This window comes from Porphyromonadaceae bacterium W3.11 (assembly GCA_030434245.1).
Taxonomy (GTDB): domain Bacteria; phylum Bacteroidota; class Bacteroidia; order Bacteroidales; family Porphyromonadaceae; genus Porphyromonas_A.
Genome location: JAUISX010000001.1, coordinates 115,344 through 173,014, shown reverse-complemented (window position 1 = coordinate 173,014; position 57,671 = coordinate 115,344). Strand labels below are relative to the sequence as shown.

The following is a 57,671-nucleotide window of genomic DNA, read 5'->3' as shown; positions in this document are numbered from 1 at the left end:
TCAAATTAACCTAGGCATTCTCGCCTGGATTGATTACAGCTAAGAGGCTGTGCTTAGATTGATTCTTCTGCAGTCTCTTATTCTATCATTGGTAGCCCATCATTTTCGTTATCGATTAGAAGATCTGGTAGTTTTTTATTGTTTTGTAATTTAATTCCAGCCTCCTTAATTCTCTTAGCAGAGACAAGTATGCTTTGCTGTCCTCTCATTTTTTTATCTGCATTCTCGTAGGCCTTTTTTGCTTGCTCTAGGCTGAGCTCGATTTTTTCAAAATCATCAAAGAAATTCGCAAGTCTATTTAGAAGGTGCTGAGCATTTCTAACGATTTCCTCCATATTTCGTTCCTGTTTGGTTTGAGTCCAAAGATCCTTAATAACCCATAGGATAGGCATGATACTTTGGGTACTAGAGAGGAATATTCCTTGCTTTGTGGCTTCTTGGTAAAGCTTTGAATCATTTTCGAGTGCCAGTTGGAGTGCTCCTGGGATAGGGACAAACATGATGACAAAGTCAGGCGTGCTGAATTCTTTATCCATATGTTTATAGTATTTCTTATCTGCCAACTCCTTAACGTGCTGTCTCACACTATTTATATGACTTTTCAGGAATGCACTTTTTGAGGTCTCATCTTCAGCTGCGTGGTAATCGGAGTACGCATTAAGTGATACTTTTGCATCAATGATGACGACTCTACTATCTGGTAGCCTTATCACAAAGTCAGGGTATAGAGTCCTATTTTGATCATCCTTAATAGTCTTTTGAGCTTCGTAATGAATATACTCCTCTAGTCCTTCACTCTGTAGTAAGGTTTCGAGAATCGTTTCTCCCCAATTACCTTGTATCTTGCTCTTCATTCGTAGAGCATTAGAGAGATCATCAGCTTTATTCCCAATCATAGTGGTGTGATTCACGAGGCTATTTATTTGCTCCCTGAGTGAACCGATCCTCTCAGCCCCTTTTTCGTTATTATCCTTAAGGCTTTTCTCCATTTTCTCAATGGTTTCTTTCAGGGGGTTGATAATTCCATTCATTGAAGTGCTGTTGCTCCTTGATAGTTCTTCAGCTCTTTGCTTTGTTATTTTCTCTGACAAGGATTCGAACTGAGCTTCCATTGTTTTCATTTGTAGGTTGAAAGAGTCTTTATGCATCTCTAGCAAACGGGTACTCTGTGCTTTTTGTTCTTCAAGTCGTTCTTTGAATTGGAGCTCTGCATTGGATAGCTCTTGGATTTGAATCTTCTCACGTTCCTTAAGAGTTATCACTTCTTTTTCTAGCTCTCGTTTTTTATCCAATTGTATTGAAATCCTTCTGCGATATCTAGAGTGGTAAATGAAAAAAATAAAGGTCGATATAAGAACTCCAAGGAGTAAATAAAGTATATTGGGGTGTATCATAAATGATTTGTTTATATGTTTGTTGATGCCGTACAAACTTAGTAAAAAGATTAACGCTTTACTATGGATTTGATGATAAAATGGCTATCTTGTGGTGGAAAAATTATTTTTTATTAAAACTAGAAAAGCATTTTTATATATGAAGTACGATGTTGCTATAATCGGAGCTGGTCCAGGAGGATATAACGCTGCGGCATTAGCTGCGAAGAATGGATTGAAGACCATCTTATTTGAAGAGAATAAGCTTGGAGGGGTCTGTCTTAATGAAGGGTGTATTCCTACAAAAGCCCTATTGTATAGTGCCAATATGCTCGATAGCATGAGAGAGTCTAAGAAGTATGGGATTACCGTGGAGGGAGAGCTCGTTCCTGATTACAAAAAGATAGTCTCTCGTAAGCAGAAGATTGTTCGTAAGCTCGTGGCTGGCGTTAAGCAGAAGATGCAAGGGGCTGGTGTGGAAGTTGTGGAAGCTCACGCACAACTTGCTGGTGAGCAGGACGGCTTTATTAAGGTTTCAGCTAATGATACTGAATACCTTGCTAAGAATGTAATACTTGCTACAGGGTCAGCCACATTTGTACCTCCTATTAAAGGTCTAGACGAAATTGATTACTGGACTAGCCGTGAGGCTCTTGATGCTAAGGAGCTGCCTAAGCGTATATTGATAGTAGGTGGTGGCGTCATAGGGATGGAGTTTGTAAGTGTTTTTAATAGCATGGGATGTGAGGTATCGGTGATTGAGATGATGCCTAAAATCCTTGGTCCTATGGATAGTGAGATTTCATCAATGCTCCAAGAAGAGTATGAAAAGCGTGGTGTGAAGTTCTATCTTGATACTAAGGTTATAGGAGCCTCTAAAGATGGCTTGACTATAGAGCTTTCTGATGGCACTCAAGAAAAGCTTGAGGGAGATCAAGTCATGATAAGTGCTGGTCGTAGATCAGTAGTAGATGGTCTGGGATTAGAGACCTTGAATATTGAGCCAAATAGAGGAGTTCCAACTAACGAGTATCTTCAGACTTCTCATCCACAGGTGTATGCTATAGGTGATGTGAATGGTAAATCTTTGCTCGCTCACACTGCTATACGTGAAGGTGAAGTGGCTATAAAGCATATCCTCAAGGGTACTGGTGATCCTATGTCCTATGCGGCAATTCCAGGTGTCGTTTATACCCATCCTGAGATTGCTGGGGTAGGTAAGACAGAGGATGAGCTTAAGAAAGAAGGTGTAGAATACAAGTCATTAAGTCTAGCGGCAAGCTATGCTGGTCGTTTTGTCGTAGAGAATGAGAGCGGTAATGGCCTCTTTAAGATGCTTGTGGATGCTAAGGATGGTAAGATCTTAGGTGCTCATATGATCGGTAATCCATCTTCCGAACTCATCGTGATTATAGGCATTGCTATCACTGAGGGTTTGACGGTAGAGCAGTTCAGGACCCATGTGTTTCCTCATCCAACAGTTGGTGAGATTGTTCATGAGGCCTTGTTTGAGATGTAATTCCTTAGATGGTGTTTGTATAAAAAAAGACCGTAAGTTTCTTTGTAAACTTGCGGTCTTTTACTTTACTCTTCCTTACGAGTCTTCAATCCCCTTATTATAACGCGAGTTCGATTTAAGAAACTATAGCAAGAGCCTCTTTATCAATAATTTCAAGATTTAAGGAAGGCTTTTTAGGCATCAAGTTGTACGCAAGTAATCCTGAAACCAGATTGACTACGAAATTATTGACACTGCGATGTCTCGTATGTTCTATTTGGCATACATTCTTTAAGAGATCATTGACGGTTTCTATGATGGCTCTTTTTCGAAGGAGAATTTTATCATGAATATGCATTAGAGCATTCTTCATATTCTTCTTAAGTTTTGTAATCAAGTGTATATCATCAATAAAGAGCTTGTCAAATAGACTCTTTGAGATATATCCTCTATCCGCAATGAGCTTACCAAAGAGTTTCTTAGAGAAAGAGTCATCCTTTAGTGGAGCTCTGTCATCTGTATTACCAGGCGTGATCTGATAGGTGATAATCTCTCCTTTGTCATTGATAACAAGATGCAGTTTAAAGCCATAGAACCAACCCATTGTGGAGCGACCTTTCTGTGCCCAACCTTTCATAGTCTTATGGGTTCTTTCCCGTTTGATATGACAAGATCTTAGAGGAGTAGAGTCAATAAAAGAAACACCTGTACACTTTCCTAAGCAGCACATATTGAGAAACATAACAAGCTTTAGCCCCACTTTAGTTTGAAGTTCCACAAAACGATTATAGGAGACTGTTTGAGGAAATTCACTTTTAAGATGAACCTGAACATATTTGAGATAGAAGGACTTGAGGTCTCTATATCTTGACATATGAAAAAGTATGAGTATTGTCATGACCTCACTGTCAGAAAGACGTGATTTTCTATTTCTTCTCTTCTTACCTCCTTGTTCTATAGCATTCTCAGCAACAACACGATCAAACTGAATAGAGAAATCGTCGATAATACAAAATGATTCTAGTATATTTGTTGTCATAAAAGTGGTGTTTTATTTTCTTGTAATTAGCTGGTAATCAATTACTAAGATACAAATAATTCACCACTTTTCCTAGTGTTTTTACTCCTGTTTCTTATCCCGAACTCACGTTATTATAGGTCTTATAATGATCAAAGATCATATCTAATCTTTATTGGTAGGTAGCTCTATGGAGATGGTGTTAAAAGAGTACGAAATTTCTCCAGTACGGCGATCTTTGTGCCTTTGTTGGAAACCTCTTACCATCACAGTATCTCCCTCTTCTAAAGCGACAGGAGATACAGAGTGGTTGACGAAGCTACGGATATTCTTTTCGGTGATTAAGATATAATCTTCCTCCCGTACCTTAACAACCTCTGCTGACATTGATGGGAATTCCTTAATAGCTTCAAGAGGATCCAATCGACTAGGAAGTAAGAGATATTCTCTAGGAGATGGGTTATTGTCTCTCCCCTTTATCCGTTTCTTCTGAACTGGGAATTCAAGAATATGGATGAACTCTATAAACTCTCCAAACATATAATCACTTTCACTGCCTGGTAAGTAATGATGGCGACTATTCGTGTCCATCACGTGGTGAGCAAATTGTACCTGACTATATCCATTGATATACCCTACCATTGTTGGGAATATTTTCTTAGGCTCCTGCTCTTTCGATAGTGTCATGAGTACCACTTTATTATAGCGTTTGGGACGCTCTAGTAACTTCACTTCATAACATAGACCTCTGTTATCCCCTTGTATTATACCACTTTCCTTGGGCGATACCAGTGCGGTAGAACCTTCAGTGTCGATTAATTTAAGCATCGGTACCACTTGATTACCATCCTTGAGCTTAATAGCTATGATGTCTAGTACGAGCATAGTCCGTGTAGGAAGTGGCTCGTATATATACTCCTGAGCAGGACGAGAGTTGGGGTAATAAAACTCCCTATTGTTCTTATCCGCAATGGTATTGTTGGGGATCTTTTTTAACAACTCATGATATCCCTCTGGTAGTTCATATGCTTTTTCTAGACTAATCTGAGCTATAATATTAAGTTCACGAAGAGCATTTTCATATAGTTTCTTCTGGATCAGAATTTTCGTTAATTCTAATCGAGTAATAATCAAATAGCCTTGATAGTCATCATCCTCTTTGCGAAGTGCCATACATAGCCCACCCATCTTTATATCTACATCTTCAATAAGGGTGGCAAACTCCATCCAAGCTCTTGGCTCTTCAAGTGTGATTAAGAGCTTTCGATACATCTCAAGGGCTCTCTCTCTATTGCCTTCTATCATCTGTATCCTAGCTTGTGTGAGCTGGACTAATTCATCATCAGGGTAAAAGCTAACCGCATCTAGGAGGAGTTGGTATATCGGTGCAGGTACTTCCTTGCCTGGTGTCGCAAGATCTAGGAACTCTGTAATCGTTGCGTTAAGTGTTCTTTCTGCTAAGGAACGACTAGAGGTGAATCTTGTTTCTTCTCGGTTCCAATCCTCAGGGGTGAGGTTTACTAGATCCCAATCATCAAGAAAGTCACCCAGATTCATCTTGTTCTCAAACTTTTCCTTCGCTTCCAGTGCTAGCTCTAAGTAATTAGAATGGACTTTTGATGGACGAGTATTCTGTAGCGAATGATATAGTTTATTGAGCTCTTCGAACTCTTCATAATCTATATATCCCAATTGATTACCTAGATAGGTAACCAAAATTTCAGAAAAATAGTCATGTAGGGATGAGTGAATACCTTTTTCATCTTCATTATACCACTCCGTAACTGTAGCGTAGATGTCCCTTATTCTGTCTCTTCGGGTCGTCTTTTTTATCTCATTTGTTAGCTCTATAATTTCATTATAGTGGGGGATAGTCATTCTTTGCAACTTTTCGAGTGCCTCCGTTGCGACATTAACAGTCGCCCCCATTTCACCAACTAATGACTCCATCTCAAGGATATATGGTAGAGCCTTATTGGTTTCCTTAGTATCAATTAAATCATCTGCCAAATCTTTAAGCACCCAAAACAATGCAGATGCTGACCATTGATCCTGATTCTTACTATAGTCTTCTCTTGCAAGGATAAGAGCTTTTTCTAGTTCTCTTGCTTGGCGTAAAGCCATTACTTCTTTGAATCCCATCTTTTTAGAAATGTATCTCTCTATATTCGATTTATAGTCTCCCTTTGTTATTATATTTATTTGTCAAAAATGAATGTTGTCAAAAAAGGCTTACATCACTTTCTTTGTGTTTTTATGTTATGCTATAGCATCTTATTATTTTTTATGCTTTTCACAAAGCATATTTATAATGGGAAAATCATGGTAGGAATAGAAACGACCTTAAAAATATGGACTATATTTATATTATAAAGGGTGTTTCTATTTCTACATGACTCTGTTTATCGTAACAATACTCCCATTATATCCAAATTATATATAAGAGGTGTCAATCTCTTGGTATCTTGAATGAGTTGACAGTGCCGATTTAGAATGGCAAGTCGTCACCATTATCCTTGCCACCAAAGTTGTTATTGGTAGATGGCATCTGTTGCTGCTGTTGGTAAGGGTTAGAGGGGTTTTGATACCCATTGCCTTGAGCATATGGATCAGCTTGAGGAGCTTGGAAGCCCGCACCGTGCATTACATTGATAGCGTCAATATTGGTGTACCATCTTCCGTTGTATTCGCGGCTATTGATCTCGAATTGAATTGTAATATCTTCTCCTAATTGGATGTTAGCATTTCTAATCTTATCTTCTCCAAAAATACCAAAACATACTTGTCTTGGATAGTTGGCATAAGTTTCGATGACATATTCTTGCTTTTGCCACATCTTTCCTGGATTTCTTTTACTTTCTCCAGAGATCATATCCATGATCCTTATCACTTTTCCGCTGATTACTAAATTGTCATTCATTGTGTTAATTTCCTTCTGTCTAAATTTCTAATCGTTTCAGTAAATTGTTTCAGCCTTACTTACGTCGAACTAAGTCTGAATGTCTTTATCGTTTTTTTATTATCTCATAGGTGGAAACCCTATGATTTCTCTAACTTCTTCTACCGTCTTCCTCGCGTTTTCTCTGGCCTGTTCTGCTCCCATTTTTGCCACCTTTTCGAGGTATTCCTTATTCTCTTTGAGATCAAGAATCTTTTCGCGGATAGGAGCACAGAAGTTATTGATATCCTCTGCCAATTGTTTCTTTAAGTCTCCATAGCGTATGCTACAGTTATTATACTGCTCCTCGAAATGTTGGTACACATCAGGGGTGGACACAATGTCAAGGAACGTAAATAGATTTTGAATAGTTACCGGCTTAGGACTATTGGGTTCGGTAGGTCCAGAATCTGTGACAGCCTTCATCACCTTTTTCTTGATTGTCTTTTCATCGTCCATAAGGTAGATGGCATTGCCTTCACTCTTACCCATTTTGCCTGAGCCATCAAGCCCTGGTATCTTCAAGGCCTCTTTGCCAAAGCTAAAAGATTTTGGCTCCGGGAAAAAGTCAACATCATATATCTGATTAAAGCGGCGAGCAAACTTTCTTGCCATTTCCATATTTTGCTCTTGATCCTGACCTACAGGGACCTTATGTGCTCTATGCATCAGAATATCCGCTGCCATGAGAGTGGGGTAGGTGAGTAAGCCAGCATTCACGTTATTAGGCTGTTGTCTAGCTTTATCCTTGAACGAGGTTGTTCGCTCTAGTTCACCAAGATAAGCATTCATATTAAGATATAAATAGAGCTCTAGGACATCTTTGACATCACTCTGTACATAGATTGTTGCCTTCTCAGGATCGATACCACATGCTAGATACTCTGCTAGGATGGTATGCGTATTCCTTATAATATTATCAGGATGTGGATGGGTCGTTAATGAGTGCCAGTCTGCAATGAAGAAGTAACACTTGTACTCTTCCTGCATCTTTAAAAAGCTTCTAACCGCTCCAAAATAATTCCCTAAGTGTAAATTTCCTGTTGGACGAATGCCACTCAATACAATTTCCATTTGTGTGTCAATAAATAATTGTCATAAAGAGAACAGTAATTCTTTAGTTGTTTGTCTCTTGTAAATATCATAATATATATTTTAGTTATCTCGCGGACAAGTAGCGTGATAACAGCCTTTATGTCTTGCTATAGACCTTACAAAGATACAGAAAAAACTTTATGTAACTCTTTTATTAATAGTTTTCTTGGGTCATATTGTCCAAGTTCCTGTTTTGGTTTTGTTTGTGATTTATAATAGATTGGTATATAGGTTGTTGTGTGTTGGGTCCTGATCACTTTCGGTAATGGGTTCAATTTATTTTTGATCCTCATTTGTTTTATTTCCATGAAAGTCATCATCTTGGGTTGAATAAGTGAAGTTTATGCCTATTCGTAAGCTGCATTAGAAAGAAGTTCTGAGACTTAAAAGTATATTGATAAAGTCAAGAGGTAATTTATTGATATAGAGTGATAAATGTAATGACCTAAAATGTGGCTCATGCTACCTATCAATATGATTAATCGAAATGACAAGTTTGGTTATATGAAAGAGAAATCTTTTATATAGAAGCTATTTTTCTTTCATATAGGAAGAGAGTTTTCTACTTATGAAGATACTGTCCCCAAAAAGTGTGTAAGTCCCAAGAATGTTATCTTTGAAAAGTTAAAAACAAAAGATAAACAAGAAGATGAGACTTACACAAATGCAATTTAAGGAAATTCTATCAAACGTGATGACAGAGCCAAATGGAGTTGGTCGTTTAATGGAGTTAATCATCGAAATAGCGATGCAAGGGGAGAGGGAACTGTATAAAGAAGATAGTGGCGATGTGAGCAATGGATACCGCCCCCGTCGCATCTTTGCGAGTGGTAATATGCTAGAATTACGAGTACCCCGAACTCGACAGCAGGGCTTCATGCCCTTGATTTTAGGCGTTCTCAAAGATCAAGAGAAAGAGATGGGAGAACTAGCAGGTTATCTATATAGCTGCGGTAATACGATGGAGGATATCTCTGGAGTATTCGAGCGTTTGTATGGTAAACGTTATAGTACGAGTCAAATCAATCGTCTCTCCTTATCGACCCAAGAAGCAGTAGAAGAGTGGCGTCAAAGACGTCTACCGAGGACTTTAGAGGCACTTGTTATCGATGCTACATATCTTCCTGTACGGAGAGGAGAAAGTGTGAGCAAGGAGGCATTTTTTGTAGTGATGAGTTTAGATAGCGAAGGACGTCGAGACATCGTGGGTGTCTATAATAATCCAACAGAGGGAAGCGGCATCTGGGGCGAGTTTTTTGAGGATCTAAAAAGCCGAGGACTCGAAGAGGTAGGACTAATCATTTCAGACGGGTTGAATAACATTGAAGAGGTTGCACGTGAGCACTTTACAGAAGTGGAAGTCCAGCTCTGCACGGTGCATCTACAGCGAGAAATAACTCGAAAGATACGCCCTCGAGATAAGTCAGCCATCGCAAGTGATCTACAGGAGGTCTTTAGTAAAGACGGCTCAAGAAGCTCACCTTTAGATGGCCTAGAGAGCTTTAAAAACTTTGCGTTCAGATGGCGTAAGAGCTATCCTTTTCTCACAAAAATAGCTAACGGTCAGAGGATAGAGTATTACTTCACATACCTAAAATACGACGTCAGTGTTCGCAAGTACATTCATAGTACTAACTGGATAGAACGCTTCAATAGACAGGTAAAGAAAGGGGCTCGATATAAATGTGCATTACCTAGCGTAGAATCCGCTCTACACTTGATAGGTAGTATTGCAATCAATGCAAACTATCTGAAGAAAAGAATAGGAGATCTAACTCTTGGACTTAGGAAGAACAATGAAAAGTAAATAACAACAATGTGCTTTATTTTCCAACACAAAGATATCAACCTAAAAGAATACGGCAAGGCGGTGTCTCCGCGGTGCTACGACAGCCTTGCCTTAATTCTTTATTGGTCTATCTTTAATGTTTATGGAAAACAAAGCGAAAAAATATGTAGGTTTGCTTTTCAGAGACGCATTCTGCCGTACACACTTTTGGGGACACTACCCTTATGAAGGATCTCTTTTGAGATTTTTTTGTTTTGCTACCACTAATTTCTAACTCAATAATGAGAGCTTCCTATAACATAAAAGTCTTCCTTTTGATTTGCATGGGGTGATTTGCATGAGGTAAGAGCATCGGGATATTTAATCTACTACAGCTCAGTAGATTTTCTCAAAAAATGCGAGAATACCCCCTTATATATGTTCATATTGAGAACCCTTATTCGAAATGTAATGGCTTGTAAATAATGAGAGTAGATCCTCTGGATCTACTCTCAAGAAACCTTATTTTCGTTTTGGGTACTGCGTCCTTAATGGATATCGGAAGCGTACATCAGCGTATTACAATGCATTTAATATCTCGTTCATATACTCTGTAACCTCTTCTCTGCCATAACCTTTCTCTGATGATGTTACAAAAATAGGGGGTAGCTCTTCCCAGACCTCTAGTAGCTTATCTTTGTACTTTTGGACATTGACGGAGAGAGCTCTCTTACTGAGTTTGTCGGCTTTTGTAAAGATAATGGAGAATGGGACCCCATGCTCACCCATATCATTGATGAAGTCTAGGTCTATTTTCATTGGGTCATGCCGAATATCTACTAGGATGAAGAGATTTGCTAACTCTCTTCTCTCATATATATATGAGGCTATCATGGTACCGAAGGTTTGTTTCACTTGCTTTGGCACTTTGGCATAGCCATATCCAGGGAGGTCTACAATGTAGAATTGATTATTAATCAGGAAGTGATTAATAAGCTGTGTTTTACCTGGCGTTTGTGAGGTTTTAGCTAATCCATTTACGCCAGTTAGCATATTGATAAGGGATGATTTACCTACGTTAGAGCGGCCTATGAACGCAAATTCTATCTTCCCATCCGTGGGACACTGAGCTACTTCTAAGCTACTTGTTATGAATGTTGCACTATTTATAATCATTATGAAAATATTTTTCTGATCCCTTGAGCAATGTCTTGGAATCCATTTGTTATACTATTGAAGAAGTCGAAAAGGTTTTTTTCTCTATCTGATTCTTTACCTTGAATGACATTCAGAGATCCCGGGACTACGGTGATCTTTAGTCGTTCAGTAGGTTTCTTTGGTTCACCATCAATATGGTAGGGGAGTAGTCTATTGGAAGAAAGTATGATCTCTTTTCCTCTATATGTCCTGACATACTCATTCTGTGTGATATCTTTTGAGAAAAGCTGTACGACTACCTTAGGAGCATCCGTCTGGGGCAGTTCTCTAATAATGGTTACGTCCAATAGACCATCGACCATTGATGCATCTGGAGCAATAAAAGCATTAAATCCATATTGCGATGCATTTGCGACGGCTATAAGTAGGGCCCTAGCTGTTACTTCACGTCCATCAATGAGGAGTTTGAAGTCGCTGGCTTCGTACTTCATAAAGACGTTTAGGACTTCCTTAACGTAAGCAGGCAGTCCGCGGGTCTCACTTGTTGCGAAATTTTCGGATACCTTGCCATCAAAACCGATGCCGCAGGTTACAAAGAAAGGGTCGTCATTAGCTGTGCAGGTATCCATCTTCATGACTTTGTGATCAAGAAGAGACTCGACTGCCTTCGTGGGGTCAAGTGAGATACATAATTCACGAGCAAGACCATTTCCACTACCATTTGGCAGGATTCCTAATATCTTATTAGATCCTACTAATGCTTTTGCTACCTCGTTAACGGTACCATCTCCGCCTACAGCTACGATAACATCAACATCAGTATCAAGGGCAGCCTTTGCCAGTTCGTATCCGTGCCCCTCCGATTGAGTCTCCACAAGCTCTACTTGATGGCCTTCACTTTCAATTCGATGACATACTTTTTTAATCAAGGCTGAAGAGTTTTTCTTCGTCCCTGAGTGGGGGTTACATATCAGTAAGTACTTCATTAATTTCTTTTGTTTCTATAAACCTTACGCTATACTTTCATCAGGGGTCATCCTTGAATGTAATAATAGTGTAGTAGGTACCAGTGCAATGAATTCTGGATTATTATCAACAATGTCTTTCCATAAGTTATATGGTAGGATCAATAAATCATGTGCTGAAAATTGCTGAGCAGTGTAATTCGTTATATCCTTATAATTTAATCTCTTTACTTCAGAACCTTCACGGATTCCTGTAGTTAGAAAGTCAAGCAAGCTCATATAGCTAGCCTCTTTTTTGTAATTCACTGCAAGGATAGATCGTGCTGGAGCTTTAAGTCCTCTATTCACTACAATCCCAACGGAAGAGGAAGCATCATTCACAAATATTTCCGTCTTATTCTTAAAGAACTGTGCTATATTGAAGATACCAGATGCTTTGGAAAAAGAGACTCTAAAAAGCGACTTAAAGTCGTTATGTTTCTTATTTAATTCAATATCTTCTGGTAGTGAAGATAGATCCAATCCTGCTCCTACGAGTAGTAAGTCGCTATATAGATCACCTGAGGCTCGTATGATAGAGGCGGTTGCATTTTCGGTGATCTCATAGTGCTCTTTAATGCTGATTCCTAATTCACCAGCATATTTCTCAATGGGTTCGAAATTACTTCTCCTGAATAGTTCAGCATCGGAGAAGCTAGCAGATTCTCCGATAGTCATGTGCATCCCGGTAACATCGACGACCTCTTTCCGATCACCAAAAAATGTTTCAACTAAGTTAAGCATCACTTTACCAGTGCGACTACGTCCAAATGAAAAGAGGACTTTGAAGGTATCTGAAATGCCCGTTTTGATTTTTGGCCAAAGCTTTTCCATGAGCTTTAAGGTCGGTGTCGTCATAAAGGTAGTTACTAGGGTCATGATGACTAACATAGCATACACTACTGGAGAAAGAATACCAAATTGGTATCCCATGTTTAGTATGATTAACTCCATCAATCCACGTGTATTCATTAGAATCCCCATGTATAAGCTATCCCGCTTTTGCTCGCCTACTACCCTAGAGGCTACGTATGTACCGCCTACCTTTCCAAGAATCGCTACAAGTGTGATGCCTGCAGTGATCAGCCAGTGTGCCGAGGTATTCAGCAATCCGATCTCCGTTTGTAGTCCACTAGAGACAAAGAAAAGAGGAAGGAAGAGTGCAAGTGAGACATCCTCGACCTTTTCGGTCAGGACATGTCGGAAGTTAATATCGTCTGGCATCACAACACCAGCAATAAATGCACCAAACAGAGCATGTAATCCTAATACCTCTGTGAGGTATGAGGAAATGAGTAACGTGAGGAAAATCATGGCTATCAGACCTTTATTGGCAGTCTCAGTGGTGTTATACACATTACCCACGACTTTAAAGGCTGGCCTCACAATAAAGAACATCAATAGCATGTACAAGATGGCAGCAATGACTGTAAAGATAGCACTAGCAGCTGACCCAGCTTGTGCGATCGCTACGATCACAGCTACAATACACCACGCGGTAATATCTCCATTGGCAGCGGATGCCATAGAGAGCATACCCAGTCGGGTTTGCATCTTACCCTGCTCTTGTATAATTCTAGCGAGTACCGGAAAAGCGGTTACACTCATTGAGACTCCTACAAACAGAGCGAAAGGAAGAATAGCACTTTTCTCCCCTGCATAATCTTCGAATAGGAATACCGCTAGGATAGCTCCAAGAATAAAGGGGAAGATAATCCCAGCATGTGATATGATAAAGGCTTTTTTGAGGTTCTTCTTTATCTGTCCTAGATCCAGTTCCATGCCTATTACGAACATGAAGAGGATCAGACCAAACTGACTTAGTAGAGATATGCTATAAAGGCTCTCTTCGGGAAATAAAAATTCAAATCCGCTTGGAAAGATAAGTCCGAAAACGGACGGCCCTAATATAATACCTGCAATGATCTCACCAATGACTGAGGGTTGTCCTATTTTAGTGAAGAACCATGCTACTAAGCGTGCTGCAAGTAGTATGATGATGATTTGTAATAACAGGAGACCAAAGTGCGAAACTATATGGTCTGATATAAAGCCAATGAAAGTATTGAAGTTATGTGCCACTCCCTCCATAAAAGAGTTGGAGTCTGCTGTGGCATCTGAGGTAGGAGAGTGAAGTTGGGATAGGTGTGAAATGTATAAAACAACACCGATTCCTACCAATAACATCAATACATAAAAACTTATCTCTCGTTTTAATCGTTTATCCTTCACAATAGTATAAAAGCTTAACTTATACCAGATCTTTATACGATGGGAGCATTCCGAGAGTCCGTTTTCTAAGGAATGATCTTAATGACTTGAGGTCATTAAAGTCTTTTATCTCACTAGGCATGATGGGATCCCCAATATATACATCGATCGTAGTTCCTTTCTTCTTTAATATTTCAGCTGGTAGCCCTAATGCTGCATTATGATACCCAATTTTTTCTCCTATTCTGTAGTATATACGTGAATTGTCGCCAGCGAAGGCGATAGGAAATATTGGGATAGTGGATCTTCGCATAATACGTACATTATTCATCTGCCATTCCTGCTCTACAGGACGCTTTAGCTCGTGATTGAAAATGGGTACTCCGCCTGCTGGGAACATACCTACAGGACGACCACTCGTGATACATTCAGCCACTCTCCTCACACCATAAATATTTTTTGAGGGATCGTGTACGTAATCTTTCTTATTGACGGGTGGTGAAACTGGTATCCAAACATCTGATAGTCCTGTTACTTTTGTGAGGATTTCATTTACTAAGACACAAAAATCAGGTCTTACACGGGTGATAATATCTATCAAGATAACTCCATCAAGACCACCGAAAGGGTGGTTTGAAATGGTGTAGAAAGCCCCCATTTCTTTCATCTTTTGTAAGTGCTCTTCTCCATGTAGCTGGTACTTTACATTCACCAAGGGGTCGCTAAGAATAGCGGATGTCATCTCAAACTTATCGAGATGACAATACTTAGCGTGAATTTTATTTAGCTTATTAACCCCTGTTATACTGAGTAGGAAACGAGCCACACCCTTACCAATATAGGTATCAAAAAAAGGGTAGGTCGCAGCCATGTCAGAGGTGCGAATCATATAATTCTCATCGGAATGTCTTTTCATATTTTTCCTTAACCTCACAAGAGAAGGCCTTACATAGTGTCTCATGTTGATCTCTTGCTACGAAGAAAACAATCCATAAGAAAACAATCTCATATAAGAAATACAGCCAAATATGGCCAGTTAGAGCTACGATGAAAAGGGGGATAGTTCTTCCATTGAATGTCATCAAATCAACAAGTTTCATGACAATCCTACTCCCCAGCCTGAAATTTCTTTTTATCTCCTCGTCATGCTCAATATTATGATCTATGGCTACGTCAACGAACTTCTGAAGATTAGGAGTATATAGTGACTGCATCTTTGTGTACATGGAATAAACTCTCATTGCAAATTTGCTAAAGCCTGGTTCCATATTATCTACTCGAGCCTTGACCATAGAGTATGTTTCAAATTCCTTGCCCTTCTCCTTGCTGATAAAGCGGAGGTGAAAGGTCTTGTAGAGATCGGTTAAGGCAGCTTGATTCAAGTGGCTTATTAAGGAGATACCTGCAACAACGAACCATATACTGTTCCCTGTGGTCTCATATAGTCGCATAGATATGGCTATGTAGAGTGTTAGGAACCAGAGGTCGCCAGCAAAACCGTCTAAAATTCGGCCCCACTTTGATTTTATTCCAGTTAGTCGTGATAGCTGTCCATCAACACAATCTAAGATATTAGCGGTCACTAACCCTAAAATACCTAGTAATGTTAACCATATGGGCTCAACAAAATAGAAGAGTGCTGCACCAGCCATACCAATAACAATACTGATAATCGTTACCATGTTTGGTGTGATCGGAGTATGTTGGAGTGCACTAGCAATCTTAAATCCAATAGGTCTATAAAAAACACGATCAATATAATTCTCCGTCTCTATGGACTTTAGAGACTTTAAATAATCACTATCTTGTTCAATTTGATTCATCAACCTTATTATCTATATGAATACCCACCAGATATTGTGAGTATGTCACCATTAAAATATTTATTTTCTAATACATTTAGGAAAAGTACTCCCACCTCTTCTGGAGTAGAAAAGCGATGAAGAGCTACCTTTGACTCAATGCTCTTACGAATAGCTTCAGGCTTGGTTTTCTGCCATTCTGTATCCACAAAGCCCGGTGCAATACCTACCACTCTATGCTGATAAGGCTCCAGATGCTTCACTAAGTTTTTTACCATACCATGTATAGCACTCTTAGTTACTCCATATCCGAGGGAGACAGAGTGGGGTTCTATCGCCATCATAGAGCCAGTGAATACAAACAGTCCATTGCGTCCCATGTATTGGAGTAAGAGTTGGATGGTTTGTACAGGGAAGTGGATATTAGCTTGAAATAGTCGTAACCAATTCTCAGGCGATATTTCCTCCAAAGGTGAGCGATCCGTCAGGTTGGCATTAAAGCATACCATGCTGGGAATAAATTCCACCTCTTGCATACCTTTCAATAACAGATCAGGAGCCGAAGTCGATGATACATCCAGTCTCAGCTTATATATCTTTTTTTCTGGATAAGACTTTGATAATTCAGAGATGGCGTTCTCCGCACCCTCCTCATCCGAATGGAAGGTCAGAAATAGACTTTCTACATTCGGAGAAGTAGCTAGAGCCTTAGCTGCTGCATAGCCAATACCTTTTGTGCCTCCAGTGATTAGAACAGAGTCATTCATTTTTGATATTCTTAAGACTTTTAATGATTGGTTCTTCTCCTGCTTCGGTAGGATTAGGCTTCACTGCACTCTCACGTAATACTTTTGATTTGTAAGACTCAACAACCGCCTCCTTTATATTTGTACTTGAAGCCCCATCACCATAAGGGAAATAGAAAACCTCTACACCTTGATTCTTCAGGTAATCATACTTACCTGTCCAGTCATCTCCAACGACAAACGCATCTACATTTAGTTTTTTGACTAAATCAGTATGATCCAGAGAATGCTGTGGAATCACAATGTCGGGTGCTGTCAGTCCTTCAATAATTTGTATTCTTTCAGCAAAGGGGATGATTGGGGGAGACTTATAACTCTTTACCAATTCATCGGTACTGACACCTACTATTAATATATCTGCAAGTGCTCTTGCATAATTAATCATTCTTAGGTGATTATAATGAAACATATCAAATGTTCCAGATGTATAAACTATTAGCTTTCCACTAAACATAATCACTCACATTCTTATATTGTATTAAACTTAATTTTTGTTTGAAAAATAACGACGCCGATACCCATCAATAGGTCATAGCATATCATCGTCACTCTTCGAGAAATCTAGACGAACATTATCCGCACCTCTCTCCACATATCTTTTTCTTAGTGGATGTGCTGTTACTTCTTTATAGATCTCTCTATTTTTGTGCATATCAATAGCTGAGTAGATTGCATTTCTTAATGAATTCTCATTAGCAATCCCTTTCCCAGCAATGTCGTATGCTGTACCATGGTCCGGAGAAGTCCGAATGATGGGTAATCCAGCTGTAATATTCACCCCATCGTTCATAGCAAGTAACTTGAATGGGATCAGACCTTGGTCATGATACATCGCCAAGACAGCATCGTAATGCTTATAGCTACCACTTCCCCAAAAGCCATCTGCTGGAAATGGGCCAAATACTAAGGATCCATTATGCCATGCTTTATTAATTGCTGGAGTGATAACGGCTTGCTCTTCATTCCCTAATAACCCATTTTCGCCAGCATGTGGGTTTAGCCCTAGTACTGCGATGCGAGGCTTTAGAATACCAAAATCTTGTTGCAAAGTACGTTCCAATCCAAAGATAGACTTTTCAAGTCTGTCTAGTGTCAATTGATGAGAGACCTCTACAAAGGGATGGTGCATCGTTACCAATGCTACTCTGAGCTCACCACATTTAAATATCATTGTCGGTTCTTTTGAGCCCTTAAACGGCTCAGAGAAAAACTCTGTATGGCCATTAAAGTCAAAGTCCTTGCTTTGAATAGTATCTTTATTAATAGGAGCCGTAACTACAGCATCTATAGCACCACCCATTAAGTCTTGTCTAGCATCTATTAGAGCACGTGATGCTAAGCAACCTGCAGCTCTGGATGCATCTCCATACTGTACATGTACCTCAATCCCTGACTCATTTACAGGGATTAGATTGATGGACCCATCCGTGATCTCATCGGTATGAGCAATAACATTCAGAGGTGCATTAATATCAATTCCCAAGCTCTTCTTATGATAGTTAAAGAGCTGTGTTGATCCGTAGATAACCGGAGTAAATAACTCCAGTATCCGCTGATCAGAAAGTGTTTTGAGGATTACTTCATAGCCTATGCCATTGTAGTCACCATGAGTAATTCCAATCTTTATCTTATTATTATTCATTATCCAAATCTTTATTACCCTTATCCTCGTCCTGACCTGAGTGGGTCGTGAAGTCTGTTCCTTCTAATCTAAATGTATATAGAGCTGCTTCATTATACAGTAGCAGATTACGTTTGGTATCGTGTGGGTGAAAGACAAGTACCTCTGCCACTATGACTCTCTTAGCATCTGCATCAAGGATGGCGTGAGAGACGAAAGGACCTCCCATCATATCACCTTCCATAGCCCACAGGCCTCGCATCTCCGCACGGAATTCATCATTCATCTTGTATTTCTTAAGTACTGGAGTGACGATTTTTTCTGTGGTCATGTATGAGTTTGGGTATTGACCATGGAGATTCCTCTTCATCACACTATCCCTCTTGTGTACCAAGTATTCCACAGAGAAAGTCACATCCGAACGATCTCGATACGGAAAAGAATACACGATTATGTCAGACCTTCCCTTTTTTAGTCCCCCTTGATCTGAAGCCCATACAAAATCTTTCTGCCCAGTAACAAACTCCAGCCCTACTCGAGGATTGATCGTTACACCGCCAATCGAGTCCTCCACCATTTTGGTCACCGCACTTGCATACGTTGTTTCTAACGATTTTGAGAGGCGTGAGAGCTCCTCATTATATATCATTTGAGACAGATACTCACCTTTTTGCTGAAGCAGATAGTAAAAGGCCTCCAAGCTTTCAGCTTTTGCGTGGATTATAATCTGTCCTTCTGCGTAATCATCCTTTGATATTGTGATTTTTGGTCGTGAATACTTCTCCGGATCAATGCTTATATACAGTACATTACGCATGGTCTTAAACATTGAGACAAAGTTTTGCTGAGTGGTAAACATCAGGCTCTGCATTGGCTCAATCTGTGGAAGAATCATCACCGGCTTCTCAAAGATGTTTCGAATGCTATCTTTAACGTCATCATTGTCATAATTATTAGGTAATATTACTACCATGTCCAAAGGCTTACCTGTAGCTCCAAAGAGGCCCGCACTCTTCTTCTTAGAGTTACAGCCAGCTGAAAAAAGCAATGACGAAACTAGGACTAGGCTTAATAGAACCTTACATATCCAATGATATATCTTAACATTCATAATACAATACTATTTTGATTAATTAAAGGTATTATCTCCACAAATATACTATAATTCGTATAACCTTAGTTATGCAAACATTTTGTTATTGTGTCAATTTCTGGCACAAAAGTATAGAAACGAGCCAATCCATTACCTGAAAAACCTTGTCTCATCACTTAATCGCACTTCTGGTGATGTATTGGTATAGCATAATCTAAATAAGTCCAACAAAAAATATCATAATTAAATATCATAATTATAGGTCACAAAAGAAATCCTCGCATCCATTTATTTGGACCTCGGACACAATAATCTATTTTATAATCGCTAAAGGAAACATACGTGACTCTAATATTTTTGCTAGCTTTGTGTTGTCAAAATAATATCTGAGAATTCATTAAAGTGAAGAGGTCAAATATAAATCATTCAATCTTACAGCTCACTGTTGTAGCTGTTTTGCTCGTAAGCATATTTTACGGTTGTGCCAATAAAGTACCACCAGCAGGTGGTCCGTACGATGAGACACCGCCCAGACTCATCAAGAGTAAGCCTAGTAATAAGGCTTTAAACTCAAAGGCTCAGAAGGTGGTACTATACTTTGATGAGTATGTAAAGCTAGAAGATGTTGCTAATAAAGTGATAATCTCTCCGCCGCAGTTGAAAAACCCAAAAGTTATGGCTGTCGGAAAGCGTATTATCGTTGACCTCAAAGATGATCTCAGAGATAGTACTACCTATACAATAGACTTTACTGATGCTATTGTGGATAATAACGAAGGCAACCCTCTGGAGAACTTCTCCTTTGCCTTTAGTACTGGATCAGAATTGGATACCATGGAAGTCTCTGGTAAGGTCCTATCTATGAGAAATCATGAACCCGTTCAGGGCATCACTGTAGGTATTCATCCAGCTGAGGACGGTTGGAATGCCTTTACAGATACCATATTTCAGAGAATGAGCCGTACCTCTAGCCATGCTTTTTTTGTTCTGAGAAATATAAAGCAAGGGCGTTATAGGATTTATGCCCTAAAGGAGAGTGATGGTAATTACAAGCATGATATGCCTACGGAAGGGATTGCTTTTCTGGATTCTATTATTACGACGAGCTCTATGCCTGCTGTCCGTAATGATACTCTTTGGGTTGACTCCCTTACAGTCGATACCATCAAGGAGGTGAATTATACTAGATATACGCCTGATAACTTAGTACTTATGTACTATGAGACGGAGACGCCACGACGTTATATTTCTAAGCGAGAGCGTCCAGACTCTATGCAGTTGGAATTGACCTTCAATCTCCCTCTCGCTGAAGATCTGGTCGTTACGCCTATTGATTCGCTTTATGTGTCCATTGCTACTAAGGAGGATTCTACCAAGGATAGTTACATTTTAGATAGAAAGGGTGATGGTGTGATAAATATTTATTTCTCAGACCCGAAGTGGAAGGCGTATAATAAATTTGAAGTTAGATACCAGTCTGTGGATTCTTTATTACAGCCTATCATTGTTCGAGATAGTATTACTCTCAAGGTTAAGAGGTCTGAGGAGGATAGTAAGAAGTCAAAACCTAATCTCAGGGATAATGGTATGGAGGAGCTAAATGATTCAGTTACACCAAAGCCTAAGAGTCCATTTACTCTCAAGGTGGAGCATAAAGGTGACGGAGGAATCAGGGATTCTATTATTTTCTCGACTTCTCTCCCGATAGATACCACAGCCTTCAAGGGCATAGAATTATTTAATGCCAATGATAGTATCCTTAAGCCAGTAGAGATTGATAAGATAAGCCTCCTGCCTGGTAGGACAACTGTAGGGGTCATCGAAGCCCAACTTTCATATAATACCTCTTATGAGCTCTACTTTGATAGCTTAGCCTTTATTGATTCATTTGGGCATCATTTAGATGAGACAGCGGTGGACGCTTTTAAGACTAAGCCAAAAGATGAATTTTCACATCTCACTATTTCCGTACAGGGCGTCTCTGGCCCATTCATTGGAGAGCTTCTCAATATGCAGGATAAGCCCATTAGGGTACTCATGAGTGAAAAGCCTAATTTTGTGTTCCGTGACCTCAAGCCAGATAAGTATGCTTTTCGTCTTATCCTGGATAGGAATAATAACAAGAAATGGGATCCCGGGAATTATAAGGATTCAATCCAGCCTGAGCAGGTTTATTATGCTCCGAAAATCTTTGAGCTGATGCAGAACTGGGATGTAAAAGAGAGCTTTAACCCATTAGAGACCCCTCTTGATAAGCAAAAACCGAAGGAACTTATCAAGAATAAGCCAAAGGAGAAAAAGAAGCGAGACCTTAATAAGGAGCGTGAGGAGGAAATGAAACGTCGTAATCAGTCTCAACGAGGAGGCCTAGGAGGCTTTGGAGGTGCTGCACGTGGTGCTGGTCGGATGGGTGGCTTCCAAACAGCAACAAGATAAAGAGCCTATATTGCTCTCAAAATCCATTTAGGGCTGTCATTTTAGTACATCGCTTGATCCATCTATATGGATCAAGCGATGTAGCTATAGATATAAGATTTGTAAGCTAGCTTTCGTTTTGTATTTATGTGGATGAAAAGCTATTCTCAATATGGCTTGTGATACCGTACATACCTAAGATTATTATTTGTAACGTCTTAGTAAATAGCGAATTTGTGTAAGGTGTCAAAACGTAGTCAAGAGCTTTTTTTGAAGGCCAAAAGTAGGTGGTTTTTGTAGTTATATGAAAGAGATAGGTTCTCAATAGGAAAAAATTATTTTTCCTATTGGAAGAAGAATGATTTCATATAGAAAGAATTTTAGCTACTTGCAGAGCCTGATTTTTAGTAAGTGCCTTTCAATTTGTTACCATTGCACTTATGACGTTTTGAAATAATTATCGAAATGGATATGGTCATTAACGACCTGCCTGAAACTTATACTTCTCTCATCATCATTATTTGTAGAAAAAGTTGTAAGTTTGTAGGAAATGATGCTGGATTTTAGAATAACCGTTGGTAGGCTAATCTACAGTGCCATTTTTTGTAGATATCTGTGAGAATAATTTGTTAAGCATGCAAGATAAAAATATTACGGTAGCCGTGCTGGATTTTGGGAGTAATGCCATAAAACTAGCACTAGCTGAAAAAAAGATCCGAGGAGAGGGCGAGAATGCTGTCACTCTTGAGGATTTCATAAAAGTCATTTATTACGATTACGAACCTAGTGAGGGGGCTATCTTAAGAGGTGTCATAAGGAATCTAAGCGACACAGCAAATAAGGTCCAACGATTAATTACAAGAGCCGAAGAAGCTACTGGCGTATCCATTAGAAGTCTCTATGTGTTGGTGGATGGACAGGGATTACAGAGCAAGCTGTATTCTGCGAATCTCGAATTTTCAGAGCCTCAGGAGATTAAAAATAGTGACCTCGAGGAGTTGCTAAAGTTGGTTACTCCAGAGCCGAATAAATTTAATTTTGAGAATCCTTACGCACGGTTCTACGTGGGAGGGACCTATGCAGAACGTCCTGTGGGGGTTAAGGGGCTAAATCTTAGGGGAGAGTTTCAGTTCTTTCAAACCGAGCAATACGTTATTGAGAATATATACGATGTACTGGAGAGTAAGCTAGACCTAGAGGTGATCTCATTTTGGGTCGCTCCTGCATTGTTGGGAGAGAAGTTTTTGACCGACGAGCAGATGAGGATTGGTTCAGCTATCATTGATTTTGGAGCAGAGACAACCTCTATTGCGATATATAAAAATGGTTTTCTAGAGGGCTTGAGAGTGTTACCTATCGGTAGCCAACAGATTACTAATGATCTAACCTATCTACAAATTAGCCCGCAGGAAGCCGAACGCTTGAAGATAAGTGAGGGTACCGTACTCTTAGATCTGAAAGAAAATGATCCCATCCAAGTCTTCTCAGCCGACATGCATACCAAGAAGGAAGTTACTCGATATCGAGTAAATCAGTACATCGAAGCTCGTATGCGTGAGATTGTTGATAATGTTAAGAGGATTATTGAGCAATTTGTGGGGGCAGAGAAGCTTAATGGAGGTATAATAATTACTGGAGGAGGGTCTCTGATCAAAGGACTTCAAACCTATCTGATCGAGATGTTGGGGACATCCGTGGAGCATGCTTCCTTCTTTGTTAGTGGAGATTCTAGAAACATCGAGTTCTTATCAAAGTATGGCACCCTTTCTCTCTACTCAATGCTGATTAGAGGGACGGTTAGCTGTACTGAATTTACAGAAATACCAATTGAGGAGGAGTCAACGGAAGCGGTTGTAACTGATATAGTACCTGAGTCTGACTCATCAGCTGGTCTCCCTAACCCTAAGCAAGAATCGTTATTTGTTGACGATGATTTTCCGGATGCTCCTTTGGATCCAGAGTCATCGGAGATCAATGGATATCAAAAAGAAGACGTTTTTAGTAGTGAAGATGTCAAGAGTAGCAATACTCAGCCACAAGAAAAACGTAGGAAAAGTAGTCGAACTCGCAAAAAGAAAAATGGCTTTTGGGATACATTGAAGGGATTACTCCCATTTGATGATTTTGACGAAATGGATTCGGACGATGAAACTGTATGATAATATAATGGAAGATAACTTATTAGCATTTAATACTGGGAATAAAACGAACCAGGATACTCTGATTAAAGTCATCGGTGTCGGTGGTGGTGGAGGTAACGCCGTTAATTATATGTATAGTCAGAGGGTAGAGAATGTCTCTTATCTACTCTGTAATACTGATCGTCAGCATCTTAATAGATGTGATGTCCCTGAGACTATCTGCTTGGGTGAAAGCATTACGAAGGGCTTAGGTGCTGGAAATAATCCAGAGAAGGCTAGATTGGCGGCCGAGGAAAGTAAGGAGGAGATAAAACAAGCCCTCCGAGATGGTACCGAGATGGTATTCATAACTGCGGGGATGGGTGGCGGTACAGGTACAGGTGCTGCTCCAGTGATCGCAGGTATCGCTAAGGAAATGGGAATCCTAACGGTAGGCGTGGTGACTATACCATTCTTATTCGAAGGGCGTATGAAGATCCTGAAAGCTATTGAGGGGGTGGAAAAGCTCAAAAAGAATGTGGATGCCATCTTGGTCGTCAAGAATGAGCTACTCAATAAGGCTTACCCCAATATGAAGATCACAGAGGCCTTCAGGAAAGCTGATGAGATCCTCTGTAATAGTACCCGATCTATCTCTGAAATGGTTACGATTGATGCGGTCATTAATGTGGATATGGCCGATGTGAGGACTACCCTTCAGGATGGAGGTGTATCTATCATCACATGGGGATTTGCCAGCCAGAAAGAGGGCATCTCAGTCGCTTTCGAAAGGGCTCTCAATTCTCCACTGCTCAATACATCTAACTTTGAGTATGCTACGAGGATATTGTACCAAATTATTCACCGTCCTAACTGTGAACCAAGTACCGATTTAACTGAAAAGCTGAATGTCATCAATGCTCGAATAAAGAAGGATTATGAATTTATTTGGGGTATGTGTGAGCGTCCAGAGGATCAGATGGAGGATGAACTAGGGTTCATTTTGCTGGCTTCTGGATTTAATGATGAGGAAGAGGTCATGGGCTTAAGTGAATACAAAGCCGATGCCTCCACTGTGGAGCTGGAAGGAAAGCGTAAGAAACGTAATGAGGAGGATGAAATCATTAAGGGGTATTATCCAGAGTATTCTACATCCGCAGGTGTAGGTGCTTATGAGACGGTACTTTTCACTGATGAACTATTAGGTAATAACGAATTTATTACGCTCGTAAACTCTACTCCTACACTGATCAGAAAAGATGCAGAGAAAGAGAGAATTAAGCAGTATGCTGATACTCTCGTACAGACCGCTTCTCTTTCCTATCATCCAGGGGCTGTACGTAAGGGGCCTGCTCACTCATCCGTAGAAACTAAGGAAACGGATAATGGATCAAATAAGGAGGATGTATTCACCATCCCATTTGGAGATCTCTAAATATTGAAAACAATTTGAATAAAAAATATTATGGCACTTTTTGAAGAAGTAAATGAGGGAATAAAGCAAGCGATGCTTAGTCGTGATAAAGTACGTCTAGAGACTTTGCGTGGTATTAAGAAGGAGTTCTTGGAAGCTGTTACAGCTAAGGGTGGGAGTCATACCTTGGAGGATGACCAAGCACTTAAAATCATTGCCAAGCTGGTAAAGCAAAGAGAGGAGAGTGCAAGTATGTATCGTGATGCAGATCGTCTGGATCTAGCAGAAGACGAAGAGGCACAAGCTGCAATCCTTAAGAGTTTCTTGCCAGCTCAGCTATCTGATGAAGAGGTGCTACAGAAGGTCAAAGAGATAATAGACCGCCTAGGCGTCACTGATATGAAAGGGATGGGAAAAGTGATGGGTGTAGCTATTAAGGAGCTTGGAGCTACAGCTGATGGGAATGTGATTTCACAGGCTGTTAAAAAGTTGCTTGCCAAGTAATAAAAATATCGACTATAATACTTTGAAAGAGTGGTGAGTAAACTTTTTTTTAGGTATTTTTAGTTACATTTGTGAGGTCTTAGTTTATAGACCAAAGGGTTGGGAGGGATATTTCTAGACGAAATAAAGCTGTTTTTATATTGAATAAATTTTTATGATGAACGTAATTACAAAGACCATCACAATGGGTGATGGAAGCACTATTACCGTTGAGACAGGTAAATTAGCCAAGCAGGCTGACGGTGCTGTAACGGTTCGCATGGGCAACACCGTATTGTTGGCAACCGTGACTGCGGCTAAGGACGCAAACCCAGGAGTGGATTTTATGCCACTACAAGTAGAGTACAAAGAGAAATTTTCGGCTGTAGGTCGTTTCCCTGGTGGATTCACTAGGAGGGAAGGAAGAGCCTCAGATTATGAGATTTTGATTTGTCGTCTTGTAGATAGAGCCCTTAGACCACTTTTCCCAGATGACTACCACGCTGAGGTTTTCGTTAATATCATCCTATTTAGTGGTGATGAGAAGGAGCTACCAGATCAGTTAGCTGGACTTGCTGCTTCAGCCGCCCTTGCTGTGAGTGATATCCCTTTCCAAGGCCCTATTTCTGAGGTACGTGTTATTCGCTTAGATGGTGAGTTCATCGTAAATCCGACTGCAGAGCAATTAGCTGATGCTGACCTTGATATCATGGTCGCTGCCACTATGGATAATATCATGATGGTAGAAGGTGAGATGGATGAGGTGCAGGAAGCCGATATGCTAGAGGCTATCAAGGTAGCTCATGAAGCTATTAAGATTCAGTGTCAAGCCCAAATTGAATTAATGGAGGCTGTTGGTACTGTAGAGAAGCGTGCATATTCTCATGAAGATAATGATGAGGAACTTCGCCAGAGGGTTCATGATTTCTGTTATGATCGCGTCTTCGAAGTGGCGATGTCTGGTGTAGATAAGCATGCTCGCTCAGATGCTTTTGAAGCTATCGTTAATGAATTCAAGGAGCAATTTGAGGAAGAAGAATTATCAGAAATCGAGGGTCTGATTAATAGATATTATCATGATGTGGAAAAAATGGCGATGCGTAGAGCTGTCCTAGATCATGGTAAGCGTTTGGATGGTAGAGATACCAAAACAATTCGTCCTATATGGGCTGAAGTAGATTGCCTTCCAGGTCCTCATGGATCAGCGATCTTTACTAGAGGGGAGACACAATCTCTAACAACTGTAACATTGGGAACTAAGAGTGATGAGAAGCTTGTGGATGATGTCCTTAACTATGGTAAGGAACGCTTCCTTCTACATTACAATTTCCCTCCATTCTCAACAGGAGAAGCTAGACCTCAGAGAGGGGTAGGGCGTAGAGAGATAGGGCATGGTAACCTAGCACTTCGTGCACTTAAGCGAATGATCCCTGAGAACTATCCTTATGTGATACGTGTGATGAGCGATATCTTAGAGAGTAATGGTTCGTCATCTATGGCTACTGTATGTGCTGGTACGCTTGCACTGATGGATGCTGGTGTCCAGATTAAGAAGCCTGTTAGTGGTATTGCTATGGGTTTGATTTCTGAGAATAAGGGACAGAAGTATGCTATCTTATCTGATATTCTTGGAGATGAAGACCACCTTGGTGATATGGACTTCAAGGTGACTGGTACCCGTGATGGTATCACTGCTACTCAGATGGATATCAAAGTGGATGGTCTTAGCTACGAAATCTTGGAGAAAGCTTTAGCTCAAGCTAAAGAAGGACGTATGCACATACTAGGCAAGATTGAAGAGACTATCTCTGCTCCTAGAGAGGACTTCAAAGCTCATACTCCTCGTATCGTCACTATGAGAATTCCTAAGGAATTCATCGGTGCAGTGATAGGCCCTGGAGGTAAGATAATTCAGGGTATTCAGGAGCAAAGTGGAGCTTCTGTAAATATTGAAGAAGTTGAGAATGAAGGCGTCATAGAGATAGCCGCACCAGGTAAAGAGCCTATCGATAAGGCATTATCGATGATTAATTCAATCGTCGTTATTCCTGAGGTAGGTAAAGTATATCCTGCTACCGTTAAGAGCGTCATGCCATACGGTGCATTTGTGGAGTTCTTACCAGGTAAGGAAGGCTTATTACATATCTCTGAATGGGATTGGAAACGCTTTGATACCATCGAGGAGACTGGTCTTCATGAAGGTCAAAAGCTAGATGTCCAGCTTTTGGAAGTGGATCCAAAGACTGGTAAGTTCAGACTCTCACGTAAATCTCTTCTTGAGAAGCCAGAGGGTTATGAGGAGCCAGCAGAGCGTAGGTCTTTCCGTAGAGACGGTGGAGATAGAAATAACTACCGTGGTGATCGTAATAGAGGCGATCGTAATGATCGCAATGATCGTAACGACCGTAACGACCGTAACGACCGTAATGACCGTAATGGTCGTGGTCGTGGCGGAGACCGTGAACGAAATAGAGACTAATTAATATAAGGGAGCGATAGCTTGCCTGAATTATAATCTTGAGGAAGATGGTGTGTCACAAACTAATGGTGACACACCCTCTCTTCTTTAATATAACGTAGGAGCGTTGCACTATGCCAATTCACTACGTTCTTCGGGTTCTCTATACTTTTTCGCCCCTATACCCACAGCCTTTCCTTAGAGACTTCTATCTCATGCACCTAGTCCAATCACAAAGTACTCTTTGTGAGTAGATTTTTTTGATCCAACCTGTAAGAAAGTATCACTTCGTGAACACTCTCTAGACTATTGTTGTGAAGTGTTAGTTTCTTATCTCGACTCCTCCGAGGATTATAGATCCAGTGATGATGAGTTTGAATTCTTTTAGCAATGATGAATCTGTTCCTCTTCGTTTGTCATCCACTTCACCAAGAAGCACTTTTGTCCTATCTTCTATGGTACAGTTGTTAGGGATGTATAGATCAACTCCTGCTAAAAACACAGACAAATCAATATAAATAGTATCACTTTTGACTAATGCCCCCCTAAGGTCAATCGTAGTGCTAGATAGTGTACTTTTGAAGCTTCCTCCTTCGAATATCTTACCATCATAATTTTCACTATACTCACTCATGAATGAACTTTTGACATATTGATTACCATCCTTATTCATAGTCGCACTATCGGATTGACTTATGCCAAAGTAGAAAATGAATATAAAACCAATGAGGATAATGACTAATGGCCAGAAATACAGATCAATATTTAAAAAGTGACTGGGGATTAATCCTGGATAGGTATTCCCGATTCTAAGGAATAAAAATACTAATCCTATAATAGTCATTATTAAGCCACCCACCTTTTCTTTTCTGAATAAACCTATGAGACCTATATAAGTAAGTAGTATAGGCCACGAAATTAATATCTTTTTGAGAGAGTAAGGAATAATGTCCATTCGGTTTAGCAGCATAACCATTCCAACCCATAGGAATGCTATCCCTATTGCAATGCTTGAATTGTACGATCTTCTAGTTTTTGTTTTCATGAAGTTATTGTCTTTCATTAGTTTGTGTATATTGTTATCGCAAATATATATATAAGTTTTTAATACCATAGGGACCTTAATCTAAAATTAATCGTATTTTAGTTCGGTTGTTATTTTGGAATTTGTTTCAGGATAGGAGAAATAGTGGATTTTATACTATCTTTGCTGTAATTATTGGCTAAAGTATATTTAATGAAGATTTTAGACCTCCTTTATAAGGTATATATCATCGTGGTTTTTATACCACTATTTGTCCCTCTTACATTGCTTACAGCATTCGTTTCTGCTGTGGGTTGTATTGTCGGAGGAGAGAGAATTTTTTCGTACTGGCCAGGCAAGATCTGGAGTATTCTTACGTTGTATTTACTGCTGTGTCCTGTCAATGTCACAGGTAGAGAGAATCTTCCAAAAAACAGATGTAGTATCGTCACCCCTAATCATACGAGTGCATTAGATATTTTTCTCTTGTACGGATACCTTGGCGTCCGCTTCAAATGGGTCATGAAGGGATCTCTAAGAAAGTTACCTTTTGTTGGATGGGCTTGTGAGAAATGTGGCTTTATATTTGTGACCCATACTCCAGAAGGTGCTATTCATGTCATTGAAGATACAACATCCGCTATCAGAAAAGGATACCATATCTTTATATTCCCTGAGGGTTCACGTACCAAGGATGGTCAACTAGGTCCGTTTCGGAAAGGAGCTTTTCGCGTCGCTACTGACACGCGTACTCCAATAGTCCCAGTAAAGATAATTGGCGGTTACGAGGCTTATTCTAGATATGATATCTTCCCAAGGCCTAAAAAACTTACCGTAAAGATACTACCTTCCATAGATACTGAAAAAGTAAGTGACCATTTGGCGTTAATGAAAATGACTCGTCAGGTGATTTTAGACGCCTAGGCCAGACTTCTCCTCGGTACTTCATTGATACTAATCTGGTCAATACTCTAATTAAGAGATTGATGCCATTACACAATCACAATAAAAGGCATCCCTTTAAAATGTCTAGAGGGTATGACTTTGTGGGATATGGTGTGGTTATACGTTTTCGTGATGAAAGATATCACTCAGTTTTTTTCGTGTTGTCCGTCTGATCTGAGTTCCATTTGCAATAGGCTCACCGATGACGTATTTCATATAGAATGTATAAATAATCATACTCAATGGCAAAGCAAATAGTAATCCCATGAATCCAAATAGACTTCCCCAAATTGTCAGAGATAATAAGATCATGGCAGGTTTCATACCCATTGATTTTCCCTGAATAGTTGGGATTAGGATGACTTGCTGTACTATTTCACTGATAAAAATTACACCTGCAGCGATGAGTAGGATGATAAAGAAGTTTTGCCCCGTTGCTGCTGCTTGTAGTCCTACCAGTATAAGTAGTGGAAAATAACCTATATACTGTAGGTAAGGAATCATATTCAATAACCCCATAAAAAGCCCAAAGGTTATTCCTAGTGGCAATCCCATAAGAGCGAATCCTATGGCAAGAATGACTCCACAGATTAGGGAGATTAAAGCCTGACCTTTAAAGTAGCTATTAATATAGAACTCTACATTCGCAGCTAACTCATGCATAAAAGGGCGTGTGCTGCGAGGACACATCGAGAAAAAGCCCCTAACAAGTGCCTCATAATCCAACATAATAAAGATGAGGTAAGCTAAAAAGATCAATATTACCAGCATACCTGATAGATAGCTAAGCGTATTTTGCACGATTTTCCAACTACCTGTTAGGAGATTCTGAATATAGGCAATGAATTCTTGTAAATTGATAGATGCTAATAAGCCTTCTAAACTTGTGAAGAACTCTGACTTTGTTCTAAGTTCTTCTGGAATAATGCTTACAAGTAAACCTCCGATGTCGTAGTACTGGATTAACTCCCATGCTTTCTTGCTTTCGTCAATAAGTGATGGGATCAAGATAGCGAATACACCTACTAATATTCCTGTTAGGATCGTTAAGACTATAATAATATTAACAGGGCGAGATTTTATCTTGACCTTTTCTTCTAAAAAATAGACGATTGGCATCAGCATATATGCTAAGATCCAAGCCAAACCAAAAGGGATAAGGATAGTACTCAGTGCACCTAATCCCCAAAAAATGAGCACTATTATGAGTAAAGCAAATATTATTTTTGCAATACGATTAAGATTAAATTCTTTTCTGAAAAAGTCTTCAAACATAAGGTGAGAGTTTTTGCTTAACTTTGCGTACAAATATAGATATAATTATGGTAGCAAAAACATTTAAACCGCTTTATTTATTTTTTACATTATTGGCGTGCTCAGTCCTTGTGAATGCACAGCAAGTTAGAGTACCATCATCTAGCATATCAGCTCTGCAAGACGCCTTCTGGACCTTGAGTATTCAAGATGCCTCAACAGGGGAAGAGCTTATTGGGATAAGATCTCATCAGCTAATGACTCCCGCAAGCACTATGAAAGTGGTCAGTACAGCCACTGCTTTGAGTCAGAATCCATCTGGGATGAGATTTGAGACGAGAATAGAAACGGATGGAATTATCACTGATGGTGTCCTGGATGGTAATATCTATGTCATTGGAGAAGGTGACCCCTCTATTGGATCTCGATATTTTTGGAATGAAGATTCAGACAAGTTCTTTCGGACAATAACAACAGCAATTAAGAATAAAGGCATTCGCCAGGTTACTGGAGGTGTAGTCGCACTTTCTGATAAGAGTGACTTTCAGGCTGAAAGCCCCCGATGGCCACTTTACGATATGGGCAATCATTATGCGGCAGGTGTATATGGACTTAATTTATTTGATAATGCATATACCGTTCACTTCACAAATTATGGAAAGAGCTATAACCTAGAGCCTAATATTCCAGGATTAAAGCTAACCATGCTATTTGATAGAACGAATGAGCGATCTCGGGACTCATTGTATATCTCTCGGATACCTTTAGAGGACGGTAGTTATCCAATAACTGGAGTGTATCCTGCGAATGTGAAGAACCTAAGAATAAAAGGAGCGATACCCAATCCTCCGCTTTTTATGGCTGAGTATCTTCAAGAAACTATGAGTAAATCAGGTATCTCATTTGGAGCAACTCCAACAGTTGTTTCTTCTGTACCAGAAGAGCTGGCCACCCTTTATCTTTTTGAATCCCCAACAATCCTTGAATTAATACGTATCACCAACGTGTATAGTCATAATCTTTTTGCAGAAGGCTTTCTAAAGCTGGTTGGACGAGACCGAAATGGAATGCCAGGGCATAACCAAAGGCAAACTTCCATCATGGAGGTCAAAAGGTATTGGAGTAGTCGAGGATTAGATGTAAGAGAGTTGGAGATGCTGGATGGATCTGGGCTTTCAGCTGAGAATAAAGTATCAGCATACTTCCTCGCAGCATTATTAGGTAAGGTATATCGTGCCGATCCGTCAGGTACATTTATGCGTACATTACCACGTGCTGGTAAGGAGGGAACGGTCAATACATTTCTGAAAAGAACACCTTTGGAAGGCAAAGCATTCCTTAAGAGTGGAACAATACGGAATGTGGTCTGTTATACAGGGTATGTGCAGCTAAGCGGTAAAACATATACTGTAGCTATTATGGTGAATAATTTTTATGGTCGTACCTCAAATATACGTAGGGCCATGGAGAGTGTGTTGCTAGAGTCTTTTGGACTAAAATAAATACTTGTATAGGATAACATTAATCTAGATATTATAGATGGCAAAAAAAAGTAAAGCTCCAGTAATTGTAGAGGGCGTGAAGATAGAGAAAGTTGCAGCTGAGGGAAAATGTATAGGACATCTCTCAGATGATAGAATTGTCTTTGTCCCATTTACCGCTCCCGGTGATGTGGTCGATATTCGTTTGGGGCGTAGGCGTAAATCTTATGCCGAAGGGGTGGTGCAGAGAATAGTGGAGCCTTCTCCTATTCGCGTTGTCCCTCGTTGTGAGCATTTTGGGGTCTGTGGTGGTTGTAAATGGCAGCATCTTCCTTACGAGACACAACTTGAAGCAAAGGAGCAGCAAGTATTAGATCAATTGGAGCGTATTGGTAAGTTTGAAGTAAAAGAAAAGCGTCCTATTATTGGTGGAGAGCATATCTATGAGTATCGCAATAAGTTGGAGTTTACTTTTTCGAATAAAAGATGGCTCACAGAAGGGGAAGTCCAATCGAATGAAACTTTTGACGATCCCTCTCTGACCTCTGGCTTAGGCTTTCATATCCCGGGACGTTTTGATAAGGTTTTGGATATTAAGCACTGTCATCTACAAGTAAATACAAGTAATAAAATACGGCTTTTTATTCGAGAGTATTGCTTGACTCACGAAGGATATTCTTTCTATGATTTACGTACACACGAAGGTTTGATGAGGACCTTGATGGTTCGTACTAGCAGGAGTGGTGAAGTGATGTTAGTGGTGGTTTTTGCCAAAGATGAGGAACGACTTCGAAGCCAATTATTAGAGGCTATTAAAAACGAGTTTCCTGAAATAACCTCATTGATGTATGTCATAAATGAGAAGATGAATGACACTTTTGGTGATTTAGACGTGAATTTGTACTCAGGTAAAGATCACATTTGGGAGGAAATGGAAGGTTTAAAATATAAAATTGGCCCTAAGAGTTTTTATCAAACCAATAGTGAGCAAGCATATAGGCTGTATGAGCAGGTGCGAAATTTAGCTCAGCTCAAAGGTGATGAACTGGTTTATGACTTATATACCGGTACTGGTACTATTGCTAGCTTTGTTTCACGACATGCTAAGAAAGTAATCGGGATTGAATATGTTCCTGAAGCAATTGAAGATGCTTGGGAAAATGCGAGGGTTAATGGTCTGAATAATCTAGACTTTTATGCTGGAGACATGAAAGATATTCTTACTGATGACTTTATAGGTCAACATGGACTACCAGATCTATTAATTACAGATCCTCCACGAGCTGGTATGCATCCTGACGTCATTAAGACCATCCTAAATGCAGCTCCTAAGCGGATCGTTTATGTTAGCTGTAATCCAGCTAGTCAAGCACGAGATGTTGCAGTGATGAGCGAAGAATATAAGGTCTTAATTTCCCAACCTGTGGATATGTTTCCCCACACTCATCATGTGGAGAATATTTTATTGTTGGAGCGAAGATTATAATTTAAGGCACAGATTTTGTTAGTACATTTATTGGATCTCCCTTTAATTATGTATTTTTGTAAGAATTTAGTGAACTAATAATATATTAAGAGATAGATATTTGAAAACTACAGTTGAAGATAACACTAAGATGCTGGTTGCAGCGATAGTGGATGGTATAAGAGAAAAGAAAGGCAAGAATATTTCAATCCTTGATATGAGAGGGGTGGATGATGCTATCTGTGATTATATGGTAATAGGTGAGGGGAATACACCGATACAAGTAGATGCGATAGAGGATTCTATATGGGATATTGTTCATTCAAGACTAAATGAAAAGCCTATTCATGAGCATAAAGGGGTAGGGGAGTGGATTGCTATGGATTATTCTGATGTTATTGTGCATCTCTTTATCCCTGAGTTAAGAAGCTACTACAATATAGAGGGTCTTTGGTCTGATGCAGATATTCAGTTTTTACCAGACGAAGAGTAACCTTCTGACTTTCATAACAAATGATGTATGGCAATTAATAATAATAAAAATAATTCTAACAAGGGGGGAACTCCCTTAAAGAAACCTTTTAATAAAAGGCCAAATCTAAGCTGGATATATCTGCTAATGCTGTTAATGTTAGCAGGTGTATGGCTTTTCACAGATGATGCAGCAGTAGAAAAGATTGAGTGGAGTCGTTTTCAGAAGATGATGAGCGAAGATCTTTTCCAAGAGATGACTGTATATAGCGAGACTGGTAAGGTCACCGCTGTCGTGAAAAAAGATAAGCAGCAGGAGCTGGAAAGTTACGGAGTAACCCTCCCAACCAGAAGGGATGGTAAGCCAACTCTTCTGACGGTGGTCAAGTTAGAAACCGCTATGCCTGGTGCTGTAGCTTTTAATAATCTTTATCAGGAGCTGATGAAGGGGGATAAACCTATATCGGCAAAGGTGTCATATATTAATCAATCCTCAACCTTCTGGAAGTTGCTTGTCAATTTATTGCCTTTTCTACTTATTATCGTATTCTGGGTGTGGATGACCCGAAGGCTTTCAGGCGGTATGGGCGGAACTGGTGGCGGTAATTCAGGTATCTTTAATGTTGGGAAGTCAAAGGCACAGCTCTTTGACTCCGAGAATAAAGTGAAGGTCTCTTTCAAGGACGTTGCTGGATTATCTGAAGCCAAGCAAGAGGTCGAGGAGATTGTTCACTTTCTTAAGGAGCCTCAGAAATACACTCAATTGGGAGGAAAGATCCCTAAGGGTGCACTCTTAGTAGGGCCTCCTGGAACTGGGAAAACTCTTTTGGCGAAGGCTGTAGCGGGAGAGGCTAATGTCCCTTTCTTTTCACTTTCAGGTTCGGACTTCGTAGAGATGTTCGTAGGAGTGGGAGCTAGTAGGGTGCGCGATCTATTTAAAACAGCGAAAGAAAAAGCTCCATGTATTGTATTTATTGATGAGATTGATGCGATTGGTAGAGCAAGAGGCAAAAATGCAGGGTTTGGAGGTAATGACGAGCGAGAGAATACTCTTAATCAGTTGCTGACTGAGATGGATGGCTTTGATACCAATAGCGGCGTGATTATGTTGGCAGCAACTAATAGAGCTGACATTCTAGACAAGGCACTCTTAAGAGCGGGGCGTTTTGATAGACAAATCCATGTGGATCTACCTGACATTAATGAGAGAAAGGAGATTTTCGAGGTACACATGCGTCGATTAAAGATGGACGAAACTGTGGATAAGGATTTATTGGCTAGACAGACACCTGGATTTTCAGGTGCTGATATTGCGAATGTCTGTAACGAAGCTGCTCTCCATGCAGCTAGAGCTAATAAGAAGTTTGTTCAGAAGAGCGACTTTATGAGTGCTATTGATCGTATCGTAGGTGGTCTGGAAAAGAAAACCAAGATTACGACTGATGAAGAAAAACGTGCGATTGCCGTTCATGAAGCAGGTCACGCTACTATCAGCTGGCTATTAGAGTATGCCAATCCTCTTATCAAAGTGACTATTGTACCAAGAGGTAGAGCTTTGGGTGCAGCTTGGTATTTACCTGAGGAGAGACAAATTACCACAACAGAACAGCTACTGGATGAAATGTGTGCGACGTTAGGTGGTAGGGCTGCTGAAGAGGTAACGTTTGGGCGGATATCTACGGGTGCTGCAAATGACCTAATGAAGGCCACGAGAATGGCACAGGCCATGGTGACTTATTTCGGTATGAGCGAAAAGTTACCTAATATCAATTATGAAGATAATCAGAATGAGTATGGCTTTACTAAGCCATATAGTGAGGAGACGGCTAAGTTAATCGATCAAGAGGTTCTTGAGATTATTAATAAGCAATATGCAAGAGCTAAGCAAATTCTGATAGAGAATAGAGAAGGGCATAAATCGATTGCGGATCTATTATACACTAAAGAGGTTATCTTTACTGAAGATGTAGAGGCTGTCTTAGGCAAACGTCCGTGGAAGTCAAGAGCAGATATGGTATTAGATGCTCAAAAAAGAGAGAATGAGGCTCGCGAAAAAGAAACTCGTGAAAAAGAGGGTGTTGACACACCATCAGAGCCATCTAACACGATACCAGATACGGATGGGGATAAGCCTAGTGAGCGTTCTACAGAATCACCTTTTCTGAACAATGATTAAGAGTCATTGGACAGATGATTATAATGAATATAAGTGCGGATGTATCATTGTGTGCATCCGCACTTTTTTGTACTGGTAAAGATGGGTAATTATCATGTCTTATATGAGGTTTACATATGAGATACATTAGAAGGTGGTATATTTAGTCTTATCAGTTAAGCTTAAGTATATTCATTTTGTTTATCTTTGCTCGGAAAATAAATAGAAGATTAAATGAAGCAACTATTCAATACCCTTAAGAGATTTATTCCACCATACAAATGGTATGTTGTGGGCAATATTATTTTTAATATTTTTACTCCGCTACTTAACTTATTAGCGTTTTCTCTGATTATTCCTATTCTGAATATTCTCTTTGAGTTGGATAAGACCGTCTATAGTTTTATCCCATGGGATTCTATTCAGCTATTTTCTCAGGGTGGCTTGGATAGGTGTGCTGATGTGATGAAGAATAATTTTTTCTATTATGTTACGCAATTGATTTCAGATTATGGAACCTCTAATACTCTGATCATTTTGGGTGTTTATCTGGTCTTTATTACTTTCCTAAAAGTTGGTTCAGCATACCTTAGCTTCTTATGTATGATCCCTGTTCGTACCGGAGTGGTGCGTGATATCCGTAATCAGATGAATCAAAAGATTATGGAATTACCATTAGCCTTTTTTGGAGACGAGCAGAAGGGCGATATTATAGCACGTTTTACTGGGGATGTCGGAAATATACAGAATTCCATTGTTAGTTCGTTAGAGTCATTAATCAAAAACCCATTGATGATTATTATCTCATTGGCAGCTATGATTATGATTAGTCCTCAACTCACTCTCTTTGTGTTGATCGTATTACCGATTGCAGGTTTAGTGATGGGTAGGGTTGGAAAGAAACTGAAGCGAGAGAGTACGACTGCACAGACACAATGGGGGGGCTTAATTAGTTCAATAGAGGAGACTCTAGGTGGTCTGAGAATAATTAAAGCTTTTCATGCGGAAAAGGTTATAGACAAGCGTTTTCGAAAAATCAATGATGAGTTTCGTAAGACAGAGAATTCTGTAGAGCGTCGATTGCAGCTTGCTCATCCAGTTAGTGAACTATTGGGAACAGCTACGATTGCAGTTGTTTTATGGTATGGGGGGATGCTTATACTTGGTGGAACAGAAAGCTTAGATGCTAGTACCTTTATCTACTATCTAGTCATTTTTTATAGTATCATTAATCCAGCTAAGGATTTATCTAGAAGTACATACGCCATTCAGCGTGGATTTGCTTCTTTGGATAGAGTTGATATGATTCTAAAGGCTACGAATAACTTACCTGACCCCTCTAATCCTAGAGAGCTAACTTTTGAAGACAAAATCGCATTTGAGAATGTTTCATTTAGGTACAAAGAAGCATGGGTGCTTAAGGATATTAACTTGACAATTAATAAGGGTGAAACAGTAGCTATTGTTGGATCTAGTGGCTCGGGTAAAAGTACGTTGGTGGATCTCCTTCCTAGGTTTCACGATGTAAAGAAAGGTCGTATCACTATAGATGGGATAGATATACGCGAAGTTACTGCTCTAGATCTTAGAAAGATGATGGGTAATGTCAATCAAGAAGCTATCTTATTTAATGAGACCGTTCATAACAATATAGCGTTTGGTAACCATGATGCCAGCCGAGATGATGTGATTGAAGCGGCTAAGATTGCCAATGCTCATGAGTTCATCACTGAACTACCTAATGGATATGATACAAATATTGGAGATAGAGGTGGAAAATTAAGTGGTGGTCAGAGACAGCGAATCAGTATTGCAAGAGCCGTGCTGAAGGATCCTTCTATATTAATTCTTGACGAAGCGACCTCTGCATTGGATACGGTTTCGGAAAGAGCTGTCCAAGAAGCATTGGAGCGTCTAATGAAAGATCGAACTACCATTGTTATCGCTCACCGACTATCTACGGTGACTGATGCGGATAAGATTATTGTATTGGACGAAGGACGGATCGTTGAGGTCGGAACACACGTAGAGCTTATGGCGTTGAATAGGCAGTATGCCAATCTGGTGGCGATGCAATCACTGTCTTGATAAAGCTTAATTGAGAATAATAACAATAAATCATAACATCGGTTCTTATTTATAGAACCAAAAATTATTCTGTTCTAGTTATTATGTAGAGCAATGATGATGATTGGGTATGTGATAATGTTCTTTATTCTTCTGCCTCATTCAATGTGCTGTTACAGCAGATAAGGGTATTTAGTGCATCAAGTCGTTATACCTGAGTTTCCATACAAATAGGTAAGACTATGGGTCCATCACTTTATTTATCCCTAATTTAATATCCTTCGCTTCTATTTTGATATTAATCTCAAGAAGATTATTTTCGTTTGGTGCGTATGGATAATTAATTAAAAGAGAACGTCAGGAAACATTTGTCTCCTGACTTTCTCTTTTATTATGTGTCTATTGGTGAAGAATTTTTACCTGACACTTATAATTTCTAATTACTTCTTCAGCCAGCGGTCCATCCAGTCGAACCAAGTGCGATAGAAGAGCACACCATTTTGTGGTTGTAGGATCCAGTGACTTTCGTCAGGATAATATAGCATACGAGCTGGAATACCACGGAGTTTGGCTGCATCAAAGGCTTGAAGCCCCTGACTAGCTAGGATTCGATAGTCTCTATTACCGTGAGTAACGAGGATAGGAGTATCCCACTTAATCACATGACGGTGTGGAGAATTAGCATAAGTGTGGCGAGTGGTCTCATTATCTTCCCAATATGCACCACCCATATCCCAGTCTGCGAAGAACTTCTCTTCTGTCTCTAGGTATTGAGAATCAAAATTAAAGATCCCTGCGTGTGCAGCAAAGCTCTTAAATCGACCTTCGTGGTGTCCAGCTAGCCAATAAACAGTAAATCCACCATAGCTAGCTCCAGTAGCTCCAAGGCGATTCTCATCAACGTATGGCTCCTTAGCTACGGTATCAATAGCCATCAGAAGGTCCTTCATATTCTGACCTCCCCAATCACCAGAGATTTGCTCGTTCCATTCCTTGCCGAAGCCAGGTACACCACGTCTATTTGGTGCCACCATGATATAGCCATGAGAGGCAAAGGTTCGTAGGTTCCAACGGTAGCTCCAGAACTGGCTCACTGTGCTCTGTGGCCCACCTTGGCAATAAAGGATAGCAGGATACTGCTTGTTCTCGTCAAAGTTAGGTGGAAGAATAACCCATGTAAGCATCTTCTTACCATCCGTTGTGGTGATCCATCGTTTTTGAATCTCTACATTGGGAATGTCTTTAAGAAGGTCGTCATTTTCAGTGGTCAGTTTCACATCCTTGCCTTTCTTTAGGTCCATGGTATAGATGTCGGTTGGCTGCTTCATTGATTGCAAGCCATAGACTACCTGACGACCTGTACCAGAGAATGATGTTACATCAGCCATATCATAATTTGTGATCTTGGTTAGCTTCAGACCTTTCAGCTCTAAGTCAAAAAGATTATTTAGCCCCTGGTCGTTGGTAAGGAAGCGAATGCTCTTAGAGTCCTCCATCCAAGCGAACTGCTCCACGAAGTGCTCCCACTTTTCAGTTACATTGCTTTTCTTACCTGTTGCCAAATCCATGATGAATAGACGCTTAAGATCTGCTTCGTAACCATCACGCTCCATGCTGATCCATGAAATATATTTGCCATCAGGTGAGAATTGAGGGTCAGTATCGTATCCCATCATTCCCTCAGAGACATTCTTTGTGGTACCATTTTCAAGGTTATATAGGTAAATATCAGTATTAGTAGACTTCGCATAAGCCATACCTGTCAGCTTTTTACAACTGTAGGCGATAGTCTTACTATCTGGGCTCCAAGCCAATTGTTCGATACCGCCAAAAGGCTCTATCGGAAGCTCATACTTCTCATCGCCTAAGATATTAACTACTTCTTCTGATACCGTAAGATCCTTCTGTACATTTGCGACTAGAGATTGAGGTAGTTTCTTTACCCAATGATCCCAATGCTTGTACATAAGGTCGTCAAAGATTTCGCCCGAAATTTTATCCAGATCTGGATTCTCCTTATGAGCGATAGACTCATGATCAACAGCTCTGACGATAATTACCTTTGAAAGATCAGGAGAGAAACGGTAGTCATTGACATCAAAGTCAAAGTTAGAAATAATTCTCCTATTCGAACCATCATAATTCATAACCGCTAACTGTGCATGATCGCCAGTGGTATCAATGAAGGCAATCAAGTCCTTACCTAAGAATGTAGCAGAGTATCCATTCCCAGATGCTATTACCTTGCTACTTCCGGGGGTTGAAATTTTTCCGATTAGGATTTCACTTTTACTATTATTCTCTTTTAGGTTCGGCAAAGAACGACTATAGAGAAATTGTTTTCCATCAGGCGACACTTCAGGTCCCGAAATTCTGTAGAGCTGCATCATCACTTCAGGTGTAAAGCTCTTGTGTGCTTCCTGTGCACTTGCATTTGCTGTTCCTAGCATAATCATCAGCATCCCTAGTAAGATGCCCTTAAATTTTAGTCTCATTTGTTCGTAAAAAATGTTTATCTATTTCAATATACTATTCTTAGATTGCGAAATTACAAAATAAAAGTCTAAATTTGTGGGAAAAGTGGTGCGAAGCCATAATATTTTATGTAATAAGACGAATAATTTACATTTACAATGAAGAAGAAAGTAGTAATAGGGCTATTTGCTCTAGCAATGGTTGCAGGTTTTAGCTCATGTAAGCCAAAACAAAGTGCCTATAAGGCTGTGTATGAGAAGGCACAAAAACAGCGTGAAATCGCTGCTATGCAAGAGGATCAAGAAAAGGATGAGATTATTCCTGTTGTTTCCTCTGAGAATGTTGATGTTCGACCTGAGAAGGTTGTCGTGGCTCAAGGGGAAAATGCTGATGGTCTTCGTATGTACAGTGTGGTTATTGGTAGCTTCCTAAATGCTACTAATGCACGTTCACTTAAGGACCGTATGGCATCTGAGGGTTTTAATCCTATTCTAGCTCAGAATGAACAAGGTATGTATCGTGTAATTGTTACTAGCTTTGATAATAAGGTCGATGCCGTACGTAGCCGAGACTCTATTAAGAGTATGTACACTCCAGCGTTCCAAGATGCTTGGATTTTAGAGCGAACCTTCTAATTTATAATTAAGAAAATATGACACGAAGTGAAATCCTAGGATACGTTAGCGTGTCCTAGGTCTCTTTGTGTTTCTGATTTATCACTCATTTCAATGAAAATTTCACCAAGTTACCAACTAAAGTCTCATAATACATTCGGTATTGCTTGCCAGACAAGTTACTATATGGAGATAGAAAGTAAAGAAGATGCTATGATATTGCATCAAGACGAATATTTTCGCTCTCTACCATTTCTTATATTAGGAGGAGGTAGTAACATGCTCTTCATTGGCGACTTTAAGGGTGCTGTCTTGCATTATTCGGGCAAAAATATTGATTTACTGCGTGATACTCCTGATCAACAGGTATGGAGAGTCGAGGCTGGGACGAACTGGCATGACTTGGTTATGGATACAGCTCAGAAGGGACTTTGGGGAATTGAAAATCTTGCCCTTATTCCAGGAGATGTTGGAGCTGCAGCTGTCCAAAATATAGGTGCTTATGGTGCTGAAATCTCTCAAGTTATTGAGTCGGTTCATACCATCAATTTGGTAACTGGAGAAGAGCAGGTATGGTCTCCAAATGAGATTAGTTATGCTTATCGTTATTCTATTTTCAAAGAAAAAACAATGCGGCACTTTATGGTTTATGCCGTTGATTTAAGATTAAGTAAGGAGCCACATCCTATTCTCAATTATTCAGGACTCCATACTCTCCATGATGATCCTGCTCTTACCTCTCTTAGAGTTGCTGAGGAGGTGATAAGAATACGTCAAGAAAAACTTCCCAATCCAGATGAACTTCCCAATGCGGGTAGTTTCTTTATGAATCCTATAGTTGATGGACACACCTTCTTGACCATGCTGGATCAGTACCCAGACCTTCCTCACTATGTTATTTCAGAGCAAGAATTCAAGATTCCTGCTGCGTGGCTTATTGAACAGGTCGGAATGAAAGGCGTGAAGGATGGGGAGGTTGGCACTTATCCTAAGCAACCACTCGTTATTGTCAATTATGGCACAACAATAGGGCGTGACATCGTTAATTTTTCAGAGAAAATACAGCATGCTGTATATCAGAAGTTTGGCATTCAGCTTCATCCTGAAGTACGTTTTATATACTCTGCTGAACAATATAACATCAATCAATTAGAGAATTAAATATTATTATATGATATGGGACGATTAACCTTTCTTGGCACTGGGACCTCCACAGGTATTCCAGAAATAGGTTGTAGCTGTCATACTTGCTCATCTACCGATTCTCGAGATAAGCGATTTCGTTCGTCAGGGTTGGTAGAGTATGGTGGTGAGACCATTTTATTAGATTGTGGCCCTGATGTCAGGGACCAATTGCTTCGAGAGAAAGTAAATCATTTAGACAGAATCTTAATCACACACGAGCATTATGATCATTGTGGTGGCTTAGATGACATTCGTCCGCTATTCTGGAAAATGAATACTTGTCCTATTCATGCGGAGCCTAATGTCCTAAGTGCTTTTAAGACTCGGATGCCCTATGCTTTCTCAGAGAATAGGTACCCTGGAGTTCCTGAGTTGGTTGTGGAAGAAGTCTTTCCAAATCAGCCGATCAAATTGAAAGATGGCTTTTATATAGAGCCATTTAGAGTGATGCACGGACGATTACCTATCGTTGGGTATCGATTTGGAGATTTAGCATGGATAACAGATTGTAAGACTCTGTCCGAGGAAACCATTATGTCTCTCAAAGGCATCCCAACATTAGTGATTAATGCCCTTCGTCTATATGAACATCCAGCTCATATGTCAGTCCAAGAAAGTCTCCAGATGATTGAGCGAATCCAACCAGGTAGAGCATATCTGATACACTTTGCACATACTATCGGCCGCCATGAAGAGATTGCCGCCCGTTGTCCAGAAGGTGTTGTGCCTGCATACGATGGGCTACAAATAGACTTTTGATGTCTCTTGAATCTCAAATCACAGATGTCGCACAGCGATTGCATGTTGATGCGATTGGATTTGTTCCTTTAACACGGGGAGTTAGCTCTTCCACCGAACATATTTATTCCAAGTGGCTAGAGCAAGGAAAGCACGGCTCTATGAGTTATCTCGAAGAGCATTTATCCTTACGTCTAAACCCTCAAAAGCTACTCGAGGGAGCTAGATCTGTTATTGTTATCGCCATTTCGTATTATCCCCAGAAGCTACAACCTATATCCGCTCCTCAGATTGCAAAGTACGCTCTGGGTAGGGATTATCACAAAGTTATCCGAAAGCTGCTAAAGAACTTTGGCGATGCTATCAATGATGAAGTAGCCCCTCATGAGTATAGAGCGATGGTTGATACCGCACCGTTCTTCGAAAGATATTGGGCTGAACAGTCTGGTATAGGCTTCATTGGTCGGCACCATAACCTAATCATCCCTAGGGTAGGGAGCTTTGTCTTTTTGGGTGAGCTTCTGACTACTCTTGAGTTAAATGGAACCACTCAAACACATGTGGGATGTGGTGCTTGCCGTAGATGTATTGAGGCATGTCCCACGGGAGCTCTTTCAGATGGACTTATGGATGCCCGAAGGTGTATCAATTATCTAACAATTGAGCATCGTGGTGAAATCCCTGCTGAATTGAGTCCTTTGTTTGGAACACGCTTGTATGGTTGTGATACATGTCAAAACGTATGTCCCTACAATCGCTCCCCTCATTCGGGATGCCATTTTATCCCATCATCCCGACTACTCCAACTGGATCGCTCTGATCTTGTAAACTTTACAGAAGAGAGGTATGCCCATATCTTCTATGGCTCCGCTTGTACCCGAGCTAAGTACGAGGGGATGTCACGTAATGTGTCGATCTATCTCAAAAATAATCCTCCTGTGAAGTAAATATTTATGTTCTTTCTCCTCTGAATTATTTCAATACATTGAGCTGAGATTTACGGTAGGGCAATCATGTATTTTAAAATTAAAGGGGACTATTTATTATTTGAAAATACATATACCGCTTCAAAGAGCTATATATCCATAATTCATATTATAGCACTTCTAAGAAACTGATATGAGCTAAACTATTTTTTTTCTATTTCTTTACCACCTTATCCATAGGCTAAATATTGTGTAATGACTAATTTTGGCTACCTTTGTGTGAAATTATTGTGATAACAAAAAATATAAAAAGATTAAATGGATAAGATTAGCTACGCATTAGGGCTAAGCATTGGAAATAACTTCACTGCTTCGGGGATTAATGAGATAAATGTTGAAGACTTTGCTAAAGGAATATCTGATGTGCTTGATAAAAAAGAGCTAGAGATGTCATACGATGAAGCAAAGGCAGTTATTAATGAATATTTTACTCGTTTGCAGGAAGAGAAGTTTGAGAATAATAAAGCTGCAGGTGCTGAGTATTTACTAATAAATGGCAATAAGAGGGGAGTAACTACATTGGATTCGGGCGTTCAGTATGAAGTCTTGAAAAATGGTGATGGTCAGAAACCATCTGTTACTGATAAAGTTCGCTGTCACTATCACGGTACATTGATAAATGGTACCGTATTTGATAGCTCTATTCAACGTGGTGAGCCTGCTGTATTCCCTGTTAATGGTGTCATTATGGGATGGCAAGAGGTTTTACCTATGATGAGCGTGGGCTCCAAGTGGCGTGTTACTATCCCGTACCAACATGCTTATGGAGAGCAAGGTGCAGGACAGATGATAGAGCCATATAGCACTCTTATCTTTGATATTGAGTTATTAGGCATAGAAAAGTGATAAAAACATACATACTAAAATTTTAAATATTAAGGTAATGAAAAAATTAATGACAGTGATGTGTGTAGCATCAGCTTTTGCATTCTCCCTTACATCATGTAATAAGGGTGGAATTGATTCAAGTAAAGCTACACTCTCTAATTCAGCTGATAGTGCTGCGTATGCCTTAGGCGTTACTAATGGTTCTGGTCTGAAAATGAACTTTGAGAATAGTCCCGAAGAAGTGGATATCGATATGTTCTTGAAGGGCTTCAATGAGGGCATGAAAGGTAAGATGGAGGACATCTATATTTATGGTGCTCAGGTGGGTAGTCAGTTTAAGTCAGGGCTTGAAAAGTTCCCTGGAGGCAAGCTGGATTATGCATTGGTAGCCAAGGGTTTAGTGCACGCACTTAAGGATGCTGATGTCCAAATGACTAGTGAAGAAGCTAATGAATTCATTAGTGCTTATGTTCAGAAAGCAGAGCAAGAAGAGGTTGCTGACCTTGTAAAGGCTGATGAAGAATATATTGAAAAGCTTAAGGCAGATCCAGAGGTTAAGGTCACTGAGAGCGGATTGATGTATAAGATTACAGAACTAGGTGATGGCGAAAAGCCAACTGCTGAGGATACTGTAGTATGTCATTACGAAGGTTCACAGGTTAATGGCGAAGTCTTTGATTCATCATACGAACGCGACGAGCCAGCTACATTCCCACTTAATGGTGTGATCAAAGGATGGACTGAAGGTTTCCAATTGATGCCAGTTGGTTCTAAGTTTACGCTATATATACCAGGCGAATTAGCTTATGGTCCACGTAATGCCCAAAGTAGTCGACCATCAGGTCTTTTGATTTTCAAATGTGAGTTACTTGAGATCAAGAAGGCTTCTGAAAGCAAGTAAGTTCTATTAAACTAGATAAACGAGAGAGCTCTCCAGAACAGGATTAATCCTGTTCTGGAGAGCTTCTTTATTTCCTACCTATCTGTAGGTGAATCTTAGAGTATTACTAGCTCATGTATGACTTTAATTAATTCCTATTTTGCTATTACAAAATATGTCGTTTCAATATGTTAATTGTTGAAAATTAGAAAATCATATGTAAACAATTACTTCTGAATGATATGAGCAATATGATTAGCGTTTCAGGAATAACAAGACACAAAATATTATATTTGCTACATTAAAATGATTTGTTAAATCTTGCGATGTATTTATAATTATGACACGATTAGAAAATAGACTCAGGCAATTTACAGAATATGGACTAACAGAAGAAGAGAGGCAAGTTGTTTTAAGTGGAAAAGAACCTCCTATTTCGTTTGTTGAAATCGCAAAGGAAATTCTGGATGGATGTTTCCTTATTGAGTCTAAGGGTGCAAGTGTCAAAATTATACCTACGATTGTAGAAATGTATTATCACGAAGAAAATGATTCCATAAAAGACCATATTGTATATCATCGTAATAATGAAAAATTTACATCACGTCCTTGCTTCAATTTGGGTATGTTGCACAGTCACAATTCAGGAATTGACATTGCATTTGAGTTTAATGGGTCACAAGGGGTTTGTCGAGCATCAGCTTTAATACGTGCTTTTCGTATAGTCGATGGGAGCTGTAATGAAAGCCTAGAAATAAAGACTCCTGATAATCGATCAACATATTTTATAAAAGCACTTTTAGGGCAGTTCTCAATCTTTGATGGTTATCAGATAAGATGGTCTGATACCGAACGTCATTCATCAACAGCTGATGTTTCTTTTTCTAAACGCATTGGAATGGATAAAAGGAATAGTAGTAGTGAAGAAGTATTTGAAGCCCAAAGACTATGGAATTTTAGATTAATGATGAATGACCGTAATACAAATATAGTCTTCGTATCTGAATGGCTAGCGGATTCCAAACATGGGCATCCAGTTTTCTTTAGAGAATTAATAAAAGCGTTTAAGGAGAATGGTGTTAGTTATGACACATTATCTAAGAAAGATACAAATGATTATTGGGTGAGGGATTTTATGCCAATACAATTGTCTGATGGCGAATTTTTAAAATATAAATACGAGCCTGATTATCTAATAGGAAAATATAAGGATACCATATCTAAGTGCTATAAAGCCTGTGCTACATTGCAATTAAAATGCAGAGAGACCAGCATAAAAATGGAAGGAGGAAATGTGGTGATATGTGGTAACAAAATTGTGATGACGGATAAGGTCTTTACAGATAATGGCAAAGAGAAAAATGATAAAGAATTCATACTCGAGCTAGAGAGAGACTGTTGCACATTCGAGTTTAGACGTTTTTGACTGACTTTTTGCAGATTTTCGTCTTGTCTTTCTTGAAAAATCGCCTTGTTTTTTGATTATTCTCCTCTGTAAAAGCTCTAAATATGAGCTTTTACAGAGGATTTCTAGTACTTATCTCATAACAAGTGCTCCTCTTATAGAGGCTTCTTCATTTTTCAATAATGTATTGAGGTATAACTGGGGAGCTCTTTTGATGTTGTAGCAAATGGCTTCAAGTATATTTTGTGCATGCGTCTTAGCTAACCCTCGATATCGGCACCTCCCTCCGTGAAACCAGCGCCTGATACTTCCAAAAGTACGCTCAATTTTATTTCGATACTGGCTTATCTGTCGGTTGAATTCTTTATCTTTATCACTAAGTGGCTTCCCCTTTGTCGCTTTTCTCATTATCCCATCTTTGAGCCCGTGACCAGATAAATGTTCTCTATTGGCCTTGGAGGTGTACCCTTTATCGGCTAATACCATTACTCCTTTTTGAAGGGCTCCTTTCTCTATGAGAGTTGGAAATTCTGTGGTGTCTGAGACATTGGCAGATGTGGTGGTAAGGGTATGCACAAGTCCTTCACCGTCTGTCAAGACATGTTTCTTGTACCCATATCTAAACTTCTTACATTTTACCACCCAGCGAGCTTCAGTATCCACACCTAGTTTCGCGCTACCCACTTTTACTTGATAGCTCCGCTCTTCCTCTTTAGCTTCTTCGCTTCTGGTGTCCTCTCTATCCTCGGCGACTTCTATCTTGACAGAACCATCGGGGGCATATGGGCTATCAACTATACTTGCATCAACCAATGCTCCCGTCTCAATCTTCATAATCCCATGGCGTTGTAGCTGCTTATTGAGAAGGCTCAAAAGTTTATCCCACAAGCCTTTCTCTACAATCGCATTGCGAAAACGACAAATGGTGCTGTGATCGGGAGAGACGTGTTCCATATCAATGTCAAGAAACTTACCAAAGCTGATGGAGTCGTTAATACGTTCTTCAACGGCTCGGTCACTCAAATTATACCACGTCTCTAAAAGCAGGATCTTAAACATTAGGACTCCATCATAAGTAGGTTCGCCTTTCGCTTCAGCTCTCTTATTTAGCTTTTTATTTATGAGCGTTTGAAATGGTCTCCAATCAATGAGTTTGTCAATTTGCTCTAGAAACTCATTGCGTGCTCTAGAACTTCTCAATTCGGTAAACACCTCAGTAAATGAGGGTGCATTGTTGCTCGTTTGCTTGAATCCCATAACTATTGTCGCTATAAATCAATACTATATTCTCCCCTTAATTACACACTAAAGATACTAATAATCAATGATATACGCAATAATTTTAGCCGGTTTTTCGTGCAACATTCTCAGAGAAGGCTTTTGGTGGGCGAAAAGTCATAATTATACCATGGTCAAACCCCGGAACTAATGATGTTGATTCTAAAATAGATGTATATGGCCATGCTGATGGCTTTATCAGGTATGCTGGTGATAATCGCATATTAATGTCTGCACATCACATGCAAAACGAAGAGGAAGCATCAGCTATTAAAACTGTATTATCAAATAATGGGTTTGAAATCATCGAAATGGATTTTAGTCAAGTCCCTTTGGATAGTCTGAACTTTGATTTAAATTGGGCTTATATTAATTTCTTACAGGTTGGAGATAAGATTTTTATGCCATATTTCGATGGACTAAAAGAAAATGAGATAGCACGTCAGTATATACAAGATGCGTTTCCAGACAGCAAAATCATTCCTATCGAAATGAGTGATATTGCTCGGGAGGGTGGAGCTTTACATTGCTTGACGTGGAATATTAAAGAGTGAGCTACTTAATTATGTCTTATCATTGATATAAATAGATTATGACAGGATTGACGTTCGTTTTACGAGTTCTTATGTGAGGCTAAAAATAGATATGATGATCTATCCCCTGCTAGCTTTATGATCTATCTATGTATCATTGTGTTGATGTTTCATTTACTGGACTCAATATCTATCTTTTATGAAGGTTTTTACCAAAAAGCATTGGTTGGCTCATATCTTCACTTTTCTATCGAGATGGTTATTCATCTACATAAGTTAATAGGTGGGGGACGTCTTTGTTTAGCTTCAAATCTTCCTTTGCAATTAATTGGGTAGATAAAGCAGTTACTAGTAGGGCTGGATACTGTCGTTATATGTGAAAAGTATTTTGCCTAATTCTTTATGCTAAAAACAAATAAGAGCTTGGTAATTAGTAGAATTGATGCAATAAATCTGTATTGATATCCATTACTTTTTCCTAGATATCATAAAGTTGTATAATGATTTTTTATATAGAGTAGTAAGCCCGTGTAATCTAAATGTTTTATCCTTGGAGCTATCTCCATCTACGCCTATATTACTGGTACTTTTTTGTTATCTTTGCATTAGAAAACTGTACTCAGAGCATCCGTTGGTATGTCTCTGTAAACCAACAATAAATATTGATATGTTATTACATATGATGAAATCAAAGATCCACCGAGTAAAGGTTACTGATGCTAACCTTAACTACGTCGGTAGTATCACGATTGACGTGGATCTTATGGAAGCGGCTAATATCTTACCTAACGAAAAGGTACAAGTGGTCAATAATAATAACGGTGCTAGGATTGAGACCTACGTTATTGAAGGAGAACGTGGGTCAGGTACAATATGCCTTAACGGTGCGGCAGCACGTCATTTTCAATGCGATGATATAGTTCTTATTATTTCATACGCTATCATGGATGAAGATGAGGCCAAAAGTTTTACCCCAACCGTGATATTTCCTAATACAGATACTAACAAATTAGATAAATAAGAATAGACGATGGATCAATATAGAAAGATAGAAGAGGCGATGAGCGTTGCCTTAGCAGAGGCTTTGACACATCTATACGGAATAGAGTTCTCCGAGAAGACTTTCCTCTCACTATCCCCAACCAAGAAAGAGTTTGATGGACATTATACACTTGTAGTTTTTCCTTACCTCAAGCAGAGCCGTAAGTCACCAGAAGCTACAGCGGAAGAGGTGGGTCAATATGTCGTTGAGCATTATTCTCATTTGTTCAAAGCATATAATGTGGTCAAAGGTTTTTTGAATCTAGTACTGACAGAGGAGCTTTTCATCAATCAGCTACTTTCAATTTCTAAGCTGGATGACTATGGTAAAACAACCGTAGAAAGTGATGCCCCTCTCTATATGGTCGAATACTCTTCACCCAATACCAATAAACCACTTCACTTAGGGCATATCAGGAATAATCTGCTAGGGTATAGTATTTCGAAAATACTAGAGGCGAATGGCTATCGTGTGGTAAAGACCAATATCGTTAATGATAGAGGAATCCATATTTGTAAATCCATGCTAGCATGGCAAAAATGGGGCGATAATGTCACACCCCAAAGTGCTGGTAAGAAAGGGGATCATCTTATTGGTGACTTTTATGTTCTTTTCGACAAGCATTATAAGCAAGAATTACATGAGTTGCAGTCAAAGGGACTATCAGCAGAAGAGGCTGAAAAGCAAAGTACATTAATGAAGGAGGCGAGGGCTCTACTAAAAAAATGGGAGCAAGGTGATCCTGAGGTTATTCAGCTTTGGAAAACCATGAATGGCTGGGTATATGAGGGCTTTGATGAAACCTACAGGTTAATGGGTGTTGACTTTGATAAGATTTATTATGAAAGTGATACCTACTTGGTAGGTAAGAAGGAAGTCCTTAGAGGACTTGATGAAGGTCTCTTTGTTAAAGACCCAGATGGTTCGGTTTGGGCAGACCTGACAAGCGAAGGATATGATCGTAAGATACTTCTTCGTGCGGACGGCACCTCTGTATATATTACACAAGATATAGGTACTGCAAAACTACGCTTTGAGGATTATCCAATAGACCAAATGATTTATGTCGTGGGTAATGAACAGGACTACCACTTCCAAGTCTTGAGTATTATTCTAGATAAGCTTGGTTACTCTTTTGGTAAAGATCTTAAGCACTTTTCCTATGGTATGGTTGAATTACCACAGGGTAAGATGAAGAGTAGGGAAGGTACCGTCGTTGATGCCGATGATCTGATGGAGGAAATGATCTCTTCTGCTTACGAGCTGTCTTCTAGCCTTGGACACGTTGTAGAAATGGATGAAGAGGAGAGAAAAGATATGGCTAGGCGTGTAGGCTTAGGGGCACTTAAATATTTTCTACTAAAGGTAGAGCCTCGTAAGAACATGCTCTTTAATCCTGCTGAATCTATAGACTTTAATGGTAATACAGGTCCCTTTATTCAGTACACTTATGCACGTATTAAGAGTGTCATGAGAAAAGCAGAAAAGGCGAATGTAGAGATGATAAAGGACTTTGATGAAACCTTATCTATTTCAGACAAGGAAATGGCCCTTATCATGAGGCTCAATGATTTCCCTAATATTGTTAAGCAAGCTGGTAAAGATATGAACCCAGGACTATTAGCCAACTATGCATATGATCTAGGTAAGGAATATAATCAGTTCTACCATGATCATTCGATTTTGGGTGAAGATGTCAGCTCACCTGTTAAGGGCTTTAGACTACTCTTATCAGAGCAAACCTCTAAGGTTCTTTCTTCAGCGTTAGGGCTTTTGGGCATAGAGATGCCAGAGAGAATGTAACGATATGGACGAAAAGCAGAAAAAGATAGATGTCCGGTACTTAAGAATGGCTAAGATATGGGGCGAAAGCTCGTATTGTAAACGTCTTCAGGTCGGGGCTCTTATAGTCAAGGATAAAATGATTATCTCTGATGGATATAATGGTACTCCATCAGGCTTTGAGAATCTTTGTGAGGATGATGATAATAAGACCTTCCCATACGTACTGCATGCGGAAGCCAATGCTATCACTAAGGTAGCAGCATCCAATAACAATAGTAACGGTGCTACCATTTATGTAACCCATGCACCTTGCTTGGAGTGCTCTAAGTTAATCATACAAGCAGGAATCAAGCGTGTGGTGTATTCGATGACCTATAGGTTGACCGAAGGTATTGATTTGCTCCAAAGAGCAGGGATCAAAGTTGATTGTATCCCTATCGAAGTTGATGAATGATCAGGCTTAGGATTATCTACTGTATAATATGAAAAAAAATCTCACTACCATATCTATTATAGTCCTACTAATACTTATGGCACTATTAGGAGGATGGTATTTGGGACGTAGATCTACAAAAGTAAATTTACAGAGGTCTGTTACCCCTTTTGATAAGCTAAAGGCAACAGTTCAGCTTATCGAAGATAACTATGTTGATACCGTAGATGTTAATGATCTCGTCTTGGAGCTAATCCCAACTCTAATGAGCGAATTAGATCCGCACTCCACATATCTGACAGCTGAACAGAAGCTGAAAGAAAAAGAAAATCTAGAGGGCTTCTTTTATGGTATCGGAGTGACATTTAATGTCATCAAAGATACTGCTATTATTGTGAGTGTTATACCTAATGGTCCCTCTGACCTAGCTGGCCTAAAAGCTGGTGATCGTATTATATCCATCAATAAACAACCGATAGCTGGAGCTCATAAAATTTCAGCGGACTCTGTTAGATCTCTCCTCAAAGGAGATAAGGGCAGTTTGGTAAGATTGGGTATTCATTCATATAACTCTACTACAGAAAAACATGTAAGTGTCAAGCGAGGAGTTGTAAATATGCCTCAGATAGATGCGGCTTTTATGATTAATGATACCCTTGGATATATCCGCATACCTAATTTTGCGATGAATACTCATAATGACTTTATGCAGGAGATTGCAAAGCTAGAGTCTGATGGTATGAAAGGCTTAGTCTTGGACCTCAGAGATAATCCAGGCGGATTATTACAGCCAGCACTATTGATATCCAATGAGATTTTGCCAGCACAAAGTCTAATCATATATACTGAGGGTGCTCATCAAGAGCGTCGTGATGTCTTGAGTGATGGTACTGGACGGTTACAAAATCTACCGATTTACGTCCTTGTAAATGAGCTCTCTGCCTCATCATCTGAGATAGTCACGGGATCACTGCAAGATAATGATGCTGCTATCGTAATAGGTCGCAGGAGCTTTGGTAAAGGTTTAGTACAGAAGTCATTTGAATACTATGATGGCTCTTCTGTCCATCTTACGATAGCTCGCTATCACACCGCATCGGGGCGTTCATTACAGCGTGATTATAAGATGGGGGGCGATGAAGAGTATTCAAATGATTGGCTCACAAGATATAGTAGAGGTGAGATGTTCCATGCGGATAGTATCAAGATAAACCCTGATCAACTCTTCAAGACCATTGGAGGACGAACCGTGTATGGAGGCGGTGGGATCACGCCAGATATCTTTATACCTAGAGATACTAATGGTATTACTTCATATTATGTGGAAGTGCTCAATAAGGGTCTTGTTCACCAATTTGCCTTTGAGTATGCTGATCGATATCGAAACATCCTAAAGAAATTAGGGACTGCAGAAAAATGCTATTCATTTCTTACACATCAAGGATTAGTATGGCAGTTGGCTGAGTATGCCAATAAAAAAGGTGTCAGACCCAAGAACTATTTGATCTATTTATCCCAAGATCAGCTGAATAATATTCTCTATCCATTAGTTATAGATTATATCTATGGAGCTGACTCATCATGGATGGTTCGCGGATATAGCGATCCTATGGTCCTGAAGGCTGTTCAGCTATTTGGAGATGGCATCACAAAGCCAGAGTTTATTCCACAAGAGAAGTTACTTCTGCCTGATTCATTGATTACAAATATACCCGATAGTTTATAACCAATATTTATCAATAATATGCTCACAAAAAAAGAGGTTCGCTCAGAGGTAAAAGAGCTAAAGAAATGTCTTTCCGAGAGCCAAATGAAGGAAAAATCTACATGGATATGTGAGAAGATTTTTGAAATGGTCAAATATAGAGAGCCTTCAATTATCTCTCTCTTTTTAAGTATGCCAGATGAAGTAAGAACTGGTCACCTTATCGATTTATTATGGGCCCAAGGTAAGCATGAAGTCGTTGTTCCTAGAGTAGAGGATAAGACCACAATGTGCTTCTATACCCACTTACCTAATAAGGAGCTAAAGTGTTCAAATTATGGCATTCTCGAACCAATAGATGCTCCATCAGCTGAGCGTATTCCACAAATAATGATTGTGCCCGGAGTGGCCTTTGATTTAGAAGGAGGGCGAGTAGGGTATGGTCGCGGTTACTATGATAGGTTCTTTGCCAAGCATAAGGATGTGATTACCGATCGTATCGCTATTTGCTATGATCTCCAAATTCTAGATAAAGTCCCTATGGATGAATACGATCAGAGGATGCACAGTATAGTAACCGAGGAACGGGTTATTCACATTTAGTCAATGGTTGGACGAAGAACCAAGTACTATTTCTAAGTTTTTGATTTCATACTCCCGCATGAAAGACGAGAGGTGATTAGTAATCATAGATCGTTGTCGGCGAACATAATTGAGTAATACACTGGAGGGGCATTGAATAGTCAATGTCCCTTCATTTGTTATCATGAACTCAATATCAATCTTCTTTAGTCTAGGGTCAGGAATCTTATCCCAAGTCATTTTAAGAGCCTGATGCTTCTTGATCATACTGAGGAGATCAAGTTCATCTCGTTTTTCACCCAAAAGTTTACCTATATGATCTGACGTATATTTACGCATCCCTTCATATCTTTACTTGGTGGTCATGAAATTCCCATTTTCAGCATGAAATATACTGTAAGACTTATTCTCTAGTCGTTGAAGGATCTGATCAAGATAATTACGGTTAGTATCTGTCATAAAGATTTGACCAAAATCTGCTCCAGAAACCAATTGCACGATTCTATCCACCCTACGCTCATCTAGTTTATCAAAGACATCATCAAGGATTAGGATAGGGTAGTTATTAGGATGTAATAGTCGGAGTAACTCGTACTGTGCAAATTTAAGAGCTACCATAAACGTTTTATTCTGACCCTGAGAGCCAATCTTTCTGATTAAGACCCCATCAATCAACATCTCTAAGTCATCCCTATGTGGTCCGATAGAAGTATAACCAAGGGCCAGATCTTTTTGTAACCCATTTTCCCAAGCTTGTACAAAATCATTTGCAAGGAACGAACTCCCCTCCAAGGACGGAGCATACCCAAGCATCACAGGCTCGTTAGAATCCGATATGAAATGATAATACTTAAGGAATAGGGGAGAGATTCTATCCAGCCAATCTACTCTATACTTCATGATAATTTCAGCCTGCTCTGCTAGCTGATGATTAAGGATAGAAAGCAATCCTAGATCCATGCCAAAGTTGATCTTAAGCATCGCATTACGCTGCTCTAGAAGCCCCTTGTACGCCTGAGCTGCATTCATGTATGCTCTTGATTCCTGACAGATTATTTGATCCATAAAGCTTCTCCGCTCTATACTCCCCCCCCTGATGAGATCTATATCACTTGGGGCAATCATGACGAGAGGAAATATGCCGATGTGATCGGACATCTTGGCATACTCCTTTTTATTTCTCTTCAAAACCTTACTCTTACCAAGCTTCATACCAATGTATAGATGCTCTTTTTTCTCAAACATTTCGTATTCGGCATCCACGACAGCTAACTCAGCTCCATGACGAATAAGCATCGATTCCGGTAGGTATTGATTAGTACGAGTAAAGGAAAGGTAATAGATACTTTCAAGCAGATTAGTCTTACCCATCCCATTTGATCCGATAATACAATTTAGTTTATCGGAGAATTGAAGTGTTGTAGCCTCAATGTTTTTAAAGTTGGTAAGTGACAACTGCTTTAGTATCATTGTATTATATTTGGTTTAATTGGGATTGTTATATTTGTCCCAAAAGAGCAGAAATATTTTCTGTGAATAGCTTAACGGACATCGCCATCAAGATGACGCCAAAGAACTTCCTCAGGACATACACTCCTCCAGCTCCTACAATCCTCTCTACAACGTCAATTTTTGCCAAAACTAGCCAGACAACAAACATGTTAAGTAATGTTGCTAATATGATATTAATCATATAGTATTGTGCCTGAAAAGATAGTAGAGTAGTGAATGATGCAGCTCCAGCTATCAAAGGAAATACTAGAGGTACAAGCGTCCCCGCACCTGCAGGACTGTCATTTTTGAAAAACTCAATGCCAAAAATCATCTCAAAGGCGAGTAAGAATAAAATGATAGCACCCGCTGCTGCAAAACTCTTCACATCGATACTAAGGAAAGATAGTAACCACTCTCCAAAGAATAGAAATCCGACGAGGATGACGGATGAAATAAAAAATGTTTTGAAAGGTTCTATTTTCTGCCCTCTATTCCTGAGACTAATGATAATTGGTATAGCTCCAATTATATCAATTACGGCAAATAGTACCATGAAGACGCTTGCAATCTC

At 39.6% G+C, this 57,671-nt stretch carries 46 protein-coding genes and 1 pseudogene (1 of these 47 only partly in view); 26 read left to right on the top strand and 21 right to left on the bottom strand.

The genetic code is table 11. The features are described 5' to 3' along the window. Positions 1 to 77: 77 nt before the first annotated feature. The gene (locus QYZ87_00650) at positions 78 to 1,292 is read right to left on the bottom strand and encodes a DNA recombination protein RmuC (GenBank protein MDN4753047.1); all 1,215 of its coding nucleotides are present in this window, start codon (positions 1,290 to 1,292) and stop codon (positions 78 to 80) included. A 241-nt stretch (positions 1,293 to 1,533) separates the two neighbouring features. On the opposite strand from QYZ87_00650, the gene lpdA reads away from it, so the two are divergent. Continuing rightward, a complete protein-coding gene (gene lpdA / locus QYZ87_00645) occupies positions 1,534 to 2,892 on the top strand; it encodes a dihydrolipoyl dehydrogenase (GenBank protein MDN4753046.1) in 1,359 nt (452 codons plus the stop codon). A 115-nt stretch (positions 2,893 to 3,007) separates the two neighbouring features. Here lpdA and QYZ87_00640 read toward each other — a convergent pair whose 3' ends face one another. The 4 genes from QYZ87_00640 to trpS all read right to left on the bottom strand — a co-directional run bounded on the left by QYZ87_00640 (position 3,008) and on the right by trpS (position 7,901). Further along, a complete protein-coding gene (locus QYZ87_00640) occupies positions 3,008 to 3,910 on the bottom strand; it encodes an IS982 family transposase (protein MDN4753045.1) in 903 nt (300 codons plus the stop codon). A 144-nt stretch (positions 3,911 to 4,054) separates the two neighbouring features. Then, a complete protein-coding gene (locus QYZ87_00635) occupies positions 4,055 to 6,031 on the bottom strand; it encodes a hypothetical protein (GenBank protein MDN4753044.1) in 1,977 nt (658 codons plus the stop codon). Between the two features lie 346 nt (positions 6,032 to 6,377). Next, positions 6,378 to 6,809, bottom strand: coding sequence for a DUF3127 domain-containing protein (locus QYZ87_00630; GenBank protein ID MDN4753043.1), 432 nt, complete (start codon positions 6,807 to 6,809; stop codon positions 6,378 to 6,380). Positions 6,810 to 6,908: 99 nt separating this feature from the next. Further along, positions 6,909 to 7,901, bottom strand: coding sequence for a tryptophan--tRNA ligase (gene trpS / locus QYZ87_00625; protein MDN4753042.1), 993 nt, complete (start codon positions 7,899 to 7,901; stop codon positions 6,909 to 6,911). 685 nt (positions 7,902 to 8,586) lie between these two features. Between trpS and QYZ87_00620 the strand changes: the two genes are divergently transcribed. Further along, positions 8,587 to 9,729 carry an IS256 family transposase gene (locus QYZ87_00620; protein MDN4753041.1) on the top strand — a complete coding sequence of 381 codons (1,143 nt, stop codon included), beginning with the start codon at positions 8,587 to 8,589 and terminating at the stop codon, positions 9,727 to 9,729. 540 nt (positions 9,730 to 10,269) lie between these two features. On the opposite strand, the gene yihA is transcribed toward QYZ87_00620, so the two are convergent. The 9 genes from yihA to QYZ87_00575 form a co-directional block, all read right to left on the bottom strand. Continuing rightward, positions 10,270 to 10,866 (bottom strand): ribosome biogenesis GTP-binding protein YihA/YsxC, encoded by a 597-nt coding sequence (gene yihA / locus QYZ87_00615; protein MDN4753040.1) that lies wholly within the window; start codon positions 10,864 to 10,866, stop codon positions 10,270 to 10,272. Beyond that, positions 10,866 to 11,834, bottom strand: a complete 969-nt coding sequence (locus QYZ87_00610; GenBank protein MDN4753039.1) for a diacylglycerol kinase family lipid kinase — start codon at positions 11,832 to 11,834, stop codon at positions 10,866 to 10,868. The genes yihA and QYZ87_00610 overlap by 1 nt, the downstream gene beginning before the upstream one ends. 24 nt (positions 11,835 to 11,858) lie before the next feature. Then, positions 11,859 to 14,084 carry a cation:proton antiporter gene (locus QYZ87_00605; protein ID MDN4753038.1) on the bottom strand — a complete coding sequence of 742 codons (2,226 nt, stop codon included), beginning with the start codon at positions 14,082 to 14,084 and terminating at the stop codon, positions 11,859 to 11,861. A 19-nt stretch (positions 14,085 to 14,103) separates the two neighbouring features. Further along, the gene (locus tag QYZ87_00600) at positions 14,104 to 14,979 is read right to left on the bottom strand and encodes a hypothetical protein (protein MDN4753037.1); all 876 of its coding nucleotides are present in this window, start codon (positions 14,977 to 14,979) and stop codon (positions 14,104 to 14,106) included. Beyond that, positions 14,960 to 15,886 carry a CDP-alcohol phosphatidyltransferase family protein gene (locus tag QYZ87_00595; protein ID MDN4753036.1) on the bottom strand — a complete coding sequence of 309 codons (927 nt, stop codon included), beginning with the start codon at positions 15,884 to 15,886 and terminating at the stop codon, positions 14,960 to 14,962. Before QYZ87_00595 ends, QYZ87_00600 begins: the two co-directional genes overlap by 20 nt. Before the next feature lie 8 nt (positions 15,887 to 15,894). Beyond that, positions 15,895 to 16,632: an SDR family oxidoreductase gene (locus QYZ87_00590; protein MDN4753035.1), complete on the bottom strand. Its 738-nt coding sequence runs from the start codon at positions 16,630 to 16,632 to the stop codon at positions 15,895 to 15,897. Beyond that, positions 16,625 to 17,125: an adenylyltransferase/cytidyltransferase family protein gene (locus QYZ87_00585; protein ID MDN4753034.1), complete on the bottom strand. Its 501-nt coding sequence runs from the start codon at positions 17,123 to 17,125 to the stop codon at positions 16,625 to 16,627. Before QYZ87_00585 ends, QYZ87_00590 begins: the two co-directional genes overlap by 8 nt. 75 nt (positions 17,126 to 17,200) lie before the next feature. Beyond that, on the bottom strand, positions 17,201 to 18,313 hold the full coding sequence (pdxA, locus tag QYZ87_00580; protein MDN4753033.1) for a 4-hydroxythreonine-4-phosphate dehydrogenase PdxA: 1,113 nt from the start codon (positions 18,311 to 18,313) through the stop codon (positions 17,201 to 17,203). Next, a complete protein-coding gene (locus QYZ87_00575) occupies positions 18,306 to 19,403 on the bottom strand; it encodes a DUF4837 family protein (protein MDN4753032.1) in 1,098 nt (365 codons plus the stop codon). Before QYZ87_00575 ends, pdxA begins: the two co-directional genes overlap by 8 nt. 384 nt (positions 19,404 to 19,787) lie before the next feature. On the opposite strand from QYZ87_00575, the gene QYZ87_00570 reads away from it, so the two are divergent. The 5 genes from QYZ87_00570 (at position 19,788) to pnp (ending at position 28,296) form a co-directional block, all read left to right on the top strand. Beyond that, positions 19,788 to 21,821: an Ig-like domain-containing protein gene (locus QYZ87_00570; GenBank protein ID MDN4753031.1), complete on the top strand. Its 2,034-nt coding sequence runs from the start codon at positions 19,788 to 19,790 to the stop codon at positions 21,819 to 21,821. 614 nt (positions 21,822 to 22,435) lie between these two features. After that, on the top strand, positions 22,436 to 23,959 hold the full coding sequence (locus tag QYZ87_00565) for a cell division FtsA domain-containing protein (protein ID MDN4753030.1): 1,524 nt from the start codon (positions 22,436 to 22,438) through the stop codon (positions 23,957 to 23,959). After that, the gene (gene ftsZ, locus QYZ87_00560) at positions 23,925 to 25,355 is read left to right on the top strand and encodes a cell division protein FtsZ (protein MDN4753029.1); all 1,431 of its coding nucleotides are present in this window, start codon (positions 23,925 to 23,927) and stop codon (positions 25,353 to 25,355) included. The genes QYZ87_00565 and ftsZ overlap by 35 nt, the downstream gene beginning before the upstream one ends. A gap of 30 nt (positions 25,356 to 25,385) precedes the next feature. Further along, a complete protein-coding gene (locus QYZ87_00555; GenBank protein MDN4753028.1) occupies positions 25,386 to 25,838 on the top strand; it encodes a GatB/YqeY domain-containing protein in 453 nt (150 codons plus the stop codon). A 154-nt stretch (positions 25,839 to 25,992) separates the two neighbouring features. Next, positions 25,993 to 28,296, top strand: coding sequence for a polyribonucleotide nucleotidyltransferase (gene pnp, locus QYZ87_00550; protein ID MDN4753027.1), 2,304 nt, complete (start codon positions 25,993 to 25,995; stop codon positions 28,294 to 28,296). Between the two features lie 301 nt (positions 28,297 to 28,597). On the opposite strand, the gene QYZ87_00545 is transcribed toward pnp, so the two are convergent. Continuing rightward, entirely contained in the window at positions 28,598 to 29,320 is a 723-nt protein-coding gene (locus tag QYZ87_00545) for a LiaF-related protein (GenBank protein MDN4753026.1), read from the bottom strand. A 192-nt stretch (positions 29,321 to 29,512) separates the two neighbouring features. Here QYZ87_00545 and QYZ87_00540 point away from each other — a divergent pair, with 192 nt between their 5' ends. Then, positions 29,513 to 30,223: a lysophospholipid acyltransferase family protein gene (locus QYZ87_00540; GenBank protein ID MDN4753025.1), complete on the top strand. Its 711-nt coding sequence runs from the start codon at positions 29,513 to 29,515 to the stop codon at positions 30,221 to 30,223. A 138-nt stretch (positions 30,224 to 30,361) separates the two neighbouring features. On the opposite strand, the gene QYZ87_00535 is transcribed toward QYZ87_00540, so the two are convergent. After that, positions 30,362 to 31,519 (bottom strand): AI-2E family transporter, encoded by a 1,158-nt coding sequence (locus QYZ87_00535; protein ID MDN4753024.1) that lies wholly within the window; start codon positions 31,517 to 31,519, stop codon positions 30,362 to 30,364. 110 nt (positions 31,520 to 31,629) lie between these two features. On the opposite strand from QYZ87_00535, the gene dacB reads away from it, so the two are divergent. The 5 genes from dacB (at position 31,630) to QYZ87_00510 (ending at position 39,158) form a co-directional block, all read left to right on the top strand. After that, the gene (dacB, locus tag QYZ87_00530; GenBank protein MDN4753023.1) at positions 31,630 to 33,000 is read left to right on the top strand and encodes a D-alanyl-D-alanine carboxypeptidase/D-alanyl-D-alanine-endopeptidase; all 1,371 of its coding nucleotides are present in this window, start codon (positions 31,630 to 31,632) and stop codon (positions 32,998 to 33,000) included. 37 nt (positions 33,001 to 33,037) lie between these two features. After that, the gene (gene rlmD, locus QYZ87_00525) at positions 33,038 to 34,465 is read left to right on the top strand and encodes a 23S rRNA (uracil(1939)-C(5))-methyltransferase RlmD (protein ID MDN4753022.1); all 1,428 of its coding nucleotides are present in this window, start codon (positions 33,038 to 33,040) and stop codon (positions 34,463 to 34,465) included. Between the two features lie 100 nt (positions 34,466 to 34,565). Further along, positions 34,566 to 34,937 carry a ribosome silencing factor gene (gene rsfS, locus QYZ87_00520; GenBank protein MDN4753021.1) on the top strand — a complete coding sequence of 124 codons (372 nt, stop codon included), beginning with the start codon at positions 34,566 to 34,568 and terminating at the stop codon, positions 34,935 to 34,937. A gap of 126 nt (positions 34,938 to 35,063) precedes the next feature. Then, entirely contained in the window at positions 35,064 to 37,091 is a 2,028-nt protein-coding gene (ftsH, locus tag QYZ87_00515) for an ATP-dependent zinc metalloprotease FtsH (protein MDN4753020.1), read from the top strand. A 213-nt stretch (positions 37,092 to 37,304) separates the two neighbouring features. Further along, complete coding sequence (locus QYZ87_00510) at positions 37,305 to 39,158, top strand: ABC transporter ATP-binding protein (protein MDN4753019.1); 1,854 nt, start codon at positions 37,305 to 37,307, stop codon at positions 39,156 to 39,158. A gap of 419 nt (positions 39,159 to 39,577) precedes the next feature. Here the strand turns inward: QYZ87_00510 and QYZ87_00505 are convergent, their stop codons facing one another. Then, a complete protein-coding gene (locus QYZ87_00505; GenBank protein ID MDN4753018.1) occupies positions 39,578 to 41,632 on the bottom strand; it encodes a S9 family peptidase in 2,055 nt (684 codons plus the stop codon). 138 nt (positions 41,633 to 41,770) lie between these two features. Here QYZ87_00505 and QYZ87_00500 point away from each other — a divergent pair, with 138 nt between their 5' ends. From QYZ87_00500 to QYZ87_00470, 7 genes are all read left to right on the top strand, one after another. Next, positions 41,771 to 42,247: an SPOR domain-containing protein gene (locus QYZ87_00500; GenBank protein MDN4753017.1), complete on the top strand. Its 477-nt coding sequence runs from the start codon at positions 41,771 to 41,773 to the stop codon at positions 42,245 to 42,247. A gap of 93 nt (positions 42,248 to 42,340) precedes the next feature. Beyond that, positions 42,341 to 43,387, top strand: coding sequence for a UDP-N-acetylmuramate dehydrogenase (gene murB / locus QYZ87_00495; protein MDN4753016.1), 1,047 nt, complete (start codon positions 42,341 to 42,343; stop codon positions 43,385 to 43,387). A gap of 15 nt (positions 43,388 to 43,402) precedes the next feature. Beyond that, positions 43,403 to 44,170 (top strand): MBL fold metallo-hydrolase, encoded by a 768-nt coding sequence (locus QYZ87_00490; protein MDN4753015.1) that lies wholly within the window; start codon positions 43,403 to 43,405, stop codon positions 44,168 to 44,170. After that, positions 44,170 to 45,096 carry a tRNA epoxyqueuosine(34) reductase QueG gene (gene queG, locus QYZ87_00485; GenBank protein ID MDN4753014.1) on the top strand — a complete coding sequence of 309 codons (927 nt, stop codon included), beginning with the start codon at positions 44,170 to 44,172 and terminating at the stop codon, positions 45,094 to 45,096. The genes QYZ87_00490 and queG overlap by 1 nt, the downstream gene beginning before the upstream one ends. Positions 45,097 to 45,393: 297 nt before the next feature. After that, positions 45,394 to 45,981 carry an FKBP-type peptidyl-prolyl cis-trans isomerase gene (locus QYZ87_00480; GenBank protein MDN4753013.1) on the top strand — a complete coding sequence of 196 codons (588 nt, stop codon included), beginning with the start codon at positions 45,394 to 45,396 and terminating at the stop codon, positions 45,979 to 45,981. Between the two features lie 37 nt (positions 45,982 to 46,018). Beyond that, positions 46,019 to 46,864, top strand: a complete 846-nt coding sequence (locus QYZ87_00475) for an FKBP-type peptidyl-prolyl cis-trans isomerase (protein MDN4753012.1) — start codon at positions 46,019 to 46,021, stop codon at positions 46,862 to 46,864. A gap of 319 nt (positions 46,865 to 47,183) precedes the next feature. Continuing rightward, positions 47,184 to 48,269 (top strand): hypothetical protein, encoded by a 1,086-nt coding sequence (locus QYZ87_00470; protein ID MDN4753011.1) that lies wholly within the window; start codon positions 47,184 to 47,186, stop codon positions 48,267 to 48,269. A gap of 111 nt (positions 48,270 to 48,380) precedes the next feature. Here the strand turns inward: QYZ87_00470 and QYZ87_00465 are convergent, their stop codons facing one another. Continuing rightward, on the bottom strand, positions 48,381 to 49,505 hold the full coding sequence (locus QYZ87_00465; protein MDN4753010.1) for an IS5 family transposase: 1,125 nt from the start codon (positions 49,503 to 49,505) through the stop codon (positions 48,381 to 48,383). Positions 49,506 to 49,636: 131 nt separating this feature from the next. Here QYZ87_00465 and QYZ87_00460 point away from each other — a divergent pair. The 6 genes and pseudogenes from QYZ87_00460 (at position 49,637) to QYZ87_00435 (ending at position 55,627) form a co-directional block, all read left to right on the top strand. Then, positions 49,637 to 50,080 (top strand): annotated as a pseudogene (locus tag QYZ87_00460) (agmatine deiminase family protein). A gap of 646 nt (positions 50,081 to 50,726) precedes the next feature. Further along, a complete protein-coding gene (locus QYZ87_00455; GenBank protein ID MDN4753009.1) occupies positions 50,727 to 51,080 on the top strand; it encodes an aspartate 1-decarboxylase in 354 nt (117 codons plus the stop codon). 9 nt (positions 51,081 to 51,089) lie between these two features. Beyond that, complete coding sequence (gene argS, locus QYZ87_00450; GenBank protein ID MDN4753008.1) at positions 51,090 to 52,904, top strand: arginine--tRNA ligase; 1,815 nt, start codon at positions 51,090 to 51,092, stop codon at positions 52,902 to 52,904. 4 nt (positions 52,905 to 52,908) lie between these two features. Beyond that, entirely contained in the window at positions 52,909 to 53,340 is a 432-nt protein-coding gene (locus tag QYZ87_00445) for a dCMP deaminase family protein (GenBank protein MDN4753007.1), read from the top strand. Positions 53,341 to 53,368: 28 nt separating this feature from the next. After that, positions 53,369 to 55,045 carry a S41 family peptidase gene (locus QYZ87_00440; protein MDN4753006.1) on the top strand — a complete coding sequence of 559 codons (1,677 nt, stop codon included), beginning with the start codon at positions 53,369 to 53,371 and terminating at the stop codon, positions 55,043 to 55,045. Positions 55,046 to 55,063: 18 nt separating this feature from the next. Continuing rightward, a complete protein-coding gene (locus tag QYZ87_00435) occupies positions 55,064 to 55,627 on the top strand; it encodes a 5-formyltetrahydrofolate cyclo-ligase (GenBank protein ID MDN4753005.1) in 564 nt (187 codons plus the stop codon). On the opposite strand, the gene QYZ87_00430 is transcribed toward QYZ87_00435, so the two are convergent. The 3 genes in view from QYZ87_00430 to QYZ87_00420 are tightly spaced (at most 28 nt apart) and all read right to left on the bottom strand, a layout consistent with a single transcriptional unit that may run on beyond the window. Then, positions 55,628 to 55,945: a DciA family protein gene (locus QYZ87_00430; GenBank protein MDN4753004.1), complete on the bottom strand. Its 318-nt coding sequence runs from the start codon at positions 55,943 to 55,945 to the stop codon at positions 55,628 to 55,630. It lies immediately after the preceding gene. Positions 55,946 to 55,957: 12 nt separating this feature from the next. Beyond that, entirely contained in the window at positions 55,958 to 57,076 is a 1,119-nt protein-coding gene (recF, locus tag QYZ87_00425; GenBank protein MDN4753003.1) for a DNA replication and repair protein RecF, read from the bottom strand. A gap of 28 nt (positions 57,077 to 57,104) precedes the next feature. Beyond that, positions 57,105 to 57,671, bottom strand: partial view of a MarC family protein gene (locus QYZ87_00420; protein ID MDN4753002.1) — the 3' portion only. Its footprint extends 33 nt past the window's final position; 567 of the gene's 600 nt are visible here — the last part of the coding sequence; its start codon lies off the right edge, out of view; its stop codon occupies positions 57,105 to 57,107.

What these genes read in the sequence shown, in the direction of transcription:
- QYZ87_00475 (MDN4753012.1), top strand. Translation starts at nt 46,019, where the DNA reads ATGAAAAAATTAATGACAGTGATGTGTGTAGCATCAGCTTTTGCATTC.
- QYZ87_00440 (MDN4753006.1), top strand. Translation starts at nt 53,369, where the DNA reads ATGAAAAAAAATCTCACTACCATATCTATTATAGTCCTACTAATACTT.
- QYZ87_00535 (MDN4753024.1), bottom strand. Translation starts at nt 31,519, where the DNA reads ATGTTTGAAGACTTTTTCAGAAAAGAATTTAATCTTAATCGTATTGCA.
- QYZ87_00600 (MDN4753037.1), bottom strand. Translation starts at nt 14,979, where the DNA reads ATGAAAAGACATTCCGATGAGAATTATATGATTCGCACCTCTGACATG.
- QYZ87_00595 (MDN4753036.1), bottom strand. Translation starts at nt 15,886, where the DNA reads ATGAATCAAATTGAACAAGATAGTGATTATTTAAAGTCTCTAAAGTCC.
- argS (MDN4753008.1), top strand. Translation starts at nt 51,090, where the DNA reads ATGGATCAATATAGAAAGATAGAAGAGGCGATGAGCGTTGCCTTAGCA.
- QYZ87_00470 (MDN4753011.1), top strand. Translation starts at nt 47,184, where the DNA reads ATGACACGATTAGAAAATAGACTCAGGCAATTTACAGAATATGGACTA.
- QYZ87_00435 (MDN4753005.1), top strand. Translation starts at nt 55,064, where the DNA reads ATGCTCACAAAAAAAGAGGTTCGCTCAGAGGTAAAAGAGCTAAAGAAA.
- QYZ87_00585 (MDN4753034.1), bottom strand. Translation starts at nt 17,125, where the DNA reads ATGTTTAGTGGAAAGCTAATAGTTTATACATCTGGAACATTTGATATG.
- pdxA (MDN4753033.1), bottom strand. Translation starts at nt 18,313, where the DNA reads ATGAATAATAATAAGATAAAGATTGGAATTACTCATGGTGACTACAAT.
- QYZ87_00630 (MDN4753043.1), bottom strand. Translation starts at nt 6,809, where the DNA reads ATGAATGACAATTTAGTAATCAGCGGAAAAGTGATAAGGATCATGGAT.
- QYZ87_00455 (MDN4753009.1), top strand. Translation starts at nt 50,727, where the DNA reads ATGTTATTACATATGATGAAATCAAAGATCCACCGAGTAAAGGTTACT.
- yihA (MDN4753040.1), bottom strand. Translation starts at nt 10,866, where the DNA reads ATGATTATAAATAGTGCAACATTCATAACAAGTAGCTTAGAAGTAGCT.
- QYZ87_00610 (MDN4753039.1), bottom strand. Translation starts at nt 11,834, where the DNA reads ATGAAGTACTTACTGATATGTAACCCCCACTCAGGGACGAAGAAAAAC.
- recF (MDN4753003.1), bottom strand. Translation starts at nt 57,076, where the DNA reads ATGATACTAAAGCAGTTGTCACTTACCAACTTTAAAAACATTGAGGCT.
- QYZ87_00480 (MDN4753013.1), top strand. Translation starts at nt 45,394, where the DNA reads ATGGATAAGATTAGCTACGCATTAGGGCTAAGCATTGGAAATAACTTC.
- QYZ87_00620 (MDN4753041.1), top strand. Translation starts at nt 8,587, where the DNA reads ATGCAATTTAAGGAAATTCTATCAAACGTGATGACAGAGCCAAATGGA.
- QYZ87_00545 (MDN4753026.1), bottom strand. Translation starts at nt 29,320, where the DNA reads ATGAAAACAAAAACTAGAAGATCGTACAATTCAAGCATTGCAATAGGG.
- QYZ87_00510 (MDN4753019.1), top strand. Translation starts at nt 37,305, where the DNA reads ATGAAGCAACTATTCAATACCCTTAAGAGATTTATTCCACCATACAAA.
- trpS (MDN4753042.1), bottom strand. Translation starts at nt 7,901, where the DNA reads ATGGAAATTGTATTGAGTGGCATTCGTCCAACAGGAAATTTACACTTA.
- pnp (MDN4753027.1), top strand. Translation starts at nt 25,993, where the DNA reads ATGATGAACGTAATTACAAAGACCATCACAATGGGTGATGGAAGCACT.
- rlmD (MDN4753022.1), top strand. Translation starts at nt 33,038, where the DNA reads ATGGCAAAAAAAAGTAAAGCTCCAGTAATTGTAGAGGGCGTGAAGATA.
- QYZ87_00575 (MDN4753032.1), bottom strand. Translation starts at nt 19,403, where the DNA reads ATGAATGTTAAGATATATCATTGGATATGTAAGGTTCTATTAAGCCTA.
- ftsH (MDN4753020.1), top strand. Translation starts at nt 35,064, where the DNA reads ATGCTGTTAATGTTAGCAGGTGTATGGCTTTTCACAGATGATGCAGCA.
- QYZ87_00555 (MDN4753028.1), top strand. Translation starts at nt 25,386, where the DNA reads ATGGCACTTTTTGAAGAAGTAAATGAGGGAATAAAGCAAGCGATGCTT.
- QYZ87_00635 (MDN4753044.1), bottom strand. Translation starts at nt 6,031, where the DNA reads ATGGGATTCAAAGAAGTAATGGCTTTACGCCAAGCAAGAGAACTAGAA.
- QYZ87_00430 (MDN4753004.1), bottom strand. Translation starts at nt 55,945, where the DNA reads ATGCGTAAATATACGTCAGATCATATAGGTAAACTTTTGGGTGAAAAA.
- QYZ87_00445 (MDN4753007.1), top strand. Translation starts at nt 52,909, where the DNA reads ATGGACGAAAAGCAGAAAAAGATAGATGTCCGGTACTTAAGAATGGCT.
- QYZ87_00500 (MDN4753017.1), top strand. Translation starts at nt 41,771, where the DNA reads ATGAAGAAGAAAGTAGTAATAGGGCTATTTGCTCTAGCAATGGTTGCA.
- QYZ87_00640 (MDN4753045.1), bottom strand. Translation starts at nt 3,910, where the DNA reads ATGACAACAAATATACTAGAATCATTTTGTATTATCGACGATTTCTCT.
- QYZ87_00490 (MDN4753015.1), top strand. Translation starts at nt 43,403, where the DNA reads ATGGGACGATTAACCTTTCTTGGCACTGGGACCTCCACAGGTATTCCA.
- QYZ87_00465 (MDN4753010.1), bottom strand. Translation starts at nt 49,505, where the DNA reads ATGGGATTCAAGCAAACGAGCAACAATGCACCCTCATTTACTGAGGTG.
- queG (MDN4753014.1), top strand. Translation starts at nt 44,170, where the DNA reads ATGTCTCTTGAATCTCAAATCACAGATGTCGCACAGCGATTGCATGTT.
- QYZ87_00540 (MDN4753025.1), top strand. Translation starts at nt 29,513, where the DNA reads ATGAAGATTTTAGACCTCCTTTATAAGGTATATATCATCGTGGTTTTT.
- QYZ87_00565 (MDN4753030.1), top strand. Translation starts at nt 22,436, where the DNA reads ATGCAAGATAAAAATATTACGGTAGCCGTGCTGGATTTTGGGAGTAAT.
- QYZ87_00590 (MDN4753035.1), bottom strand. Translation starts at nt 16,632, where the DNA reads ATGAATGACTCTGTTCTAATCACTGGAGGCACAAAAGGTATTGGCTAT.
- murB (MDN4753016.1), top strand. Translation starts at nt 42,341, where the DNA reads ATGAAAATTTCACCAAGTTACCAACTAAAGTCTCATAATACATTCGGT.
- lpdA (MDN4753046.1), top strand. Translation starts at nt 1,534, where the DNA reads ATGAAGTACGATGTTGCTATAATCGGAGCTGGTCCAGGAGGATATAAC.
- QYZ87_00505 (MDN4753018.1), bottom strand. Translation starts at nt 41,632, where the DNA reads ATGAGACTAAAATTTAAGGGCATCTTACTAGGGATGCTGATGATTATG.